The 57671-nt window shown below is 50.4% G+C and carries 49 protein-coding genes and 2 riboswitches (1 of these 51 running past the window's edge); of the genes, 25 read left to right on the forward strand and 24 right to left on the reverse strand.

Features of this window, described 5'->3' with window-relative positions; genetic code table 11:
- The 3 genes from AC3WQT_RS04065 to AC3WQT_RS04075 form a co-directional block, all read right to left on the reverse strand.
- On the reverse strand, positions 1–4052 hold a 4052-nt coding region (locus AC3WQT_RS04065), incomplete at its 3' end, for a DUF4347 domain-containing protein (protein ID WP_492702544.1).
- A 394-nt stretch (positions 4053–4446) separates the two neighbouring features.
- A complete protein-coding gene (locus tag AC3WQT_RS04070) occupies positions 4447–5007 on the reverse strand; it encodes a porin family protein (protein WP_492702546.1) in 561 nt (186 codons plus the stop codon).
- Between the two features lie 186 nt (positions 5008–5193).
- On the reverse strand, positions 5194–6318 hold the full coding sequence (locus tag AC3WQT_RS04075; RefSeq protein WP_492702548.1) for an ABC transporter substrate-binding protein: 1125 nt from the start codon (positions 6316–6318) through the stop codon (positions 5194–5196).
- A gap of 131 nt (positions 6319–6449) precedes the next feature.
- Here AC3WQT_RS04075 and mobB point away from each other — a divergent pair, with 131 nt between their 5' ends.
- From mobB to AC3WQT_RS04090, 3 genes are all read left to right on the forward strand, one after another.
- Positions 6450–7007 carry a molybdopterin-guanine dinucleotide biosynthesis protein B gene (gene mobB, locus AC3WQT_RS04080; protein WP_492702550.1) on the forward strand — a complete coding sequence of 186 codons (558 nt, stop codon included), beginning with the start codon at positions 6450–6452 and terminating at the stop codon, positions 7005–7007.
- 63 nt (positions 7008–7070) lie between these two features.
- The gene (locus AC3WQT_RS04085; protein ID WP_423003219.1) at positions 7071–7271 is read left to right on the forward strand and encodes a YjfB family protein; all 201 of its coding nucleotides are present in this window, start codon (positions 7071–7073) and stop codon (positions 7269–7271) included.
- 173 nt (positions 7272–7444) lie between these two features.
- Positions 7445–7885, forward strand: coding sequence for a hemerythrin domain-containing protein (locus AC3WQT_RS04090; RefSeq protein ID WP_492702552.1), 441 nt, complete (start codon positions 7445–7447; stop codon positions 7883–7885).
- On the opposite strand, the gene AC3WQT_RS04095 is transcribed toward AC3WQT_RS04090, so the two are convergent.
- A complete protein-coding gene (locus AC3WQT_RS04095; protein ID WP_162041999.1) occupies positions 7873–8091 on the reverse strand; it encodes an RNA-binding S4 domain-containing protein in 219 nt (72 codons plus the stop codon). The two genes, AC3WQT_RS04090 and AC3WQT_RS04095, sit on opposite strands and share 13 nt — an antisense overlap.
- A 36-nt stretch (positions 8092–8127) precedes the next feature.
- Positions 8128–8361 carry a hypothetical protein gene (locus AC3WQT_RS04100; protein WP_492702555.1) on the reverse strand — a complete coding sequence of 78 codons (234 nt, stop codon included), beginning with the start codon at positions 8359–8361 and terminating at the stop codon, positions 8128–8130.
- A gap of 265 nt (positions 8362–8626) precedes the next feature.
- On the opposite strand from AC3WQT_RS04100, the gene AC3WQT_RS04105 reads away from it, so the two are divergent.
- The 11 genes from AC3WQT_RS04105 to AC3WQT_RS04155 all read left to right on the forward strand — a co-directional run bounded on the left by AC3WQT_RS04105 (position 8627) and on the right by AC3WQT_RS04155 (position 21180).
- Positions 8627–8881, forward strand: coding sequence for a BufA1 family periplasmic bufferin-type metallophore (locus AC3WQT_RS04105; protein ID WP_492702557.1), 255 nt, complete (start codon positions 8627–8629; stop codon positions 8879–8881).
- 103 nt (positions 8882–8984) lie between these two features.
- Positions 8985–9827 (forward strand): MNIO family bufferin maturase, encoded by an 843-nt coding sequence (gene bufB, locus AC3WQT_RS04110; protein ID WP_492702559.1) that lies wholly within the window; start codon positions 8985–8987, stop codon positions 9825–9827.
- Positions 9828–9835: 8 nt separating this feature from the next.
- Complete coding sequence (locus AC3WQT_RS04115) at positions 9836–10648, forward strand: HvfC/BufC family peptide modification chaperone (RefSeq protein ID WP_492702561.1); 813 nt, start codon at positions 9836–9838, stop codon at positions 10646–10648.
- Between the two features lie 52 nt (positions 10649–10700).
- A complete protein-coding gene (locus tag AC3WQT_RS04120) occupies positions 10701–11180 on the forward strand; it encodes a DoxX family protein (protein WP_492702563.1) in 480 nt (159 codons plus the stop codon).
- Positions 11181–11358: 178 nt separating this feature from the next.
- Positions 11359–12540 (forward strand): efflux RND transporter periplasmic adaptor subunit, encoded by a 1182-nt coding sequence (locus AC3WQT_RS04125; protein WP_492702565.1) that lies wholly within the window; start codon positions 11359–11361, stop codon positions 12538–12540.
- A gap of 3 nt (positions 12541–12543) precedes the next feature.
- A complete protein-coding gene (locus AC3WQT_RS04130; protein WP_492702567.1) occupies positions 12544–15705 on the forward strand; it encodes an efflux RND transporter permease subunit in 3162 nt (1053 codons plus the stop codon).
- A gap of 314 nt (positions 15706–16019) precedes the next feature.
- Complete coding sequence (locus tag AC3WQT_RS04135) at positions 16020–17546, forward strand: alpha/beta hydrolase (protein ID WP_492702569.1); 1527 nt, start codon at positions 16020–16022, stop codon at positions 17544–17546.
- 14 nt (positions 17547–17560) lie between these two features.
- Entirely contained in the window at positions 17561–18235 is a 675-nt protein-coding gene (locus tag AC3WQT_RS04140; protein WP_492702571.1) for an OmpW/AlkL family protein, read from the forward strand.
- 279 nt (positions 18236–18514) lie between these two features.
- Complete coding sequence (locus AC3WQT_RS04145) at positions 18515–19123, forward strand: TetR/AcrR family transcriptional regulator (RefSeq protein ID WP_492702572.1); 609 nt, start codon at positions 18515–18517, stop codon at positions 19121–19123.
- Positions 19124–19242: 119 nt separating this feature from the next.
- A complete protein-coding gene (locus AC3WQT_RS04150) occupies positions 19243–20052 on the forward strand; it encodes an oxidoreductase (RefSeq protein ID WP_492703099.1) in 810 nt (269 codons plus the stop codon).
- 126 nt (positions 20053–20178) lie between these two features.
- Entirely contained in the window at positions 20179–21180 is a 1002-nt protein-coding gene (locus AC3WQT_RS04155) for an NADP-dependent oxidoreductase (RefSeq protein WP_492703101.1), read from the forward strand.
- 192 nt (positions 21181–21372) lie between these two features.
- Here AC3WQT_RS04155 and AC3WQT_RS04160 read toward each other — a convergent pair whose 3' ends face one another.
- Entirely contained in the window at positions 21373–22932 is a 1560-nt protein-coding gene (locus tag AC3WQT_RS04160) for a transglycosylase SLT domain-containing protein (protein ID WP_492702574.1), read from the reverse strand.
- A gap of 366 nt (positions 22933–23298) precedes the next feature.
- On the opposite strand from AC3WQT_RS04160, the gene AC3WQT_RS04165 reads away from it, so the two are divergent.
- On the forward strand, positions 23299–24975 hold the full coding sequence (locus AC3WQT_RS04165; protein ID WP_492702576.1) for an amidohydrolase: 1677 nt from the start codon (positions 23299–23301) through the stop codon (positions 24973–24975).
- A gap of 47 nt (positions 24976–25022) precedes the next feature.
- Here the strand turns inward: AC3WQT_RS04165 and AC3WQT_RS04170 are convergent, their stop codons facing one another.
- Positions 25023–26243 carry an MFS transporter gene (locus AC3WQT_RS04170; RefSeq protein ID WP_492702578.1) on the reverse strand — a complete coding sequence of 407 codons (1221 nt, stop codon included), beginning with the start codon at positions 26241–26243 and terminating at the stop codon, positions 25023–25025.
- A 113-nt stretch (positions 26244–26356) separates the two neighbouring features.
- On the opposite strand from AC3WQT_RS04170, the gene AC3WQT_RS04175 reads away from it, so the two are divergent.
- Positions 26357–26932: a TetR/AcrR family transcriptional regulator gene (locus AC3WQT_RS04175; RefSeq protein WP_492702579.1), complete on the forward strand. Its 576-nt coding sequence runs from the start codon at positions 26357–26359 to the stop codon at positions 26930–26932.
- Positions 26933–26985: 53 nt separating this feature from the next.
- On the opposite strand, the gene AC3WQT_RS04180 is transcribed toward AC3WQT_RS04175, so the two are convergent.
- The gene (locus AC3WQT_RS04180) at positions 26986–27363 is read right to left on the reverse strand and encodes a VOC family protein (RefSeq protein WP_492702580.1); all 378 of its coding nucleotides are present in this window, start codon (positions 27361–27363) and stop codon (positions 26986–26988) included.
- Between the two features lie 72 nt (positions 27364–27435).
- The gene (locus tag AC3WQT_RS04185) at positions 27436–29259 is read right to left on the reverse strand and encodes an ABC transporter transmembrane domain-containing protein (protein WP_492702581.1); all 1824 of its coding nucleotides are present in this window, start codon (positions 29257–29259) and stop codon (positions 27436–27438) included.
- Positions 29260–29458: 199 nt separating this feature from the next.
- Here AC3WQT_RS04185 and AC3WQT_RS04190 point away from each other — a divergent pair, with 199 nt between their 5' ends.
- From AC3WQT_RS04190 to gcvP, 5 genes are all read left to right on the forward strand, one after another.
- Complete coding sequence (locus AC3WQT_RS04190; protein ID WP_492702582.1) at positions 29459–31864, forward strand: penicillin acylase family protein; 2406 nt, start codon at positions 29459–29461, stop codon at positions 31862–31864.
- A gap of 586 nt (positions 31865–32450) precedes the next feature.
- A complete protein-coding gene (locus AC3WQT_RS04195; protein WP_492702583.1) occupies positions 32451–35846 on the forward strand; it encodes an EAL domain-containing protein in 3396 nt (1131 codons plus the stop codon).
- Positions 35847–36021: 175 nt separating this feature from the next.
- Positions 36022–36110, forward strand: a riboswitch (glycine riboswitch).
- An 11-nt stretch (positions 36111–36121) separates the two neighbouring features.
- Positions 36122–36259, forward strand: a riboswitch (glycine riboswitch).
- Between the two features lie 72 nt (positions 36260–36331).
- Positions 36332–37462 (forward strand): glycine cleavage system aminomethyltransferase GcvT, encoded by a 1131-nt coding sequence (gcvT, locus tag AC3WQT_RS04200; protein WP_492702584.1) that lies wholly within the window; start codon positions 36332–36334, stop codon positions 37460–37462.
- 92 nt (positions 37463–37554) lie between these two features.
- Positions 37555–37932, forward strand: coding sequence for a glycine cleavage system protein GcvH (gcvH, locus tag AC3WQT_RS04205; RefSeq protein ID WP_492702585.1), 378 nt, complete (start codon positions 37555–37557; stop codon positions 37930–37932).
- A 127-nt stretch (positions 37933–38059) separates the two neighbouring features.
- Positions 38060–40948: an aminomethyl-transferring glycine dehydrogenase gene (gcvP, locus tag AC3WQT_RS04210; RefSeq protein ID WP_492702586.1), complete on the forward strand. Its 2889-nt coding sequence runs from the start codon at positions 38060–38062 to the stop codon at positions 40946–40948.
- Between the two features lie 71 nt (positions 40949–41019).
- Here gcvP and AC3WQT_RS04215 read toward each other — a convergent pair whose 3' ends face one another.
- The gene (locus tag AC3WQT_RS04215) at positions 41020–43143 is read right to left on the reverse strand and encodes a putative bifunctional diguanylate cyclase/phosphodiesterase (RefSeq protein WP_492702587.1); all 2124 of its coding nucleotides are present in this window, start codon (positions 43141–43143) and stop codon (positions 41020–41022) included.
- 300 nt (positions 43144–43443) lie between these two features.
- Positions 43444–43902, reverse strand: coding sequence for a cache domain-containing protein (locus AC3WQT_RS04220; protein ID WP_492702588.1), 459 nt, complete (start codon positions 43900–43902; stop codon positions 43444–43446).
- 329 nt (positions 43903–44231) lie between these two features.
- Between AC3WQT_RS04220 and AC3WQT_RS04225 the strand changes: the two genes are divergently transcribed.
- Positions 44232–44567 (forward strand): energy transducer TonB, encoded by a 336-nt coding sequence (locus AC3WQT_RS04225; protein ID WP_492702589.1) that lies wholly within the window; start codon positions 44232–44234, stop codon positions 44565–44567.
- Positions 44568–44757: 190 nt separating this feature from the next.
- Positions 44758–46329, forward strand: coding sequence for a hypothetical protein (locus AC3WQT_RS04230; RefSeq protein ID WP_492702590.1), 1572 nt, complete (start codon positions 44758–44760; stop codon positions 46327–46329).
- A 35-nt stretch (positions 46330–46364) separates the two neighbouring features.
- Here AC3WQT_RS04230 and AC3WQT_RS04235 read toward each other — a convergent pair whose 3' ends face one another.
- The 3 genes from AC3WQT_RS04235 to AC3WQT_RS04245 form a co-directional block, all read right to left on the reverse strand.
- Complete coding sequence (locus tag AC3WQT_RS04235) at positions 46365–47972, reverse strand: methyl-accepting chemotaxis protein (protein WP_492702591.1); 1608 nt, start codon at positions 47970–47972, stop codon at positions 46365–46367.
- A gap of 322 nt (positions 47973–48294) precedes the next feature.
- Complete coding sequence (locus AC3WQT_RS04240) at positions 48295–49545, reverse strand: cyanophycinase (protein ID WP_492702592.1); 1251 nt, start codon at positions 49543–49545, stop codon at positions 48295–48297.
- 137 nt (positions 49546–49682) lie between these two features.
- Entirely contained in the window at positions 49683–49991 is a 309-nt protein-coding gene (locus AC3WQT_RS04245; protein ID WP_492703102.1) for a TonB-dependent receptor domain-containing protein, read from the reverse strand.
- On the opposite strand from AC3WQT_RS04245, the gene AC3WQT_RS04250 reads away from it, so the two are divergent.
- Entirely contained in the window at positions 49923–50087 is a 165-nt protein-coding gene (locus AC3WQT_RS04250; protein ID WP_492702593.1) for a hypothetical protein, read from the forward strand. The two genes, AC3WQT_RS04245 and AC3WQT_RS04250, sit on opposite strands and share 69 nt — an antisense overlap.
- A 58-nt stretch (positions 50088–50145) precedes the next feature.
- Positions 50146–50583, forward strand: a complete 438-nt coding sequence (locus tag AC3WQT_RS04255; protein WP_492702594.1) for a Na+/H+ antiporter NhaC family protein — start codon at positions 50146–50148, stop codon at positions 50581–50583.
- 7 nt (positions 50584–50590) lie between these two features.
- Here the strand turns inward: AC3WQT_RS04255 and AC3WQT_RS04260 are convergent, their stop codons facing one another.
- The 10 genes from AC3WQT_RS04260 to prpR form a co-directional block, all read right to left on the reverse strand.
- Entirely contained in the window at positions 50591–51325 is a 735-nt protein-coding gene (locus tag AC3WQT_RS04260) for an AAA family ATPase (RefSeq protein WP_492702595.1), read from the reverse strand.
- A gap of 8 nt (positions 51326–51333) precedes the next feature.
- Positions 51334–51855, reverse strand: a complete 522-nt coding sequence (locus AC3WQT_RS04265; protein ID WP_492702596.1) for a GNAT family N-acetyltransferase — start codon at positions 51853–51855, stop codon at positions 51334–51336.
- A gap of 36 nt (positions 51856–51891) precedes the next feature.
- Entirely contained in the window at positions 51892–52707 is an 816-nt protein-coding gene (gene phnE / locus AC3WQT_RS04270) for a phosphonate ABC transporter, permease protein PhnE (protein ID WP_492702597.1), read from the reverse strand.
- Positions 52704–53543 carry a PhnE/PtxC family ABC transporter permease gene (locus tag AC3WQT_RS04275; RefSeq protein WP_492702598.1) on the reverse strand — a complete coding sequence of 280 codons (840 nt, stop codon included), beginning with the start codon at positions 53541–53543 and terminating at the stop codon, positions 52704–52706. The genes phnE and AC3WQT_RS04275 overlap by 4 nt, the downstream gene beginning before the upstream one ends.
- 5 nt (positions 53544–53548) lie before the next feature.
- Positions 53549–54403 (reverse strand): phosphonate ABC transporter ATP-binding protein, encoded by an 855-nt coding sequence (locus AC3WQT_RS04280; protein WP_492702599.1) that lies wholly within the window; start codon positions 54401–54403, stop codon positions 53549–53551.
- 23 nt (positions 54404–54426) lie between these two features.
- Positions 54427–55260, reverse strand: a complete 834-nt coding sequence (locus AC3WQT_RS04285) for a putative selenate ABC transporter substrate-binding protein (RefSeq protein WP_492703103.1) — start codon at positions 55258–55260, stop codon at positions 54427–54429.
- A 111-nt stretch (positions 55261–55371) separates the two neighbouring features.
- Entirely contained in the window at positions 55372–56394 is a 1023-nt protein-coding gene (locus tag AC3WQT_RS04290) for a GGDEF domain-containing protein (protein ID WP_492702600.1), read from the reverse strand.
- Positions 56394–57005 (reverse strand): chemotaxis protein CheC, encoded by a 612-nt coding sequence (locus AC3WQT_RS04295; protein ID WP_492702601.1) that lies wholly within the window; start codon positions 57003–57005, stop codon positions 56394–56396. Before AC3WQT_RS04295 ends, AC3WQT_RS04290 begins: the two co-directional genes overlap by 1 nt.
- 2 nt (positions 57006–57007) lie before the next feature.
- Positions 57008–57367: a response regulator transcription factor gene (locus tag AC3WQT_RS04300; protein WP_492702602.1), complete on the reverse strand. Its 360-nt coding sequence runs from the start codon at positions 57365–57367 to the stop codon at positions 57008–57010.
- A 116-nt stretch (positions 57368–57483) separates the two neighbouring features.
- Positions 57484–57671, reverse strand: the end of a protein-coding gene (gene prpR / locus AC3WQT_RS04305; RefSeq protein ID WP_492702603.1) for a propionate catabolism operon regulatory protein PrpR. The gene runs 1429 nt beyond the window's last position; the window shows 188 of its 1617 coding nt (coding positions 1430–1617); its start codon lies beyond the right edge, outside the window — the gene reads right to left on this strand; its stop codon occupies positions 57484–57486.

The following is a 57671-nucleotide window of genomic DNA, read 5'->3' on the forward strand; positions in this document are numbered from 1 at the left end:
TCATTGGCACTGATGGTGAAGGTCGTGGTTTCCGTACTACCGACAGGCACACGACCAGCAGCAGGCTGGAATACCAGACCACGGATGGCAGCCTGTACGGCAGCCGGGGTACCGGCAGCATGGGTATAGGTCAAACCACCATCTGCCGTCGAGAAGCCAGTCGCTGCCAGTGAGGCAGCAGTAAAAGCACCTTTGGCTGCCAGATCGAGAGTGATGATGATGGTTTCTGAAGCACCCACATCAGGATCGGTGATAGTCACGCCTGCGAAAGGTGAAACCGTGGTGGTTTCTGTCACGGTTTGGCCAGCGACAATACCGCCAATGACGGGGGGAGAATTAGTATAAATGACGATGGCTTTGTTGCTGCCCAGCGAGTTGGCAGCACCCGGCGCAGCCAGCGTCAATGTGGCATTATTACCCAGCGAATCCTTGATAGTACCGCCATTCAAGCGCAAAGCTGTGCTGTTCTGGTAATCGAGATCTACGCTGACATCACTTGGCTGTACAGTGTAATTAAAAGTGATCGTGTTAGTGCCCGAACCGCTGACATAATTAATTACCCGATCTATGGTGCCAGTTTCCAGTGTCAGTTGTGGTGTTCCGGTGACATTGACAGTTTCATTGAAGGTGATGGTAACCGGTATGACTGTACCCGCAGCATAGGTGGCATTGGATGTGCTTGAGCTGACATTCGTTACCGCAGGGCCACTGTTATCCAGTGTATATAGCTCGTCGCCAGTATGCCCGCCAATGATGGCGTTGCCCGCCACGTCGGCGACGCCAGTGCCGCTGTTCTTGAAATCCAGTCTTAAGGTGCCGTCACCACTGACAGTGTTGACCCGCACGGTCCAGACGTTGCCAACGGGGCCCGATAGTGAGGCAATGTTTCCGCTGGCTGTACCTGTCGTTACCAGCGCAAAATCGGAAATATCCAATCCACCATTTGCCAGGCTCTCCGAGAAAGTCACCTGGAAATCAACAAAGCTGCTGTTGCTGGGGCTGGCTGACGCACGGTTGATGCTGGTGATGGTAGGCACAACGCCATCCACCATGACAGCAGTCGTACTGCCGACACCATTCAGATTGAGAACAGCATTATTTCCTACAGTGTCTTTGATGCTGCCACTATTCAAAGTAATACTGCTACCCAGACTGATGCCATTGGTATCGAGGTTGCCGCTGACAACCGTATAGCTGAATATGAGTGCGGAAGTGCCACTTCCGCTTACGTAAGAAGCTGCTACGGTGCCACCGGTATCGAGTGTCACTGGAATTGTTGGTGTTCCTGTAACGTTGACGACTTCATTAAAATTAACTGTAAAATTCAGACCTTGTCCTGGCATATAAGTGGCGTTGGCGGGAGCTGTGACAGTACTGACCGCAGGGGCAATGCCATCAACGTTGACTGCGGCTGTGCTGGCTACTCCGTTCAAGTTAAGACTGGCATTATTGCCTGCACCATCTTTGATGGTACCGCCATTGAGGGTGACGCTGCCGCCGACAGAAATACCGTTGCTGTCCTGATTGCCATCAACGATGGTATAGCCAAATAGAAGTGAGGTGCTGCCGCTGCCGCTGATATAAGTAGCTGCAACGGTGCCACCAGTGTCCAGCGTGACTGGGATGTTGGGTGTGCCAGTCACAATCACTGCTTCACTAAAATTAACGGTGAAGTGTAGATTTTGTGCTGTCGCATAGGTGGCATTTGCTGGGACACTGACCGTGCTGATAGTAGGTGTTCCTGTGTCAAAAGTCAGGGCAGGGCTGCTGCCAGCACCACCGCTATTGCCTGCCGCATCAGTGTAGCTGCCAGACGCAACGGCGATACTGGCTGAGCCAGCGTTGGTTGCCGGATCTGGTGTGAATGTCGCAGTGCGCGTTGTGCCTGAACCAGTGAGACTGCCTAAGCTACCGCCTGTAACCGAAATGTCAGCCGCAGTAAATCCAGTTGGAACTTCGCTGAAGGCGAAGCTCATCGTTGCCGTTTCGCCTGCTTTGAGAGTGCTGACGTTGCTGCTGATCGTAAGCGTTGGTGCCTTGGTGTCTACAACGAAATTGCTGCTGCTGGTGATGCCTACACCTGGCGTATGAGTCGAATTATAGGTACCAGGCAAATTGACTGAAATGACATTGCTGGCGCTTTCACAATTGGTATTCGGTGTAAAAGTCGCCGTGAAAGTGATGTTGTCGGCGGTTTGCAAGCTTGACAGTATGCCGTTGGCAATATATATATCGGCAGTTCCAAAGTCAGAGACGGCTTCGGAGAATGTAAATGTCACATCTTGCGTATCACCAGCCTTCAGGGTGGATTTGGACAAAGCTATATTCACAGTCGCGGGAGTACTATAGGCAGTAATCGTGCCCAAACTGGTATCAATGCTGCTGCCATTGGCGCCAGCAATATTGCCAGTTCCAGAAGTCGTGCCGCCAAAGCCACCAGCACCTTTGTTTCCAGTGCTCAAAGTGGCGACCGATGCTGCATCCATCAATAGAGTGCCCGTTGACCAGATACCGCCTATGCCTTGGCCACCAGCACCACCATTACCGCTATTTGAATAATTCGCTGCTGCACCGCCACCGCCACCGCCGCCTGCAGCAACGTTATTGGAGATGACACTATTTGTTATCTTCAATGTTCCACTGTTAAAGATGCCGCCGACTGCATTTCCTCCAGTGCCACCTATAAAAAAACCACCACTGCCGCCACCGCCGCCACCGATGGAGATTGTGCCGTTGCTGGCTGTCGCACCCGCTCCACCCACTGAATAGCTTTGACCAAGAAATTGCACGTGTGCACCACCGCCAGCACCGCCAGTGGTACTGCCTCCGTAGCCACCGCGCTGGCCACCTGATGTACCTGAACCGTTACCTCCATGACCTGCTGTCGGTGCTGTGGGTGTTTCGCCAATCCGGTCCATTCCGCCAGTACCACCCAAGCCAGATCCATAGCCACCACCACCTCCTCCTCCTCCACCCTTGGGGAACCCGCCACCTGTGCCGCCGCCGCCAGATGCTTTGTTTGCAGTGACCGTACTATTGCTAATTGTTAATGTGCCAGCATTACGTATTCCGCCACCTGCACCATCGGAGCCGGATCTGCCATCACCTGCCAGATTGCCAGTATTATCTCCACCATTCCCTGCTGCCAGGCCATTGGTAATGACCAGGTTTTCCAGGCTGACGGCCGCTCCCGCTGCTACATCAATGACGCGGGTCAGGTTTTCGCCACTGATGGTTACCACACCGCCAGCGTTGTTTTTGCTGCCTATGATAGTCAATGCATGGCCGGAATCAGCCGTGATGCTGATGGTGTTGTTGCTTGCTGTGAAAAGGATGTCACCTGTCAATGTCAGGGTGTCGTCCCTGCCGTTGGAATTTGCCGTTGCCATGGCTGCTTGCAGGCTGGCCAGATCAGAGGCTGAAAGAGTAGCTGCGAGATGGTTCCAGCCAGTCAATTGCTGGATATTCAGTGCGCAGCCTGCCTCGATCTTGCCAGTCGAGATTTCCAGTTGCCAGTCGCCGTTTTGTGTTGCGGTACCTGTGTCATTAGTAGATGCCGCAACATCAACACCTGTCATGCTCGCAAGGTCATTGATAAACCGTGCGCCTGCCACGCCAGTGCCTATATTGCAACCATATAGCAAGAGGTCGCCGCCTGGCTTCAGGGATGCACCTATGGCTTGCAACTGGCCTTGATAGATTGCCATATCACCGTCATGCAAGACAGCGCTACCGAGGAGCATCACGCCATTGTCGCCATGGGAGATGATGGAAATGGAATCCAGGTTGCTGCAATTTTTGAGTGCATCGGCGATCTGCTGAACGCCATCCTGGTCTTTATCCAGCACGACCACTGTAGTACCAGGTTTTACTGCATTTACGATTTGCTGAAAATCTGGCAGGCGGCTGTCAATGAAAATCATGGCCTTTTGCGCTGGTATCTGTTCAGATGGCTGGTTCAGATTCGATGCTGACGCATTGGCGGGAGAGGTCAGAGGGGCATTGTTGACAGGTTTTGCTTCTTGTAAAAAGGTAGGGCCATGCAGAGTCATAACAAACAATTTCCAGGATGAAGGGCGAATGCAGGCACAGCAGTAATGCCGCGGCAATGAAGTCCTTGATATGCTTCATGACACATTCAGCAATACTGACAATCGGGCAAGCAAATAGCTGATTGTAAATATCGACCGTAAGGACTCCGTAAGAGACCTGAACAAGCCAGCTGAAAAGGATTTGAAAACTGCGGGGAAAGGCGGGGAGAGGGATGCTTGTCGGTTAGACTGTGTCCAGAGCAAGAGAGTAAAACATTTTTGTCAGCAGCAAACGGTGAATTTGCTGCTGACAATTTGGCGCAAGATTAACTGAGTTTTTGTAAAACTATTAAATCATTAAATCATTACTGCGCCCGAACAACTTGTTTCAGATATTGCCTTATTAAGCGCAATATCAGAACGAGGCCTGAACACCAACGTTGAAGTTAGTGATGTTGCCGTCGCCGCCAACAAAGTCAACTTTACGGCTGGCGATTTCAGCACGTGCAGCGAAGTTAGGCGTGAATGCATATGTTGCACCTACACCGACCATGACTTGTGCAGAATTTTTGTTGGTAGAGCCACGGACATTATTGAAAGCAGCAGTTGCTTCGCCTTTGGAATAAGCCAGACCCAGTTTAGTGAACAGACCCCAGTTATTGCCAAGTTGGGCGCGGTATGTGCCAGCCAGATCAATGCCGGTTGCTTTCATTTCTGCAGCGATACCATAGACATTGGCTTTGACTGTACCCAGATTGTAGTAGCTACCTTCAATACCCCAGTGAGGGTTGAAGTTGTAACCACCCAGAACATTGAAGGATGTGTCATTGGTTTTGCAGCTGGATGTACCTGCGCAATCCATATTCCAGCGAGCCTGGCCTACAGTGGCGCCAGCATAAAACTCTGCATGTGCAGTTGTGCCGATAAACAAACCGGAAATTGCCAGAGCAGCGGCGATAATTTTTTTATTAAACATGTTGTACCTGGTTGATTTTTGAATAATGCAACGAGATTTCTCTATTTGCTGGACAAACAAACCTGAAATTCTTTTGTTGCAGTGCAGCACTTTATTCTAAAACCATGACTATGTCAAAAAACCTTATCTATTTGCGTCTATATATGTCGTTTTTTGTATGAATGTATTATTGATAATTAAGTGCGCTTAAAACAGCAATCCCCCACCTTTTCTGAAGAGGGCCATGTCAACATAGTTAGACATACGATGTGTAGTATCTGATGGGTTCAGGGTAACACCACCCAGGTCGATGACGCTTTTTTGCGTAGCAAGGGCTTGCAGGGCATCGCGTCCTGGTTTGCCGGTCTGTATGGCTTTGACCAGGGTTTTGGCGACCATGAAGCCTTCAAACGTCAGGGCAGAGAGGTCTTCATCCCTGAATTTTTTCATCATATTGCTATGATCTATCTGTATTAGGGATTTCTTGCTTAAGGGGTTAGGTACAACCTGCGAAAACACTGTCCATTCCAATGCTTTGGGGCCAGCGACTTCTGCCAGGGTATCAAGATTGATGAGTGACATGCCAGCGACAAAGGTGCGTGGTGCCTGTTTTCTGAATTCTTTCAAAAAAATACCGGTGCCAAGTGTATCTGCAATGGCAATCACGATACCAGGAGCGGATCTGGCCAGCACCGCAGATTCCCTTTCCATATCAGCCGCTGAGGCACCTATGCGTACCAGGCCACTCATGAGCATATTGCGTTTGCGCAATTCGGCGACAACGTACTGGTACATGTCCTGATTCAGGGCGTTTTCCTGATAAGCGATACCTACGCTCTTGATGCCCAGTTTGTCGAAGTAAGAGAAGATGTATTGCATCTCTTGTTCAGGGCTGGGGCGCCAGAACAGTACGCGTGAATTATAAGTTTTAACCGAAGCCACCAGAGGGGCGAACAAGGTTTGTCCGCTTTGTGAAAACCTGGCATTGGCCAGCACTGCATCTGTTACTGCCGCACCTATGCCACCCAGCAGGTAATCTGCCTTGTCTTTTTCGAGCAAGTCGCTGACGGCCTGCGCTGACACTGCCGGGTTACCCTGGTCATCACGTACCAGATATTTAATTCGTTTACCGCCTATGCCGCCATTTATATTGATACTGTCAAAGTAGGTCGTAATGCCTGCCACATAGTCGCGGCCAATGCTACCATTCGGTCCGGACAAGTCTATTGCCTGACCAACGACGATGACATTGCCTTGCGCCTGCACATTCAGGGCAAACAAAAAGCAGAGCAGGGCGAAGCAAAAAGACCAGAGCCTGAGGGGAAAACGCATTCTGATAACCTGTGAAATATTGCAATGTAACAATTGTTACATTCAAATATGACTATGGAATGACGAGGCTGTAACTGGTTCATACTCGTAAGTTATATGCATATGCTGATTTTGAAGATTTGGAGAGCGTTGTGACTAGCGGTGAAAAGAATGATGCGAATAAGGCGGGGCAAATACTGGGCGTAATAGGATGGTCGGGCAGTGGTAAAACCAGTTTGCTTGAATACCTGGTCAGGCAACTGACGGTAGCAGGGCATAAAATTAATATCGTCAAGCACAGCCATCATGATGTCACGATAGAACCGCCGCAAAAAGACAGTTCACGCCTGCGTCTTGCGGGTGCGCAAGATGTCTTGCTGGCGTCGCCTTATCGTTATGTGATTGCCCATGAATTGCGGCAAGAGGCTGAACCATCACTGGATGAACTCCTGGCACGTCTGTCACCAGCAGACCTGACGCTGGTAGAAGGTTATAAATGGGAAGCCATGCCCAAGATTGAGGTCTTTCGCCCATCTCTTGGTAAGGCTGCAATTTACCCGGATGACGCTCATATAGTATTGGTCGCTTCTGATGTTACTGCTCCCGTTGATTTGCGTCCTGGCTTGCAATGGCTGGATTTAAATCAGCCGCAACTGGTGCTGGATTGGATTCTTGTTGCGATGCAAAACAAGATATTAAAAAAAATCTGAAAATCTCCTAAAGACTTTACTTAAGCCGCCGTTATCTTAAGTAGACAGATAAGGAGAATTGTCATGGATGTAACCGGTATTGCCAGCGTGGCAACGACATTGGCTGATGTAGGTACTAGTCAAGCAGTGAGTATTGCTGTTTTGAAAAAAGCCAATGATATTACGGCTGAAAGTGCAACCGCATTGATAGAAGCAGTGTCGGATAATAAATCTGTCGCCAATCTGCCACCAAATCTGGGCAGGAATATCAACACCACGGCTTGATTATTTATTAGCGGGTGTGTCTGTATATGTAAGCAGATATTCAAACAGATGTTCAAGAAGCGCGCTGATGGCGCGCTTTTTTGTTTTTGATGAGGCATGACATATGATCATGCGCAAGCAAGTTGCCCGACTATCAGCGATAATCTTGCCATTTCCCAATATCTGGATTAAGCATGGAACAAAATTCATGGGGCTGGTCTGACCGCCTCAGCCTCAGCTATGAACCTATGGACGAAACCCACAAGGAGTTTGTCGAGCTCTGTGCGGCATTGTCTGAAGATAATCCTGCTACTTTCGTGGCCAGGCTGGATGCCCTGATCGTGCATTCCATCGCCCATTTTGAGCAAGAAAACCAGTGGATGACCGAAACTGCCTTTCCCCCTGCTGGTTGCCACAGACAGGAGCATGACGCCGTGTTAGAGGTCATGCAAGAAGTCAGGCGCAGGGTGGAATTGGGGGAAACTGATCTTGCTACGCGCCTGGCAGAAGAGTTGCCATTATGGTTCGAGCATCATGTCGATACCATGGATAATATGCTGGCACGCTTCATGGCAAGCAATCCTGAAAAACTTGCCGATGCTGCTGTCAATACTGCCCAGGTTCAACCAGCCTGAACCCGGATTTCTATATCGCCCAGGCTGACGACCTGGCCGGCACGGATTTTTGCGGTTTTGCGCAATTCCTGCTCACCGTCAACACTGACGTCACCGCTGGCAACGATAGCCTTGCCAGCGCCGCCACTTTCACACAAACCAACCAGTTTCAATAACTGGTTCAGTTCTACATATTCGCCTTCCAGGCTAAAACTCAGGCTTTGCATATAAATTCCTCTATCCTGCAATAAAAGGGACGCAGCTTACACTATTTTGTTAGCTGCAAGGCGTGCATTTGCTTTCTCCAGCCACATCCCCAAGTGGGCGATCAGGTCTGTCTGGCTGAATGAGCAACTCTCCTCCGTAAACAAACTACCTGATTCCAGTCGGCTCAAGAGATTTTCCATAACCTCGCCAAACTGGGGTGGCAGGGCGGCCAATAGCTGAGTCTGGCCTCGCCAGATTTGGCAAAAACGGCTGATATTGATTTGTTCCATAGATAAATCCTGGATACTTTGTCGCAATTCTTGTGTCAAGTTGAGCATATAGAAACTTTTAGCTTGAAAAAATGTCATAAGCTAGTAGGATAATCTGATCGCTGCCTGAATCCAATCGAAAATGTGCTGCGTAGAAGATAGTGCGGGTAGCGTAACTGAAAATATTTTACGAAATTTTGTAAGTTTGCTTTATCTGCACCGACTATAGGCTGTAATTTTAAATTTTCCCATGTGGGATGTTTTGCACTTTTAACAGGAGATGAACATGAGTAATAAAGCAATGGTTGCAGTCGCACTGGCAGGTTTGTTGGGTTCCAGCATGGCAATGGCCGCTGATCCAGTCAAGACTGAGAAATGCTTTGGTATTTCCAAAGCTGGTCAAAATGACTGCGCTACTAAATCCGGTTCCCATTCTTGCGCTGGTCAATCCAAGAAAGACAATGATCCAGCTGAATGGAAAAAAGTCCCAGCCGGCTCTTGCGAAAAAATGGGTGGCAAGCTGGAAGCCCCTAAATCCTGAGCCAGGATTTAATTTTTTGACGAGCCCGTTTTTTGACTGATTTATTTTGACTGATACGGCTCGAACTAACTGTCAACCCGCGTCCGCCCTGCAAGGGGTGGGCGTGGGTTTGCGCACTCAACACTATCGTGATTTTCTGCATGCATCTGCTATGGAATCCGCGTCGGCATCTGCCGACTGGCTGGAGGTGCATTCAGAAAATTATTTTGGTGATGGCGGCTATGATTTGCATGTACTGCAAACATTGCGCCGTGATTACCCCTTAAGCCTGCATGGCGTTGGTATGGGGCTGGGGTCAGCTTCAGGCTTTTCTGATGACCATATTACCCGCTTGCAGCGTTTGATAGAGCGTACCGAGCCAGCCCTGGTTTCTGAGCATCTGTGCTGGGGGGCTATCGCAGGCAGACATTTGAATGACCTTTTGCCTTTACCGTTGATGCAAAGCGCCCTTGATTTAATATGTCAGCGTGTCGATGAATTGCAATCGCGCTTGCAAAGACAGGTCTTGATAGAAAACGTCTCGACTTATCTGCGCTTTGCCAGGGACGATATGTCGGAAGCCGAATTCCTTGCCGCACTTGTCAAGCGCACCGGCTGCGGCATCCTGCTCGACATTAATAATCTGTATGTGAATCAACACAATCATGGCGAAGATGCACAGCAGGCCTTGCGTATCATGGCTGACTTGCCGGTTGGTGTGATAGGTGAAATTCATCTAGCAGGGCACTTGCAAACCGATATCTGCCTGGTTGACGATCATGGCAGTCAGGTTGCGGATCCCGTCTGGGAATTGTTTACGTGGGCAGGGGTTATGCTGCCTGCTGGCATCCCTGTTTTGATAGAGTGGGATACGGCTATTCCAGAATTACCAGTGTTGCTCAATGAAGCGCATAAGGCCAGGCAAGTTCTGGCAACGCTGACTGCTAAAGAAGTAGCCATGGCATGATGGATGTAATGAAAGATTCACCCACCTTGGCTGAAATGCAGGAGCAGTTTGCCCAGGCAGTGCTGCAGCCATCCAGCACAGCGCAGGCTTCCACTTTATTTCATACACATCCATTTCAGGACGACAGGCTCGCCTTGTATCGCGGCAACCTGACTGCGATATGGACATCGGCATTAAAGAATACCTACCCTGTGCTTCATCAATTAGTGGGTGATGATTATTTCGAGCAAGTGGCGCGCGCGTTTGGCCGCGCCTGCCCGTCAGAATCCGGCGACCTGAACCAGTTCGGCGCAAAATTGGCAGAGTTCCTGAAAACCATACCGGACGTTGCAGATTATCCTTACTTTCCTGATGTCGCCGCGCTGGAATGGCAGATACATGCGGCCTATTATGCCGCTGATGCAGATGCCATCAGCCTGCCTGATTTGTTGCAGGCGGTGGCCACTACCGGGCAGGACGTGCAGGTGGTGCAATTGGAATTTCACCCCGCAGTCAGTCTATACACTGCTGAATGGGATAGTGTCGCCATCTGGCTTGCCCATCAAGCAGATGCCGAAGCGGATACTGTAGCAAGTCTGCCAGAAAATATCCGGCAGACTTGCCATGGACTCATCTATAGAAGTAATTGGTCAGTCGAACTATTGGCGATCAGCAAATCCGCCTGGCTGGCCCTGGCTGCCTTGCAGCAGGGGACCAGCCTGGGTGCAGCCCTGGAAATGGCGCTGGATGCAGATGGCGGATTTGATATCAATGCTCAGTTGCAGTCCTGGTTTGCCGCTGGATTATTTGCCAAATTCAAATTTCCTGAAGATCAGCTGTAAGGAATCCATCAGCCAACTGACTAAGTTGCAGGAGACTAATTGGAGAATTTCTATGTATGACACCCTGCAATACTTTCATGGCCTGAGTACCCGTTTTGATGACAAGCTCAGTGCCTGGGGCGGTTCGGCCCTTAGTTTGGCGCTCAGGTTATTTGTCGGATGGCAGTTTTTTAAGGCTGGCCTGGTAAAAATCGCTGACTGGCAATCGACTTTGTCCTTGTTCCGTGAAGAATATATGGTACCCATCATACCGCCCGAACTGGCCGCCTGGATGGGGGCAGCTGGGGAACTGGTTTTACCTGTCTTGCTGGTACTGGGTATTTTTTCCCGCCCCGCAGCCCTGGCTTTGTTTGCTGTGAACCTGATGGCCGTGGTTTCTTATCCGCAGTTGTTTGAGCTGGAATGCCCGGCAGCAGTCAATTCGCATTTTTACTGGGGCATATTATTGCTGGTACTGGTAAGTTTTGGGCCTGGTAAATTATCACTGGATGCCTGGCTGAATGCTGGCAAGCAGGACAAAGGCTTGAAGTGAGTTGATTGAGCTGACTGCTCATGCAAAATCGAGTTTCGAACAGGCCTGCGGATGCAGGCCTTTTTTTGACTATTAATTGATGAACTTATCGTCTACATTTCAGTCAAACCGCAAAACAAAGTCTGGCCTGCCTGGCGGCAGCGCGGATATAGCGCACTCACACTGGAATATCTTCATCATGCAAAACAAATTTCGCTTTCGTAATGTCCAGGGCCAAATTCAATGGCGTACCCCAGTCATAACAGTTGTTGCCGTGGCAATTTGCAGTGTACTTTGGATGGTCTATTCCAGCAAGATGACTGCACAGGCCAGCACCAATGAAAAAAAACAGGCAGACAAGGAAGTAATCTATGAGTTGGCTGCTGCCGACATCACCAGCGCTGAACTCAAGGAGTTATCGGCGCAATTGCCCATCTCGGGTTCGCTGGTGCCAGAAAGTCAGGTCACCGTGCGTGCCAAAGTCATTGCCGAAGTGGCAGAGGCACCCTTGCAAGAAGGCGTGGCAGTACAAAAAGGGCAAATCATTGCCCGTTTTACTGCCGCTGATTTACATGCACGTCTGACCACGCAAGAAGCTGCAGTGGATGAAGCACAGGCCAGGCTGGCGCTGGCGCAAAAGAACCGCCTGTCGAACGAGACTTTGCTGAAGCAAAACTATATTTCGCAAAATGCTTATGACACTACTCATAATGGACTGGAGCTGGCGCAAGCCAGTCTGAAGTCGGCAATGTCACAAAAACAGGTTGCGCAACTGGCATTGGCAGATACCCAGGTGCGCTCACCGCTGGATGGTTTCATCAGCAAGCGTCATGTACAGCCGGGTGAAAAAGTATCGCCAGATACAGCACTGTATAGCATAGTCAACCTCAGCCATATGACGCTGGAGGCGCAAGTGCCCGCCAGTGAAATACCCAGGGTAAAGGCGGGGCAAAAAGTGGTGTTTCAGGTTGATGGTTTTGGTGGCCGTGAATTTGTCGGCAAGGTGGCGCGCATTAACCCTGCGACTGAAGCAGGTTCACGTTCCATGATGGTATATGTAGCCGTGGACAATGCGGATGCTGCATTACGCGGCGGCATGTTCGCCAAAGGCAGTCTGGTATTGGAAAAATCAGCGGCAGCCACGACAGTGCCGCTGACAGCGGTGCGGCAAGTTAATGGTAATGATGTCGTCTATCAAATCATCAATGAGCAGGTGAAGATGCAAACCGTCAAGCTGGGATTGCGCAGCGATGACGAAGGCAAGGTGCAGATTGTGCAGGGGCTGGAAGCTGGTGCCGTGCTGATTTCTTCCCGTCTGGATGGCGTAAAAGCCGGTAGCAAGGTGAAGATGCCCAAGTCCAATGCAGCGTCGAAAGTCTAAGCCATGTGGATGACCAAAGTAAGTATACAAAATCCGGTGTTTGCCACCATGATCATGGTGGGCCTGATGGTGCTGGGTATTTTCTCGTATAAGGGCCTGGGTCTGGAAAACATGCCCAATGTGGAGTCGCCCGGTGTCTGGATGGAAGTGATGTATCCCGGTGCTTCACCAGAGATCGTCGAGAACGATATCACCAAGCCGGTAGAAAATGTCGTCAATACTATCAGCGGCGTCAAGCGCATCATGGCCAGTTCTTATGAGGGCCGTGCCGGTATCTGGATAGAGTTCCAGTTGTCAGTCAATGGTGACAAGGTCTTGCAGGAAGTGCGTGACAAAGTTGCGCAGATACGCCCCGGTTTCCCACGTGATGTGAAAGACCCGTTCATCGTCAAGGGTGGTGACGGTAATGGTCGCCCGGTCGTGCAAATGGCGATAAGTTCTGGTGAGCGCAGCTTGCGTGATCTGTCGAATATGACAGACCAGATCATCGTCAAGAAATTACAAAGCGTGCCGGGTGTGGGTCGCGTTGATGTACGTGGTGCAGTGGTGCGCCAGGTGCAGGTCAAGCTCTTGCCTGACCGTATGGCGGCCAATCATATCGGCGTCAATGAAGTGTTGACTGCGATACAGACCACCAATCAAAACATGCCTGCCGGTTTGATCACGCGTGGCTCGCAAGATCAACTGGTCAGACTGGAAGCCAAGATAGCTGATACCCGTGGCTTCAATAAAATCATCGTCGCCCGCCGCGCCGGTGCGCCAGTCTATCTGGAGCAGATTGCTGAAGTGCAGGACGGTGAAAGGGAAGAATATTCCATCTCACGCGTGAACGGACAACGGTCAGTCGCCATCGCTGTCAGCAAGATACAGGATGCGAATATCGTTGAGGTGGGGGATGGCATCATAGAAGCAATTGCTGATCTCAAAACACGCTTGCCCAAGGATGTGCAGATGACGGTCAGTGAAAACAATGCTGATTTTGTCAGACACTCTCTCGACGGCGTGAAAGAAACCATACTCGAAGGCGCGGGCCTGACTGTGTTGATTGTCTTCCTGTTCCTGCATTCGTGGCGCAGCACCATCATCACTGGCCTGACTTTGCCTATTTCAGTGATTGCCACTTTCATTGCGTTGAAGGCTTTTGGTTTTACCCTGAACTTCCTGACCATGATGGCGCTGTCGCTGTGCATAGGTTTGTTGATTGATGATGCCATTGTGGTACGTGAAAATATCGTGCGGCATCTGGGCATGGGCAAGGGGCACAAGCAGGCGGCAGAAGACGGCACCAATGAAATTGGCCTGGCTGTGATGGCCACGACCTTTGCCATCGTTGCCGTGTTTGTGCCTGTGGCTTTCATGCAGGGCATGATAGGTAAATTCTTTTTTCAGTTCGGCATTACGGTAACCGTGGCGGTGCTGGTGTCGCTGTTCGTTAGTTTTACCCTCGACCCCATGCTGTCATCGGTATGGCGTGATCCTGAAGAAAACCGCTTCAAGCGCCTGCCGTGGCTGGCCAAGTTCATGGGCGGCATAGAGCATGGCATAGACAAGCTGCACATCATCTATGGCAAGTTATTGCAACTGGTTTTGCGCAAGCGGAAAACTACCTTGTTGCTGGCGACCTCACTTTTTGTCGGCAGTTTCTTTCTGGTGCCTATGATAGGAACGGAATTTGTACCTGAGGCTGATGAGGGCCAGATCACTATCAATCTGAAAACTCCGGTTGGATCCAGCCTGCAATATACCGATGATAAAACCCGGCAGGTGGAAGCTGTCCTCAAGGAGATGAAAGATATCCAGACCATCAACACTTCGGTCGGTATCGAGAATGAAAGAAATACTGCGCAAATCAATATGAAGCTCAGCGAAAAACGTGTCACACATCGCAAGTCGCAAAAGCAGATGGAGATACAAATTCGTGAACGTTTGAAAAGCATACCCGGCATAGAAATGGCTGTGGGTTTTGACAAGCCCATCTATGTAGCGATACTCGGCCCGGATGCTGACAAGCTGCAAGATGTTATCGATAGCGTCATGAAAAAAATGGCAGGTATCAAAGGTATCGCTGATCTGGAGAGTAGTCTGACGGGTGCTAATCCTACCGTGCTGGTCAAGGTCAATAATGAATTGGCGAATGACCTGGGCTTGTCAGTACAGCAAATAGGCTCGGCTCTGCGTCCCTTTGTTGCAGGCGATACTCTGGGGCAGTGGCTGGCACCGGATGGCCAGAATTATGAAATCAATGTGCAGTTACCCAAGTCTGGCAGGCAAAAAATTTCTGACCTGGCAGACCTGTCTCTGGCCAGCAGCAAGATAGATGCAAATGGCAAACCCATGATGGTGCCTTTGCGTCAGGTTGTGCAATTTGTTCCCAGCACCAGTCCACGCGTCATCAAACGCCAGGATTTGCAACGCAGGGCAGCGATATATGCCAACGTCGAAGGGCGCCCGGCAGGTGATGTTGGTACTGAAGTACAAAACCTGGTCAAGACGATAGAACTGCCGCCCGGCTACCGTTTTGATATCGGCGGACAGACCAGGGAAATGCAAGAGTCTTTCAGTGCGGCCGTGGCAGCGCTGGGCATAGCGGTGATTTTTATTTACCTGATTCTGGCTTCACAATTCGGCAGCTTTCTGCAACCACTCGCGATCATGACGGCCTTGCCGTTTTCATTGATCGGTGTGTTGCTGGCTTTGCTGATTACCGGTAGCACGCTGAATATTTTCTCTATCATCGGGTTCATCATGCTCATGGGGTTGGTGACCAAGAATGCGATTTTGCTGGTTGATTTCATCAATCAGGCGCAAAAGCAGGGAATGAGCCAGTTTGATGCCGTGCTGGCTGCCGGGCAGGTACGCTTACGCCCCATCATGATGACGACGCTGGCTATGATCTTTGGCATGCTGCCCATGGCCATGGGTATCAGCGATGGGGCAGAAACCCAGGCACCGATGGGCAGGGCCGTCATAGGCGGCATCATCACCTCGACGTTGCTGACTTTACTCGTCGTGCCGATTGCCTATACTTATCTGGATAATCTGGGTAAAAAGGCGAAAGCTTATTTTGCTTATCATGAGCCAGAAACCAGCCCGGCTGCAGAGCCTATCAATGTAGCGGGTGTGACGGTCGCGACCAGTGCGGCAGTTTCGGCAGTCAGAGACTAAATCATAAAAATATCTATATTAAAACACTCGTTTAGATATAGGAAAAGGTATACTTGCCGCCCGGAAAAAGAGACGCTGTTCTGGTCTCTTCTTTCTTGAAATTTTAAGAGTGTTGTATTTGCCCCGCATGGAAAATCCCTGGGGCAAGTTCAGGCTGATTTTTTAAGAGTGTTTACTCTAGATGTGAAATTTTCGCTATTCATCAAATTGCGTAAATGACATACTACTTGCTAAGTTTTAGAACGCTCGTTCCATTTTATATGGTGCTGGTTAAATCTACTGACTTGCAAAAAAATACTTAACAGGAGACAACAATGCGTCAAACTCACATAGCACTGGGTCTGCTTTCTGCTGCCGTTTTAACGGCTTGCGGTGGCGGCGGTAGTGCTGGTCCAGTCATCGATAACACACCTGCCCGCGGCACACTGGTCGCCAATCCACCTGTACTGGTGCCTATTCCCCAGGCAAGTGGTCCTGCATTGACCAAGCTTGATCCGGTTGTCTTTAAAGCTTCCCTGGATGCCGCCAAACCTGGTTTGACACAAATCACCGGTGCACCCAAGTGCGAAATCAGTACCTACTACATGAAGTACATTACGGTCGGCGGCGCTAATGAAGCGACTGATGCGACTGGTGCCATCATGGTTCCATCTGGCAGCGACCCGGCCTGTACTGGCCCACGTCCGGTCATCCTGTATGCCCATGGCACGACAGTAGAAAAATCTTTCAACATGGCCAACCTGCGTGACAACTCGGAAGCCATCCTGATGGCAGCCATGTATGCAGCGCAAGGTTTCATCGTTGTTGCACCTAACTACGCAGGCTACGATACTTCTGCATTGACTTATCATCCTTACCTGAATGCTGAGCAACAAGCCAATGATATGGTCGATTCCCTGCGTGCTGCACGCAAGGCTTTCGCGACTATCGGCGCGCAGGATTCTGGCAAGCTGGTCATCAGTGGTTATTCACAAGGCGGTCACGTTGCCATGGCAACGCAACGCGCCATGCAAACAACCTATGCAACTGAATTCAAGGTAAGCGCGTTGGCTGGCATGTCTGGCCCTTATGCGATGTCCTTGCTGGGTGACGCAACTTTTGCTGGTAGCCCTAACGCAGGTGGCACAGTGTTTATCCCGCTGATCACAACCAGCTGGCAAAAATCCTACGGTGGTCTGTACTCCAGCCCGAACGAAGTCTATGAAGACAAATACGCAACCGGCATAGAAACTCTGTTGCCAGGTGCACTGACTTTCAATGACCTGTTCACGACTGGTAAATTGCCTGCATACGCCATGTTTGCCAAAGATTCTCTGCCAGGTCCATCTTCTCCTGCATTTGCGGCTTTCTTTGGTGACGGTAACCTGGTGAAAACCAGCTATCGCAATACCTATCTGGCTGATGCACAGAAAAATCCTTGCAACGTCAATCCAGCAGATCCTTTGAGCTGTACTCCTGCCAATCCTTTCCGTAAGGCTGGCGTGAGAAATGACTTGCGTAACTATGTACCTAACGTACCAGTCATGCTGTGCGGTGGTAATGGCGATCCTACGGTGTTCTTTGCCAGCACCCAGGCAACAGCAGGCTTCTTCCAGGCTAAAGGCTTGCCAGCAGCAGCTTTGACAGTACTGGACGTTGATTCTTCGCCAACCAGCGCAGCTGACCCATTCGCTGCAGCTAAAGTTGGTTTTGCCCAAAGCAAGCAAGCAGCGATCAATGCTGCTATCGCTGCCAAAGTAGATCCGACAACAGCGGTCGCCAGCCAGTACCACGGTACTCTGGTTCCACCGTTCTGTAATGCCGCATCCCGTGCGTTCTTCCAGCAAGTTTTGGCTAAATAAGAGAGGACGCCATCATGAAAAAAATTCATTTCGCTGTTAGCGCCTTGTTTGGTCTGGCCTGCGTTTCTTCTGCACATGCTTTTGAAAATACAGTACGTGCAGGTATCATCAATGTGCAGGTACATTCTGAGTCTCCTGATTTCACCAGCAATGGCCCGGCATTCCTGACGCCACAACCCGCCGGCCTGATCGTGCAGAATGCAAATACGCTGGCACTAGGTTATTCTCGCCGTATCAATGATCATCTTGATTTTGATTTTGTGGCTGGTATCCCACCTGAGCATGAAGTAACTGGTCGCGGCACTTTGGCGCCTTACGGTGTTATTTCCAAAGTCAAACAACGCGCACCTACCTTCTTCATCAACTACAATTTTGGTGCGCCGACTGCTACTTTCCGTCCTTTTGTAGGCCTTGGTTTGAACTACACCCAGTTCTTCGATGCGAAATCGACCGCAGTAGGTAATATTGCAACCGGTGGACCAACCAAGATTGATTTGAAGGATTCCGTTGGTCTTGCTGGTCAGTTAGGCGTCAAATATCAATATGATGAACGCTGGTCTGTCACTGCCACCATCGCTGCTGCTAAAGTCAAATCAGACATGACAGCAACGACTGGCAGTATCGAGCGTAAAACGACGATAGATTTCCGTCCTGTCGTGTATTGCGTGGCACTGGGTTACAGCTTCTGATAAGTTGGCTGATAACGTAGTCTGCATAGTTTGATTGGTTTGATAAAAAGGGTTCCAGTAAATTGCTGGAACCCTTTTTTATTTGCTCAAGTGATAAATTGGCTGACAAGCTTGCTCTTCGCAAAAATGACGGATGAAGCTGTCAGCAGTTCGCCTGCTTCTCTCTGCATCTCTCTGCGTCTAAGCTGGCAAGTTAGCCAGGCCGCAGGTTTCTCGCAGTTCATGAGAAGTCCTGGATTTTTTTAAGCAGTTATCCAGCAGTTTATTCCGAAATGGTATATGATGATCGTCATGGGAAATAATTCTTTAAAGCCGAAAGGCACTAGCCGCAAAGAAATTACGCATGAGCGTATCGTTGAAGTTGCTGCCCGTGCAATACGACGTAGTGGCTATGACGGCACTGGTGTCGCTGACCTCATGAAAGAGGCTGGCTTGACGCACGGTGGTTTCTACAGTCACTTTGCCTCACGCGAAGCATTGCTGGCCGAGGCTGCGGACAGGGCAGGGGCGGAGGCGGTGGCTGCTTCTGCCCACATTGCTGCGGCAGTACCGCCAGAGCAGGCATTGCAGGCGCTGGTACAGGCTTATCTGTCAAAGGAGCATTTCGACAGCATAGAAACTGGCTGTCCCGTCACTGCCCTGGGTTCAGAGATGCCCAGGCAGGCACCGGAGGTGCGGCGTGCAGCTACCCGCCGCATCAAAGAGATGATAGATGTCGTGGCCCGTCAACTGCCAGACTGGGGCCAGCCAGGGGCGCACGAAAAGGCGCTGATGATGGTCGCTACCATGGTGGGTACCATGTTGATGGCACGAGCTGTTGATGATCCCAAGTTGTCTGAAAGCTTTCTTGAAGCAGCGCGGGAAAAACTCGCTCCTTCCGATAAGTGATTCCTGTGGATATCTACAGGTTTTTGTTTGATTTAAAATATGATGATTGTCATATTTTATTGTGAAATTTGCTCCTTACTACCCATGAAGCACACAAGTCATATAAATTGGAGAATATGATGAACGAAAAAATAGCGCTGGTGACAGGTGCTTCGCAAGGCATAGGTGCAGCTACTGCCAAGAGGCTGGCGAAAGCCGGTTATAAGGTCTACGGTACCAGCAGAGGTGGGAGCGCAACGGCTGAGCAATCCTTTGAGATGCTGTCATTGGACGTGACCAGCGATGAATCTGTCACGGCAGCTGTCAATGAGGTGCTGCGTTTGAGCGGGCGCATAGATCTGCTCGTCAATAATGCCGGGATAGGTATTGCCCCCGCCGGAGCGGAAGAAATCTCCATAGCGCAGGCCCAGGCGATATTTGATACGAATTTTTTCGGGCTCCTGCGGGTAACTCAGGCAGTCGTACCGCATATGCGACGCCTGGGTGTTGGCCGCATCATCAACATCGGCTCGGTATTGGGTTTCTTGCCCATGCCTTACGGAGCTTTGTACGCTGCGACCAAACATGCAGTCGAAGCTTATTCTGAATCCCTGGATCATGAACTGCGCACCAGAGGTATCCGCGTCACAGTGATCGAGCCTGCTTACACCAAAACAGCATTCGACACGAACATGCTGGAACCCGACACCAAGATGGAAGAGTATCGTGAAATTCGTGCTGCAGTGAATAAGAGAATTAAAGAAGTAATGGAAACAGCTGAGGGGCCTGAAGTCGTGGCTGAGACAGTGTTGAAGGCTGCCAGCGTGCAGCATCCTAAATTGCGTTACACCGCAGGTAGCCTGGCAAATCGCTTGCGCTTGCTGCGCACCTTTGCGCCGGCTGGCCTGATGGATGCCGGGATACGTAAAGACCTGCGGCTCGAAGCTTAGACGCTGTTCTTGCTTCTTGTTCTGGGGAGATCCAAGCCGGAAATGACATGCAAAGTTATCCGCACCAGCAGCCGGCGAGTTGATTTTTACCAGAGACCTTATTTTAATAAATTGGAGTGAGGCATGATGAAAGCTGCTATTGTCGATCGTTACCAGAAAAAGAGTGCGCTGCGAATTGGTCAAATGCCGGTACCGGATATACGGGATGACGAAGTCCTGGTCCAGGTTCACGCAGCAGCGGTTAACCTGCTGGATGCCAAAATACGCGACGGTGAATTTAAACTCATCCTGCCTTATCGCTTGCCGCTTATTCTGGGTCATGATGCGGCCGGGGTCGTGGTCAAAGTAGGTTCCAGAGTACGGCAGTTCAAGCTGGGCGATGAGGTTTATGCCCGGCCAGATGATTTTCGGATTGGTGCTTTTGCAGAATTCATCGCCATCAAGGAAGACTCGCTGGCCATGAAACCAGTGTCACTGAGCATGGAGGAAGCTGCCTCTATCCCGTTAGTAGGTTTAACAGCCTGGCAAGCATTGGTTGAAAAAGCCAATGTGAAACCAGGACAAAAGGTATTTATCCAGGCCGGGTCGGGCGGCGTAGGAACATTTGCGATTCAATTGGCGAAGCATCTGGGTGCATTCGTCGCTACCACAACCAGTAGTGCGAATATTGATCTGGTGAAGAGTCTGGGCGCAGATGTCGTGATCGATTACAAGAAAGACGATTTCGAAAAAATCTTGCAGGATTACGATGTGGTATTGAATAGCCAGGACGCAAAGACCTTGGAAAAATCACTGCAAATACTAAAACCTGGTGGAAAACTCATTTCAATTTCCGGGCCACCGGACGCAGCGTTTGCAGAGGAAATTGGTGCTCCCTGGTTCGTGAAATTGATCATGCGCATGCTGAGTTTTGGCGTCAGGAAGAAATCCATGCGTCGTAATATAAGTTACTCTTTCCTATTCATGAGAGCGCATGGTAGACAATTGCGTGAGATTACTTCCCTCATCGATGCTGGGGCAATACGCTCGGTGATAGACAAGGTGTTTTCATTTGAAGCAAGTAATGACGCCATGGCGTATGTCGAAAGCGGGCGTGCAAAAGGTAAGGTCGTGATCAAGATACGATAGTGGTGGCAAGACCTGTTTGCAGATGGCGTTAATTCCGGCTGGCCATCCCTGGCTGCAAGGTCGGGTCGTATGTACTCGTGTGGAGATGTCTGCAGAAGTGCAAAATCCTCACACCTGCATGTGAGGATTTTGGATTTTGCATGGAAACTGACGGGCTTGCCTGATCTGAGCAGCCCTGTCCGGGCAGCTTGATTAACTGTGTTTCTTTTTGCCTGCTTTCAGGTTGGCAAGCAGAGTTTTGCCATGGCGTGCAGGTGCGGCTGAGCGGTGGACGATTTTAGGTGTCGGTGCCGCACGACGGTTGCCTGCACTTGCCAGTATATTGGTTTGATTCACCTGGGTAACGACCGGCGTTTGTATATGCAAGGTCTGACCATGGGCGACGTTTTCACGCTTCAGATGGTTCCAGGTTTTTAATTCGGCGACACTGACGCGGAAGCGTTTGGCAATGCCAGCCAGGTTATCGTGCTTACTGACCTTGTAGCTGACCTGGCGGGTAGAGGTTTTTTCTATGACCAGTTGTGCTTTTTCGGCGATTTCTAACGAGATATCATGATCTGGCGTTTTGGAGGACTTTGGTACCAGCAAGGTCGAGCCTGCCTTGACCATCATTTTCGCCGGGATGAAATTCACTTCACGTACCACTTCAGGTTTGAGACCCAGTTTGGTCGCCAGCGCTTCTACACGTTCAGTTTTTTGTACAGTGTGGGCGGACCAGCTGGACAGCGGGCCTTGCCATTTGTTCAGGTTTTCTTTGAACAGGGCTGCGTTATCAGTTGGTAGCAAAATCTTGGTATTGCTACCACCGGCAATAACAGGGCGGCTGAATTGCGGGTTTAGTGCTGTAAATTCATCAAGCGGCAATTCTGCCAACTGTGCGGCAACACGGACATCAATATCACGGGTTTTTTCAACTGAGACAAAGTAAGGCTGATTATCCAGCTTGGGCAGAGCCAGATTGAATTGTTCCGGGTGGCCTATGATATTTTTGACAGCCTGCAATTTTGGCAGATAGTTTTTTGTTTCATTCGGCATATGCACAGACAGACTCTGGAAGTCTATCGGCAAACCCAGTGCCTGTTGCTTCTTGATGGCGCGCTGGACTGAACCTTCGCCCCAGTTATACGCTGCCAGTGCCAGTTGCCAGTCGCCAAACATGCCGTACAGCTTTTCCAGATAATTCAGGGCAGCATCAGTAGAGTCCAGTACACCACGCCTGTCATCCTTGAACATGGTTTGCTTGAGGTTGAAATCTCGACCTGTCGCTGCCATGAATTGCCACATGCCAGTTGCCTTGGCAGTGGAAATGGCTTGTGGATTAAAAGCAGATTCTATGAATGGAAGCAGGGCCAGTTCAGTTGGCATGCCGCGTTTTTCCAGCTCTTCTACCACATGGTAAAGATAGCGTGAGCCACGCTGCACTGTGCGCAAAATATATTCGGTACGGGTGCCATACCAGGCCAGTTGATTTGCTACCAACTGGTTTTCCAGGTCAGGTATGGCATAACCTGCGCGTACTCGTTCCCACAAGTCGGTGGTTTTGTCGGTGTAATCAAAATTGGCTACGTCAGCTGGCAATTCCAGATTGACGGCCTGACTGGCGGCAGCAGCTTGTACTGAATTGGTGGTTTCTGGTGCGGATACCAGGGCAAAAACTGGGGGCGGAGCATCTGCAAGACATATTTGTGGTGCCAGGCCAGCTAGCAGGGCGGCAGTCAATATGCTTGGGGAGCTTAGTCGGAATCGTTTCATAGGCAATGAATTGTCTAATCGACCATAGTCGACGTGGATTGCAGAATCGTGTGAGTGTACGCAAGTGCAGTTTGCAGCGTCAAGAAAAATGTCAGCTGAATGACAAGTTTTACATCTGTTACATGGCTGTCGAGTCGGATTTTACCTTTTCTTATAGGTAAGATGGTCTAAATTGCCTCAATTTTTGATAACGTATGCCTAAATGTGTCTAAGTTTTTCTAAAACGAATTTTTCCCTGGTTTGATAATTCGATGTTCAAGCTATATGACAATGAAATATAGGCTGCTGCAAAACAGATGTTGCCAAAGAATATTGAAATACAATACACATCCTCATCGACGTATCTATTCAATCTGGACATGATCTATGCAAAGCACATTGAAACCCTTGATATTGACACTTGCGACTGCTTTTACTGCACTGAGTGCGGATCTGGCAACTGCCGACACGATTATCGATAATGTTCGCGGCTACACCTTGAATCAGGAGGGTAAGTTGCAGCAGTTTCAAGCCCTGGCTTTTGATGACTCTGGCAAGATTATCGGGGTTGGTAAAGTGGCTGACCTGGCAAGCAAATTACCTAAATCCAAACATGTAGATGGTGGAGGTAAAACGCTATTGCCCGGCATGATAGATGCACATGGCCATGTGCTCAGTCTGGGTGCAAGCCAGATGCAACTGGGTTTGCGTGCCACCGCCAATCTGGCAGAGGCGCAAAAGGCAATTGCTGACTATGCGCTTCGCTTTCCCTTGAATCAGTGGATCATCGGTGGTGAATGGAACCAGGCTAACTGGAAGCTGGGTCGCTTTCCAACTGCGCAAGAAATTGATGCAGTAGTCAAAGACCGTCCGGTCTGGTTGTCGCGTGTGGATGGCCATGCTGGCTGGGCCAATAGCAAGGCTTTGCAGCTGGCTGGCATTACAGAAAGTACGCCTGACCCTGCTGGTGGCAAGATAGAAAAAGATGCGCAGGGCAAGCCTACTGGCATACTGGTAGATGCAGCCATGCGCCTGGTCGACAAGGTAGTGCCGCCGGCATCAAATGCCGAGCAGAGGGCTGCCCTGGACCTGGCCTTGCTGGAACTGGCGAAGGTCGGTGTCACCAGTGCGCATGATGCGGGAGTCTCAGAATCTGCCGATAAGTTATTCCGTGAATATGCAGATCAGGGTAAGTTGACGACGCGCATTTATGGCATGGTACGTGGCACCGATGGATTTTTCGATAAAGTTTCGCAGCAGGGGCCCTTGCTGACATATGGGCGTGATTTTTATTCTCTGCGTGCAGTCAAACTGTTTGCTGATGGTGCGCTTGGCAGCCGTGGCGCGGCCCTGATGGCGCCGTATTCAGATGGGCCGCATACGCATGGCCTGCTGTTCAAGACAGGAGATGACATGTACGCGATGATAGAAAAAGCTGCCAGCAAAGGCTACCAGGTAAATGTGCATGCGATAGGCGACGCTGGTAACCGCCAGATACTGGACGGCTTTGCCCGCTTGCCAGCATCAGCATCGAGCAACTTACGCCACCGCATAGAGCATGCGCAAGTCGTGGCTCTGGATGATATTCCGCGTTTCAAGCAATTGGGTATCTTGCCCTCCATGCAGCCTACTCACGCGACATCTGATATGAATATGGCCGAGGACAGGGTAGGGGCAGAACGCATCAAGGGGGCTTATGCCTGGCGCAGTTTCCTGAAGCAGGGTTCACGCATCGCCTGTGGTTCTGACTTCCCTATAGAATCGCCCAATCCATTCTGGGGTGTGCATGCAGCCGTTACCCGTCAGGACATGGCGGGCAAGCCTGCGCAAGGCTGGTATGCCAATCAGGTCATGACAGTGCAGGAAGCCTTGCGCTGCTTTACCCTTGATGCTGCCTATGCCGCACATCAGGAAAATGCGCTTGGCACACTGGAAGCAGGCAAGTGGGCAGACTTTATTCTCATCGACCAGGATATACTGAACATGCCTGCCACCGATATTTACAAGATCAAGGTCTTGCAAACCTGGGTAGCAGGCAAGCAGGTTTATTCAGCCACTAAATAAACTAAATAAACTAAATAAACCCAGCTTTCATGGTGATGCAGGGCGGTTTATGCCGTCCGCAGTTGCAATTGTTTTTCCTGTATGGGCAAGTGCACCAGGGCCGCAGCAACTGCCAGCGTGATATCGATATACCAGAGCAAATTGAAATTGCCATTTGCTTCCAGCACCTTGCCACCAAGCCAGACACCAAGGAAGCCACCGATTTGATGTGTCAGCATGACGATGCCAAACAGGCTGGCCATATTGGCAGGCCCAAACAACTTGGCGACCAGGCCAGCAGTCGGCGGCACGGTGGACAGGAACGTCAGCCCCATCACGGCAGCAAACATCAGTACAACCGTGCCAGTTTTAGGTGCCAGCAAAAACAGGATGATGGCGATAGCACGTGTTGCATACAGCAAGGACAGCAATGACTTCATGCGCCATTTGCCGACCGCCCAACCCATGGAAATGCTGCCTATGATATTGAACAGACCCAGCATGGCCAGCGCCCAGCCACCAAACTCTGCAGGCAAGCCACACAGGCTGATCACACCAGGCAAATGGGTGGCAAGAAAAGCCACGTGGAAGCCGCATACAAAAAAGCCTGCCGCCAGCATCAGGTAGCTGGGATTTTTCAGGGCGATGGAGATCGCCTTGGATGTACTGACCGGTGCTTGTCCGCTACTGGCAGCTAGTACGGGTTTGCCACGTAAGAGATAGGCAGCGGGCAAGGCCAGCAAAACCAGCATGCCCATGATCTGCATGGCATTATTCCAGCCATACAAACCCATGAGCGTGATGGCGATCGGCGCCATCAGGAACTGACCAAAAGAACCTCCAGCATTCACGATGCCAGTCGCAATGCCGCGCTTTTCTGCCGGTATCATGCGGGTGGCAGTTGCCATCAGCACAGCAGGCCCGGCCATGCCCGCTCCACCTGCTGCCAGCATGCCTATGGCAAAGATCAGGCCTGCCGTAGTCGTCATCAGTGGCGTGATGAAAGTACCCACGGCCACCAGAACGATACCAACACACAAGACGCGGCCAGCCCCCATTTTGTCGGCAAAGGCGCCAGCGAATGGCTGTGTCAGACCCCACCACAATTGCCCAAAGGCGAAGGCAAGGCTGATATTGCCCACGCCCAGGCCAGTGGCAGTATTCATGGGGCTAAGAAACAAGCCCATGCTTTGCCGTGCGCCCATGGTCAGGGCAAAAGTACCGGCTGTACCCAGCAGCACCAGCCAGATGGCGGGGTATTTGTTCAATAGATTGTTCCTGGTATTCATATTGTTTTCCGTGAATGTAAGGGCGGACCTGATTTTAAATTATGGTCATCATGATTGTATATATTACGTTTATAATCTATAATGTCAAGAGAATTTATTGATGGAGTAGTGCCATGAAAGTCAGCAGAGAGCAGGCAAATGAAAATCGCCAACGTATTTTGGATGTGGCTTCACAGCTATTCCGGGAACGTGGCTATGACGGCGTCAGCGTGGTTGATCTGATGAAGGGCGCTGGCCTGACCCATGGTGGCTTTTATGGAAACTTTTCTTCCAAAGAAGACTTGATTGCGCAAACCTGCGCACTGAGTCTGGGGCGCTCAGCAGAGCGCTGGAAGAAGTGGCAGGTGGAATCTCCAGACACCGCCCTGTTACGCATCGCCAACGATTACCTGTCTCCTGCGCACAGGGACAAGCCGGGCAGGGGCTGCGCTCTTGCCGCCCTTGGGTCAGATATGGCCAGGCAAAACGAGACAGTGCGCAAGGCTGCCGACAAAGGTGCGCATGACTTGATGGCCGTGCTGGAGGACTTGCTGCCTGGCGAAACGAAAGAGAAAAGAGAAGGCAAGGCCATGCTGGCTTTGGCCAGTATGGTTGGGGCAGTTGTGCTGGCGCGCGTGGCGGAAGATGAAGAATTTTCCCGGCGCATCCTTGCTGCGGTTGCTACGGCACTTGAAACGGCGAGCGACTAAATAGCTATCGTTGGCTGTTGCAAATCGAGCGAATTGCAACAGCCAGCTAAAACTTAACCACCCATGCAGAATGCATTCAATTTATTGCCATCCAGGTCGCGGAAGTAAGCAGCATAAAAACCACTGTCGCCCCTTGGACCTGGACCACCTTCATCTTTGCCGCCCAGCTCAATGGCCTTGTTATACACAGCTTGCACCTGCTCTTTGGTTTTGACGACAAGAGCTGCCATGCTGCCATTACCTACAGTCGCCGCTTCGCCATTGAACGGCGTGATAATGCCCAGTGCGGGGTGTTTGGGGCTGACTCCCCAGGCGACGAAACCTTCTGATTCCATAGTACGTTTGGCACCTATCTCTGCCAACAGCGCATCGTAAAAAGCGGCGGCACGCTTGACATCATTTGTGCCCAGGGTAATGTAGCCTATCATCATGGTCTCCTTGGTAAGCGTTATTGATGAGTTGGCTATTTTGCCACGATTTACTGATTTATTATTGTTTGATTGCTATTCTTCATTCCTATGCAAATCAAACTGCAATGCCGCCAGTTTCGCGTAGACCCCACCTTGCTCTACCAGTGAGGAGTGGGTGCCGGTTTCCACAATACAGCCATGTTCCATGACGATGATACGGTTGGCACGCTGCACGGTTGCCAGCCTGTGGGCAATGATCAGGGTAGTGCGGCCTTGCATGGCCACTTCCAGTGCACCTTGTACCAGGCGTTCTGACTCTGCATCCAGTGCGCTGGTGGCTTCATCCAGCAACAGCAGCGGCGGGTTTTTCAGCAGGGCGCGGGCAATGGCTATCCTTTGTTTTTGCCCACCAGACAGGCGCACACCACGCTCACCGAGGAAGGATTGATAGCCTTCCGGTAGCCTTTCTATAAACTCATGCGCTGCTGCCATTTTCGCTGCTGCTATCACTTCTGCATCGCTGGCATCAGCGCGGCCATAGCGTATATTCTCAAGGGCATTGGCTGAGAAAATGACTGTATCTTGCGGCACCACGCCTATTGCGCCACGCAATTCATGCAGGCTCAACTCGCGTATATTGATGCCATCAAGAGTGATCCTGCCTTGCTGTGGATCATAAAAACGCAGCAGCATCTGGAACAAGGTGGTCTTGCCCGCACCTGAAGAGCCAACGATGGCAACAGTTTCGCCAGGCTGTATGTCGAGGTTCAGATTCAATAAAGCGGCAGTCTTGGGGCGCGAAGGATAATGAAATTCCAGACCTTGCAATGACAATGCAGCTCCTCTGGGATCATGCTCGGCACGGGTAGGCAAGCTCAGTGCCTGTACTGGATTTTGTATTGGTGATTTGACCTCGATCAATTCCAGCAGGCGCTCGGTCGCACCGGCAGCACGCTGGGCATCGCCCATGACTTCAGACAAAGCACCAACAGCACCCGCCACGATGGATGCATACAGGATAAACTGACCCAGTTCGCCGCCACTCATGCGGCCTTGCATCACTGCGTGGGCACCCAGCCACAATACAAAAACAATCGCACCAAAGATCAGCAAGATAGCCATCACCGTCAATAGTGAGCGGGCACGTATGCGGCGCATGGCAGTTTTGAAAGCACCTTCCACTGAGCCAGAAAAACGCTGGGCTTCTATATTTTCATGGGTGAAGGCTTGCACGGTCGGCATGGCATTCAGTATTTCACCTGCAATTGCCGATGCATCGGCAATCCGGTCTTGTGAATCACGCGAGAGCGTGCGCACACGACGACCAAACAGAATGATGGGCAAGACCACCACTGCCAGCATGACGATGATGATGGATGACAGTTTGGGGCTGGTGATAAACAGCATCACCAGGCCGCCAAGGAAAAGCAGGAAGTTACGCAAAGCCATGGAGATGCTGGTGCCTACCACGGTTTGTATCAGTGTGGTATCGGTAGTCAGGCGCGACAGCACTTCACCGGTTTGCGTGGTTTCAAAAAACTCCGGGCTTTGTGTCACCACGTGCGAATACACCGCATTGCGTATATCGGCCGTCACTCTTTCGCCCAACCACGACACCATATAAAACCTGGCGGCGGTTGCGATACCCAACACACAGGCCACACCGAACAGGGCAATGAAGGTCAGGTCCACATGCTTGATACTGTGATCACCGCCGCCAAATCCCAGGTCTATCATCTGGCGGAAAGCATAAGGTATTGCCAATGTGGCACTGGCCGCCACCAGCAAGGCAATACCGGCTAATACAAACTGCATCTTGTATGGTGTGAGAAAGGGAAGCAAGCCTTTAAGGGTTTGCAAGCTGCTACGCTGGGAAATTTCAGCAGTGGAGGTGGGTGTTGCTGGGGAAGTGGTCATGCGCAGTCCAGAATAGTGGGCGAGCGTGGGCTAAGCAAATAGCAAAAGGTATAGATGATGATAGGTGAGTCAAAATCAATAGTCTATGATGCTCTTTTTCTGATGATGAATTATTGATAATATTGACTGCAGCGCGCTCAGCGTGATTCTTGCGACTGAGTGTAGAATCTGAACACTATGCCACATTGAAAGCTCACTGATGAAACGCTTGCTGAAATGGAGTCTGCTTGTATTGGTCGCCTTGCTGCTGATAATCATCATCGTTGCCACCGTCCATATATATGGCAAGCGCGTGCAACGCTCAGGCAATCAGGTACTGACAGGCCTGCAAGCTGAAGTGATGGTGCAATATGATGAGCGTGGTGTGCCGCATATAGAAGCAAAAAATGAAGCGGACTTATATCGCGCCCTGGGTTATGTGCATGCACAGGACAGGCTGTTTCAAATGGAAATGGTGCGTCGCCTGGCCAAAGGTGAACTGGCAGAAATTCTTGGCCCAAAACTGCTGGATACTGACCGTCTTTTCCGTACCCTGGGTTTGCGCAAACATGCTGCCGATTATGCTGCCAGATTCGATAAAAACTCCCCCGCAGTCAAAGCACTCAATGCCTACCTTGATGGCATCAACCAATATCAGGCTACCCACGCATCACCTCTGGAATTTGAATTGCTGGGCATACCCAAGCGCCCGTTTACTGCAGAAGATACGGTCGCAGTGTCTGGTTATATGGCTTATAGCTTTGCAGCAGCCTTCCGTTCTGAACCAGTATTGACACAGATACGTGACAAGCTGGGCGCAGATTATTTGCGCATTTTTGATTTTGCCTGGTATCCCGAAGGTGTCATCAAGTCTTTGCCATTGAGCGCGACAGACTGGGGCAGGATGAATCGCATCGCAACGACGAGTCAGCAAGTTATCGAGGAGTTTGGCTTGCCACAGTTCGAAGGCAGTAATGCCTGGGTAGTTGCTGGCAAGAATACTGCCAGCGGCAAACCCTTGCTGGCGGGTGATCCGCACATCGCTTACTCGGCACCCGCAGTCTGGTATGAAGCCCATCTCAAAATGCCAGGCTTTGAATTATATGGTCATCACCAGGCACTTAACCCTTTTGCCTTGTTGGGGCACAACCAGAATTTTGGCTGGACGCTGACCATGTTTCAGAACGACGATGTTGATTTTATAGCTGAAAAAATCAACCCGCAAAATTCCAATCAAGTTTGGGTCAAAGAACAATGGGTGGATTTGCAAAGCCGTGAAGAAATCATCAAGGTCAAAGGTGCGGACGCAGTTAAACTGCAATTGCGAACGTCCCCTCATGGCCCCATCATCAGCGATGCCTTCCGTCAGGCCTGGGGCGAGGATCAGACTGCCAAGCCCATCGCCATGTGGTGGGCATTTCTGGAAACTGAAAATCCTGTACTAGACGCTTTTTATGAATTGAATCGCGCGAGCACAAAAGAAATTGCTGCCCATGCTGCCAGCAATATCCATGCACCCGGTTTGAATGTGGTGTGGGCGAATGTGCAAGGCGATATCGCCTGGTGGGCGGCGGCGAAACTGGTCAAGCGGCCCACGGATGTGAATCCGGCCTTCATACTTGATGGCAGTACAGCAGAGGCTGACAAACCCGGCTTTACTGATTTTGCTGATAACCCGCATGAAGTAAATCCAGCTCGTGGTTTTATCGTCTCTGCAAATCAACAACCTTTGCCAGCCGCAGATTTTGCTATCCCCGGTTATTACAATCTGAACGAGCGCGCACGCAGGCTGGAAGCCTTGTTGTCGAAACCTGGCATGAAGTGGGATACCAAAAACAGCCAGGCTCTGCAACTTGAAAACAAGACCGATTATGTCGCTCAGATTTTGCCATCCATATTGCCGATTTTGCGCAAGCAAATAACTGATGCAGATGGCAAACGCCTGCTGGAGCAACTGGAAAAATGGGATGGCAGTTACCAGGCGAATAGCATAGCACCCACCATCTTCAGCCAATTGCTGTATCAGATCATCTATGCGGCGATGGCCGATGAGGTGGGTGAAGTACAGTTCAAAAATCTCTTGCGTACCCGTGCTCTTGACTATGCCTTGCCACGCCTGCTGGCCGATGCAAGGTCACCCTGGTGGGATAATCGCTCAACAGCAGCGGTCGAAACTCGCGACGATATCTTGGCACTGGCATGGCGCGACAGCATCGCGCATTTGCAAAAGACGTTTGGTGCGGACAGCAAGCAATGGACTTGGGGCAAGGCGCATACGCTGACACACAAGCATCCGCTTTCACAGCAAAAACCTTTGGACAAGATATTCAACATAGGCCCGTTTGAAGTGGCTGGCGGGCGCGAGCTGCCGAATAATCTGGCAGCAGCAATAGGGCCAGCACCGTGGGACGTAGTATATGGCCCATCGACACGACGCCTGATTGATTTTGCCGATGCCTCGAAAGCTTTAGGTGTCAATCCTGCAGGGCAGAGCGGGGTTTTATTTGATGCACACTACAATGATCAGGCGGCAGCGTTTGCGGCTGGGGCTTATGTGCCGCAGTATTTGAATGAGAAGGATGTTGTGGTGCATGCGAAGAGCGTGTTGATGTTAAGCGGGAAATAATCTGCACTATTTGTAATGTAGTCCAAACGTATTCTTCTGAAATTGTGCTGTACATGGCAGCGTCATTCCTGCGCGCTGTTGGCAGGAATCCACCGGGCTGGCGTTCCAGAGGCGTTTTTAGTAAGCCTTGAAGTGATTTACTCGTCCGCTTTTCAACACCTGTATTCATCATTGATGATTGCAAGCTGGAGGGAGACCAATAATCACTCCCTTTCTTGTCTCTTGCCAAGAAAAATGAAGCAAAAAGAGGCGACCCGGACGTCGTCACTTCTGCTGGGTTCCCATTTCGCAAGAAAAGCGTGGAATGCTGGAAATTCCCGCTGCATAACAAGCATTAGTAAATCAGATCGATAATTTTTATTTCTGATCGAACTTCCTTTACATTAAATTATCATTTCGTTATACACTGAGTGCATAATTTTTTGATAATAAAAAAACAAAAAACAATCTTCAAACCGAAAAAAGCACTATTGTTATTTTTCATTAATTTCGAGTATTGCCCGAAATTAATGGACTACTATACAAAGAGATGTTTTGGTGGATGTAGCATGGGACTGTACCTCGGGTAGATCAGGTGGGGCAAACCTTGAAGCGATTTTCCAAATCTAAAAGGACAATACTGACAGCGTTTGTTGCTGCGGCTGTCGTTGTCGTCAGTTTGACGGTCAGTATTTGGAAGGTCGCAAAAGATGCCGCTGAGGCTTCGGAGCTGGTTGCGCATGCGCATGAAGTATTGGATCTTATTTTACGTGCAAACAATGATGCCACCAAGGTGGAATACGCCAGTCAGAATTTCCGGCTTTCCGGAGAGGCGCACTGGCTCGCAGAACGAGACGCAAAAATTATTGATAGAGAGAAGACTCTCGAACGTATCAAGATCTTGACTGCAGACGATGCAAGCCAGCAAGAAAACTGGAAGCGCTTGCGTAATGTTGTCAATGAACGTATCGCTATCTCCAAACATTCCGAATTGATACGAAAAACAGAGGGCTACGCAGCCGCAACTGCATATATTGCAACCGCCCCCTTGATTGAAACCAGGCAGCGTATGTACAGCATCCTGCGTGAAATGGAAAATCAGGAAATGTCGCTATTGGAGATGAAAAATCGCGACTTTGTCCAGGCACGTATCCAGATGGCAAGCATTAGCAGTGGTGTAGCTCTATTGTTGCTATTCAGTTTGGGAGGCACTTACTTATTGTTTCTATCGCAGCTGCGTACCAATGTTGGCTTTCAGCGGGCACTCGCTGATAGTGAAGAAAATCTCAGCACAACTTTGCATTCGATTGGTGATGCAGTACTCGCGACTGATAAGAATGCGCATATTATCCGTATGAATCCTGTGGCAGAACTCTTAACAGGATGGGATTTTGTCCAGGCAAAAGGCAGGCATGTTGACGAAGTTCTTTACTTAATCCATGAAGAAGAAAATTCACCAGTATCCGCTCAAATAGCAGAGATTGTGGCGGGTGGCGAACACATGCAAGCTTTACGTCCTACGGTACTGATTTCTCGCAGCCATCATGTATATCCGATTGCAGGCAGTGTTGCCGCAATCAGTAATTCATGCAAGCAAATTAGCGGTACTGTCATCGTATTCCGGGATGAAACAAACGCACGCCAAGCTCAAAAAATCATCCTCGAACAAAATGAGACACTTGAGCTACGCGTACGCGAAAGAAGCATGCAATTGCTTGAAAGCGAACAGCATCTGAAAAAAATTATCAATAGCGTTCCTGCTCTGATTGCGTTTGTCGATGCACAGCAACGCTATGTCTATGTAAATCAGCAATACCATGAACGCTTTGCGGCTGAGAAAGCAGATATTTCCGGTATGACTGTAGAAGAAATACTAGGAAAAAATCGCTATGTGGTCGCTGCGCCGATGATAGAAAAAGTCTTGCAGGGGCGTGCGCAGAGTTATGACTGGCAACCGTTTCCTGGGGTCTGGCAAGCAATCAATTACATTCCGAAACACGACGCCGAAGGCATTATTTCCGGTTACTACGTGCTTGGTCTTGATATTACAGAACGTAAGCACGCGGAAGAAAAAATTAATACCTTGAACAATGAACTGGAGCAGCAGGTTTACCAACTGGAAAGTGTTAGCCGGGCCTTATGTACCATCAGCGCTGGAAATAAAGCGATGCTGTATGCTACAAATGAACAGGCGCTGCTCGACAGCATGTGCAAAGCCATCGTCGACGTCGGTAACTATGCAATGGCCATCGTCTTATACCGTATCGATGATGAGTTTAGAACAATGATGCCGATGGCAGAAACCGGATTTCCAGGAGGGCTTGCTGGTTTGCATGAAATGAAGGTGAGTTGGGGTAATAATCCATATGGCCGTGGTGTTGTTGCGACGGCTGTGAGGACATCGCAAACTTCAGTCGTGGCAGATTTACAGTCTGATCCATACTATGCACTATGGTCTGAAAAATTTTCTCCTTGCGCTTGTGCGATTGCCTGTCCGCTGCATGTTGAAGGCCAGACCATTGGTGCGATCGCCGTTTATGCAAGCGAAAAGGATGCTTTTGGAGACAAGGAAGTTGCCCTGCTGTCAGAGATGGCCGATGATCTCGCGTTTGGATTAAGCACACTTCGCGGACGCGAAGAAAAGAAAAAAACGCGCCTGGCGATAGAGCGCCTCACGCGTTTCGATACTTTGACTGAATTACCAAACGAAACCCAGTTTGTTGAATCTATCGTTGCGGCCATTAACAGCGGTAAACGGCCACAAGCGTTCACTATCCTTCAAACGAATATTGAACGTTTGAACGAGATTAACGTCGCCCTCGGCTTCAGCCAAGGTGACCAGTTGATCAAAGAACTAGGTGCACGCTTGAGACAACTTGTTCCGGACGAGGCAATAGTTGCTCGCCTTCGTGGCGACGAATTTGGCATTCTCTTACCTGATTGTGGTACCGAAGATGCAATTGCTTGTGTTCAGAATATAGAGAAGTCATTGCAGTCGCCGTTCATGATTTCTGGAATTCCTATTGATGTTTCGGTAAAAATTGGTATTGCCCTATTTCCGCAGCACGGTAACACGCCGCATGATTTGTTGCGATTCACCGATATGGCGGCAATGCAAGCAAAACGGCAAAGCGCCGATTATGTGATTTTTGATCCGGTGCAAAAGCAAGATCAGGCACGTCACCTGAATATGGCTGGCGAATTAAAGCATGCGATAGAAGCTGGTGACCTTAGGCTATATCTGCAACCTAAAGTTGAGATGAGTACTGGACGAATATGTGGTGCCGAAGGTTTGGTCCGTTGGAAACATGCAACGAGAGGATTGATACCACCTGGTGAATTTATCAGCCTTGCAGAGCACACGGGTTTAATTAAGCCATTGACAGAGTGGGTAGTTGAAACAGCTTTGCGCATGAATCAGATCTGGGGAAAAGACGGAAAAGCTTTACCCATCGCAGTCAACTTGTCGTCACGCAATTTACGTGACGACAAATTAGTAGGAAAAATTTTGCATTTGCAGGAAGTATTTGATGCGCAACCAGGCTTACTCGAAATCGAAATCACCGAAAGTATGGTGATGGATGATGCTGAGTTCTCTTTGCAAGTGTTACGGGAGTTGCGTGCGATAGGTATCTCTATGTATATCGATGACTTTGGCACTGGTTATTCGTCGCTCAGCTATTTACAAAAATTGCCAGTCGATTACATTAAAATTGATCAATCGTTTGTATCCATGATGATCGAGAGTAAGGAGTCGTCCAGAATCGTCCAGTCAACCATAGATCTGGCACATGATTTGGGCCGTAAAGTAGTAGCTGAAGGAGTGGAGACTCAACAGCAATGGGATCAACTGGCACTATATGGCTGTGACTTTGTACAGGGATACTTTATTGCAAGACCTATGCCAGCAGATGAATTTCAAAACTGGATGGAGCAATTTCAACATAGTCATCTGAAACTCTCTTCTTGCCCGATCGTAGAGGCCAGCACAATTGGCACGTGACATACTTGAGTGGGTATTGAGGTAATAAAATGTCTGCACAAATAATGTGCTCCGGGGTTTATTGAAAACTCTAAAAATAGTTATTTATTTAATAAAATATTCAGCCCGTTCACAGTTTTTCTGTAAATATTTCCACACTCAACTACCCAAGCCCTTGCAAGCCTTATATAATCGCGCTACTTGATCGGGAGAGCGTGACGAAAGTTGCCGCCGAAGGGGCTAATACCCAAAAAACTCTCAGGCACAAAGGACCGATCAACGGGGTAGTTAAAAGTTGCCCCAACTCTGGAGAGCGGTAGCGGCAGACATGTTTATTTTATAAATATTCGCCGGACTACCCACCGAAGGTGCGCACGGGCAGCAAACATACAAGGCTCCCGTAATCTCTCAGGTACCAGGACAGAGGGGTATGCGATTTCAGCGCATGCGGCGTTTATTCGCCGGCATGCGTTTGTTCGTCCCTTCAATCTGGTAACGAGGCACTCATGACGCAAGCAGCGACATCACTCAAGGCAACTCCTCTCAATGCAGCCCATCGTGCGGCTGGTGCAAAAATGGTTGATTTTGGCGGCTGGGACATGCCTGTCAACTATGGTTCCCAAATCGAAGAACATCATGCAGTGCGCACTGATTGCGGCATGTTTGATGTATCTCATATGTGCGTCGTTGATCTGCAGGGCGAGAATGTACGCAGCTTCCTGCGTGGCCTGGTGGCAAACAATGTCGATAAATTGCAGGTCGCGGGCAAGGCTCTGTATTCCTGCATGTTGAAGCCTGAAGGCACGGTCATTGATGACCTCATCATTTATTTCTTCAGCGAAAACTGGTTCCGCCTGGTCGTCAATGCTGGCACGGCAGAAAAAGACATTGCCTGGATGAATGCCCGCAATGCAGAAACCAATAGCGGCCTGACTATTACCCAGCGTCGCGATGGCGCAAATGCTTTTGCTCTCGTAGCAGTGCAGGGCCCGAACGCCCGCGCCAAAGCATGGGAAGTCTTGCCAGAAGCCAAGGCAGCCAGCGCAGAAATCAAACCTTTCAACGCAGTCATCGTCGCTGAGACTTCCTTCGGTGAAGTCATGGTGGCACGCACTGGTTATACCGGTGAAGATGGTTTCGAGATTGCCGTTTCTGCTGATCGCGTGACTGATTTCTGGAATGCCCTTGTCGCAGCGGGTGTCAAACCTGCTGGCCTTGGCGCGCGTGACACCTTGCGTCTGGAAGCTGGTATGAATCTGTATGGCCAGGACATGGATGAAACAGTCAATCCGCTGGATGCTGGTCTGGCCTGGACTATCGACCTGGTCAGCGAACGCGATTTCGTCGGCAAGCAGGCACTGCAGAAACAAGGACAGAATGCCCAGTTCCTGGGCCTGATCCTGCGTGAAAAAGGTGGCATACTGCGCGCGCACCAAAAAGTAGTATGTGCACAAGGTGAAGGCGAAATCACCAGCGGTACTTTTAGTCCCACAATGGAACAGGCAATTGCGCTGGCGCGTTTGCCTATGGGCGTGTCTGTAGGCGATACTGTACATGTTGTTATCCGCGACAAGCAACTGGCAGCATCTGTTGTCAAACTGCCTTTTGTCCGTAACGGCAAAATCCTGGCCGTATAATTTGATCTGCAGTCAGTACAGCTACTAGTACTGACTACTATTGATTAGCCACTCATTATTATCTAAAACAATTTATTTAACTGGAGCCCATCATGAACGTACCAGCAGACCTGAAATACACGACATCCCACGAATGGGTACGCACAGAAGCAGACGGCACGATCACTGTCGGCATTACTGAATTCGCTCAGGATGCTTTGGGCGATATCGTTTTCGTTGACCTGCCTAAAGTTGGCACAGCACTAGAAGCTGGCAAGGATTGCGCAGTGGTTGAATCCGTCAAGGCAGCTGGTGATATCTACGCACCAGTGACTGGCGAAGTTGTCGCCATCAATGAAGAACTGGCCGATGCACCAGAGTCCATCAATGCTGATGCGTTTGCTGCATGGCTGTTCAAACTCAAGCCAGCCAATATTGCTGATGTTAATGCCTTGATGAATGCTGAAGCTTACGCCAAGAACATCGCTTAATAGATTCATTAAGAGAGGTAGCCCTGTGGTTGCCTCTTTTAATATGGATTTGCCTGTTGCAATGAAATCCTTGGTCCCGCATAGCTACACCTGATATTCCACGTTACTCTTCTGTACCTCATATACCATGACCCGTCCTTCACTGACCCAACTGGAAGCGCATGACGCTTTCATCGCTCGCCATATCGGCCCTTCTGAAGCAGAACAAGCCGCCATGCTGAAAACCCTGGGCTATGCTGACCGCACAGCCCTGATTGATGCCATCGTCCCAGCCAATATCCGCCGTCACGATGTGCTGCCACTGGCGCAATTCACAGAAGCCAAGTCCGAACAGGAAGCACTGACAACATTGAAGGCACTGGCGTCGAAAAACCGTGTACTGAAGTCTTTGATCGGTCAGGGTTATTACAACACGCATACACCAGGCGTGATCCTGCGCAATATCTTTGAAAACCCTGCCTGGTACACAGCTTACACACCTTACCAGCCAGAGATTTCCCAAGGCCGTCTGGAAGCCATTTTGAATTTCCAGCAAGTCATCACTGACCTGACTGGCATGGATATCGCCAATGCATCCATGCTCGATGAAGGCACGGCTGCTGCTGAGGCAATGACACTGATACAGCGTGTAGGAAAATCCAAATCAAATGTGTTTTATGTTGGCGATGATGTCTTGCCACAGACCCGAGAAATCATAGAAACCCGCGCCAAGCCGCTGGGTATCGAGGTGCGTACTTGCACGGGTACAGAAGCACTGGACAATGATTGCTTTGGTATCTTGCTGCAATATCCTGGCGTGGACGGCGCCATCCGCGATTACCGCGAATTTGCTACCACCTTGCATGCCAAAGGCGCGATGGTCATCGCTGCTGCCGATTTGCTGGCATTGACACTGATCGCTTCCCCAGGTGAATGGGGTGCTGACGTTGTTGTTGGTAACAGCCAGCGCTTTGGCGTACCACTGGGCTTTGGTGGCCCACACGCAGGTTACATGGGTACACGCGATGCATTCAAACGCAGCATGCCTGGCCGTCTGGTTGGTGTGACTGTCGATGCACAAGGCAACAAGGCTTATCGCCTGGCACTGCAAACACGTGAACAACATATCCGCCGTGAAAAAGCCACATCGAATATCTGTACTGCACAGGTGTTGCTGGCAGTGATCGCTTCCATGTATGCCGTCTATCATGGCCCTGCAGGCTTGCGCCAGATTGCCTTGCGCGTACACCGCCTGACGGGTGTTCTGGCTGGCGGCCTGAAGCAACAAGGTCTGGCTATCGCCAACACCACTTACTTTGACACCCTGACAGTGAATGTCGCCAATGCTGCTGCCTACCATCAGGCTGCCCAGGCTGCGGGCTACAACCTGCGCCAGATCAGCGCAACACAGGTTGGTGTGTCTCTCGATGAGACAGTGACACGTGCTGATGTTGAAGCTCTGTGGGCGATTTTTGCCAAGGCCAGCGGCATCACGACAACGCCAGATTTTGCAGCGATAGAAGCTGGCGTCAATGATGCCTACCCGGCAGCGCTGACACGTGGTACGACTTACCTGACACATCCAACCTTCAACCGCTATCACGCAGAACATGAAATGCTGCGCTACCTGCGCAGCCTGGCAGACAAGGATCTGGCGCTGGACCGCACCATGATACCGCTGGGTTCATGCACGATGAAGCTCAATGCCACCAGCGAAATGATTCCTGTGACCTGGCCAGAATTCTCCAGCATCCATCCATTCGCGCCAAACGATCAGACCATCGGTTACCGCGAAATGATCGATCAACTGGAAGCCATGCTGTGCGCAGCAACTGGTTACGATGCCGTGTCCCTGCAGCCAAATGCCGGTTCCCAAGGTGAATACGCAGGCTTGCTGGTGATCCAGGCTTACCACGCATCCCGTGGTGAAGCACACCGCAATATCTGCCTGATTCCATCTTCTGCACACGGTACCAATCCAGCGTCAGCCAGCATGGTAGGCATGGACGTGGTCGTGGTGGCTTGCGATGACAAAGGCAACGTTGATCTGGCTGACTTGCAAGCCAAGGCAGAAAAACACAGTGCCAACCTGGCAGCAGCGATGGTGACTTATCCGTCTACGCATGGTGTGTTTGAAGAAGGCATACAGCAATTGTGCGAAATCGTGCATAGCCATGGTGGCCAGGTGTATGTCGATGGCGCGAATATGAATGCACTGGTTGGCGTTGCCGCACCAGGCAAGTTTGGTGGGGACGTCAGCCATCTGAACCTGCACAAGACTTTCTGTATTCCTCACGGTGGTGGCGGCCCAGGTGTAGGCCCGGTTGCAGTTGGTGCGCATCTGGCGAAGTTCCTGCCTAACCAGAAATCTACTGGCTATGTCCGTGGTGAAGATGGTATCTCTGCCGTTAGTGCTGCGCCATTTGGCTCTGCCAGCATCTTGCCTATCTCATGGATGTACATCGCCATGATGGGAGCAGAAGGCTTGAAGGCAGCAACAGAAACAGCAATCCTGGCAGCGAACTACATCGCCAAACGCCTGGCACCGCATTACCCTGTCCTGTACAGCGGTCATGATGGCCTGGTTGCGCATGAGTGCATTCTGGATCTGCGTCCATTGACAGATGCTACTGGCATCAGCAATGAAGACGTGGCCAAACGCCTCATCGACTTTGGTTTCCACGCACCGACCATGAGCTTCCCTGTGCCTGGCACACTGATGATAGAGCCGACAGAAAGTGAATCTCAGGCTGAACTCGACCGTTTCATCGATGCCATGATCAGCATCCGTGAAGAAATCGCCAAGGTGGCCAGTGGTGAATTCGATGCCAAGGATAATCCGCTGAAACATGCGCCACATACAGCAGAAGTGTTGATCGCCAATGAGTGGCCACATGCTTACAGCCGTGAAGTGGCAGCTTACCCGGTTGCTTCCCTGCGCAAGAATAAATACTTTGCGCCGGTTGGCCGTGCAGACAATGTCTATGGTGACCGCAATCTGTTCTGCTCTTGCATACCAGTCAGTGATTACGAATAAGTATTGACTGCTTGGCTCAAAATGAAAACGGACATGCTTGCATGTCCGTTTTTTTCTGAGTCTTTATAAATTCAATTCGGCATCAGCACGGGAATAGGGGCATGTGCAGTAATCCCGAGACGCAGCATTTTCGCGAATTGCTCGGCAGCCAGTGGCCGGCTGAAAATATAGCCTTGTCCTTCCTCACAATGCTGAGCCTTCAAGAAGGATAATTGCCCCTGTTTTTCTATGCCCTCTGCAATGACTTTTTGTTTCAGGCTATTGCCCATGGCGATGACGGCACTGACGATGATGCCATCGCCGTCGGTTTTGTTGGCGCCGATTTCATTGACAAAGGACTGGTCGATCTTCAATACATCAATAGGGAATTGATTCAGGTAACTCAGACTGGAATAGCCGGTACCAAAATCATCGACAGCCAGTTGTATGCCCATGTCTTTCAATTGCTGCAGTATGGCAATACTGTTTTCTGCATCTCGCATGAGTACACTCTCGGTGATTTCCAGTTGCAGGCAATTGGGAGAAAGCCCGGTTTCCTGCAAGATGGCGCGTACAGTGCCAACAAAGTCCTGACGACGAAATTCGACAGCAGAAATATTGACGGCAATTTCTGAAATTTTCAATCCTGCATCCTGCCATTTCTTGGTCTGGATACAGGCTTCACGCAAGACCCAGCGACCTAGCGGGATGATGACGCCGCAGTCTTCTGCAATACCAATAAAACGTACTGGCGGCACCATGCCCCATTGTGGATGCGACCAGCGTAGCAGGGCTTCTGCACCGGTAATGGCACCGCTTTTGAGGTTGATCTTGGGTTGGTAATGCAGAGAAAATTCATTGCGTATCATTGCCAGTCGCAAATTGGCTTCTATGACTTGCCGCTCAACGGCACGCACATTCATTTCTGGCTTGAAGAACTGGAAGTTGTTACGTCCTTTTTCCTTGGCCTGGTACATGGCCGTGTCGGCGTTTTTAATCAAGGTGTCTGCATCAGTACCATCAGCAGGGTATGAGCTGATACCTATGCTGGTTGTGACATACAGCTCATGGCCATTGATGCTATGCGGTGTGGCCAGCGACTTCAATAATTTTTCGGCAGTGAAGGCGGCATTCTCGGCAGACTTGTCGTCTGTCACGAGTATCACGAATTCATCGCCACCCTGACGGCTGACCGTATCAGAACTACGCACGCAAGCGCACAGGCGTTCTGTGACGGATTTCAATAGCATGTCGCCCAGGGCATGACCCAGGGAATCATTGATATGCTTGAAATTGTCCAGGTCCAGGAATAGCACCGCCAGATGTGTCTCGCGCCGTTTAGCGAGGCCTATGGCCTGTGCGATGCGGTCATTCAAGAGTGCACGGTTGGGTAGATTAGTCAGGAAATCATGTTGTGCCAGGTGAGCCATTTTCACTGCCATGGCCTGGGTCGCCGTGATGTCGCGAAACACCATGACAGCGCCAGCCAGATTGCCGTATGCATCGTGGATGGGTGCAGTAGAGTCTTCGATGGCGACCTCGCTGCCATCACGTCTGAGCAATATGGTGCCGGGTGTCAGTGTGGTGGCGGTATCTTGCTGTAACACTTGCATGACGGGATTGGCTTTCACTTGTCTGTTTTCGCTTTGTATAAGCGGCATGACCGTAGCAATGGGCTGGCCTTGTACTTCTTCTCGCTTCCACAGCGTGATATGTTCAGCAGCGACATTCAGGTAATCAATATTACCCGCCATGTCCGTGCCTATGACCGCATCGCTGATGGAGTTGAGGGTGATTTCTGCCCGTGCTTTCTCCAGGAAGGCAGCATCTTCAACGGCTTTGCGCTGAATAATATTGCGCAACGATTGTGGCACCAGGTAACTGGAAAAATGGCCCCGTGTCAGAAAACCCTGGGCACCGAGTTCTACGGCTTCCAGTGCCAGTGCATGATCAGTGTCACAGATAGTGAGTATGGGGATTTTGGGAACGATGGCAAATAAATGCTGGAAGCTGGTTATGCCCTTGCTGTCTGGCAGGAAGCAGTCAAGCAATATGATGTCTATGGGTTTGGTTTTATCTTGCAGGTGTTCGACGGCGCTGGACAGGCTATCTGCAAACACGGTTTCATAATAACCATCGCGGGCTTTTAGCAGCGCTTCCTGAAGTGCCAGGGCATCGGCAATAACAGGCGTAACGACGAGAATTCTCTTGGCCATGAGCTGGCTCCTTGTAAACTTTGCAAATTGAAGGTAGCCAAAGACTGTCGTGACAAAGTCGCCAGCCGGTTTGCTATAAACCCTTTGCCCATGCAAGAGTGTCTCTTGTCATGATGCCTGGACAGAAATTACTTGATGAAAACTTATTCGTCTGTGCGATGCCGTACAAAGTGTTTGCAAGGCTGTTATTTCAATGCTGTTTTTCCCGGTCACAAAAATAAAAAAGGTATCGAGAAAACGATACCTTTTTGCTAAGTGCTGTATTAGAGAAACTTGTGATCCTTAATTATTACTCTTTAATTATTTTCCTTTATATATCCCTGCTTCAAGTATCACGTCATTACTGCGAAAAATATAAGTGGTTTTGTTTTCTATCTGTTTGCTGACAGGATTGTTGTAGCGATAGTCTACCCAGCCTTTGCCCTTGCTTTTGGCCAGGGCAATGATTTCCTTGCGATAGTATTTGCCATCTGCATCTGGCAGGTCCAGCATGTTTTTGCCTATCAGTTTAGGGTTGATAGGGTGGGCAATAACTACACCATCAAGTCCACGCACATAAAGATAAATCGAGCCATTGATAAACTCTGGATTTTTATTATTGATTTCCTGTACCAGAGCATCCTTGCCATTTTTTTGCATATAAGCCAGGCCTTTATCGACCATGGCGATGGCATCGGCAGGATTGTCGTCAGCCAGGGCGAAGTTGAATTGACCTGCCAGCAGTAATACCATCAACAATTTGAATATCTTCATTTTCATGGTCTCCCTATATGTGTTCAATCAAAGTGCTCAATCAAGCGTTTCATTTTTATGGGCAGCATTTATGACAACAGAATGCATGAATTAAGACTAGTGGAGATGTGTGAAAAAAGCAAAGCTCCCATGTCAGGGAGCAACACCTTGCAAAGTTCACATTGTCATAGCGCAATGATGGTCGTTTGGCTATGCGTACGGGGCACAATCTTTAACAATCATTGCACTGATTAAATGGGAAAAATGTTGCGTTGCGGAAAAAATGTGCAGTAAAATACGCACCTGTTTCCATGTGGCAATATCAAACTTTTCCCAGAACTTACGTCCTTACTCCCATGAAAAAATTACTTCTCGCTACCGTCCTCGTTGCATCTTCTTTCGCTACATTGGCCAGTGAAGTGGCGCCAACTGTTGACAAGCAGACTTGCGAAAAACCGGTTTATCCAAAATCTGCCTTGATGAATGAAGAAACTGGTACTGTGGTCTTGTCTGTACTGGTTGGGCCAGATGGCGCGGTGGTTGATTCAAAAGTGGAGAAGTCCAGTGGCTCCAAGGCTTTGGACAAGGCAACACAAAAAATTTATTCTTCCTGCAAATTCAAGCCGGGCGCTAAAGATGGCAAGCCACAGCAAGCCTGGACCAAGCTGGAATATGTCTGGAGCCTTTCCTGATCACTCAGGAAGATTGCTGACTTATTGGTTCAGCAAAATAAAAAAAAGAGATGCAAGAGCATCTCTTTTTTTATGTGCAAGGCAGCATGAATAATCCGGTTTTCCATCCTCTTTTTGCTAAAGTAATAATAAATATTGTCGATAATAAGGAAGATTAAGCAAGGATTTATTTCAAGGATGCATGCAAGCCATGTCGACTATTTCTACAAGTTTAAATACAGTAGCAAGCCCTGGTGTCAGTCAGACACAGAATGTAAACAGTCAGACTTCTGCCAGCCCTTTGGCTAGTTCTGCTGCTTCGTACTCAACTACATCTACAAGTTCATATCAAGTCAATTTACGCTCATCAAGTAATGATGGTGTGGGCCAGACATATAACCAGTCAGGTGTTGCATCTACAACTACTACCTCATCTCAATGGTGGGAAAACAAGAGCGACGATCATTTCAGTTATTTACTGCAACAAAATGCGATTGCAGCGACGACCACTTCAGGGCGTTTCAATGGTCTGGCTACTGGCCTCATAGACCGCCTGCATTCCACTGGTGCAGATGTCAAACAAGCCTACATCACGACATCTCTGGATGCCGGTGCTGACAATAAAGCCGTGGCCGAAGCAGGCCAGGTCAGTTTGAATGACTTGCGTGACCGCCCCGACCAAAGCCTGGGGCTGAGTGTGAAGCTGGCTTCAGGACGCAGTGTTACTTTATCCATCAAAAGTAATGCTAGTGGTCTCAGTGTAGAAGCCAGCAGCGATGCAGAATTGAGTGAAACAGATAGCAAGGCGCTTGATAAACTGGCCGCAGGACTGGAAGCTGCGGCGCAAAGTTATTTTACGGATAACAAGATCAATCTGGGTGCTTTGTCAGGCTTTGACACCTCTGTCGTCAGTTCGCTGGAGTTTAATATCAAGGCAGGTGAGCGCCAGCTTGATTACAAGATTAATGAATCACATCACCAGCTCAAGCTGACATCAGACAGTGGTGTGATTGATATTGATGTCAAACATGACAACGCCGGGCTCCGGGGGAATGCGACACAAAGAAATAACGCTATCCAGCAATTCCTTGGGCAAATCGATAATGCTGCCAAGCGTGGCAATGCAGATGAGGGCCTGGTATCACAATATAAGGAAGCGTTTTCTGCGATGCAGAAAATCAATACATTGGATGATGACAATAGTGTGCAAGGCCTGGCGCCAGCAAAGACACCAGCCTTTTGGGATACCAGTGCCAGTTCATTGTTAACCGGCCTGGCAGACTTTGATGCGAAGATCAAAGGCGTGACCACCTCACCAAATCCGGCGCGCTTGCAGGAAAGTGATTATTTCAACTTCCAGACCAGCCAGAAGACCACGCAGGAAGGGCATCTGGCAAGTGGAAAGATCAGCCAGAACCTGGAATCCAGTCTCAGTGCAGCTTTTCATCTTGAATTAAAATCTGGCAAAAAACCGGTGCTTGATGAGGGCAAGAGTTCGCAGAATTATCGCTACGTGAAAGTAGACGATCATGAGAGCAGCAAACTGGATCTTGGATTTGAAAAAAATCAATTGAATACTGCGCGTCTGGAAAAGAGCCATGACCGCAATCTGACGATATCCCGTTATGAGTTTGGTAAGCTGGTGGATACCAAAAATCAACCAGACAAACAGACGAGCGTCATTGATCTTTCTGTCAATTCAGTCCGCGACAATACGGCAAGTGAGCAGGCTTTGCAGCGCCAGCGCATCATTGCCACATTGAGCGGGAAGATTTTTCTCTAACGTTTTTTCTAGTTAATTGCGATTTAAATGACGAGTTAGCGCAAGCGGCGTGGCTGATTTGCCCGACCTGTTTGCGCTGGACGTATACTCGCCCGGCTTACCTGGGGTGTAGCGCCAACTTGTTGCTGCACCTTGAAAATATTCACCACTTGCGCAAGGCTGGCTGCCTGTTCATTCATGGCCTGGGCCGCAGCAGACGCTTGTTCTACCAGCGCGGCATTTTGCTGCGTCATATTATCCATATCAACAATCGCATGATTGACCTGTTCTATGCCTGAGCTCTGCTCCTGGCTGGCCGAGGCAATTTCGGCGACGATATCGGTCACACGCCTGACGCTGGCGACTACCTCATCCATGGTAGAACCGGCGATGGCAACCAGCTTGCCGCCTTCTTCGACTTTTTCTGCCGAGCTGTCTATCAGGGTCTTGATTTCTTTGGCTGCAGAGGCTGAACGTTGCGCCAGGTTGCGCACTTCGCTGGCGACTACGGCAAAACCGCGCCCTTGTTCACCGGCACGCGCAGCTTCGACGGCTGCATTCAATGCCAGGATATTGGTCTGGAAGGCAATGCCATCGATCACGCTGATGATATCGACGATTTTTTTCGATGATTCATTGATGGAGCCCATGGTGGCTACGACTTTGCCTACCACGCTGCCACCCTGGGTCGCCACTTCAGATGCCGAGATAGCGAGTTGATTGGCCTGCCTGGCATTGTCGGCATTTTGCTTGACGGTGGAAGTCAGTTCTTCCATGGTGGATGAGGTTTCTTCTAGTGCGCCTGCCTGTTGTTCGGTGCGGTTAGACAGATCCAGGTTGCCGGATGCAATTTCGCCAGAGGCAGTGGCGATGGATTCAGACCCGGTACGCACTTCACCAACGACGGCCGCGAGTTTGTCGCGCATGGTCTTGATGGCAAATAACAGGCTGGATTGGTCATTGTCTCTGACCTGTATGTCGGTAGTCAGATCACCCTCTGCAATATGGCCCACAACTTCAGCCGCATAAGCAGGTTCGCCCCCCAGTTGCCCCAGAATTGATCGTGTCATATGCCAGGCTAGTGCACCCACCATGGCCATCATGATGCAGCCCACACCCAGCATGATGCCTGCCTGCTGCCAGAAAGCCTCATTGATATCATCCAGATAGGTACCTGTGCCTACCAGCCAATCCCATGGGGCGAAGCGCATGACAGCATAAATTTTCTCTACCTGGCCCTGTACCCCAGGCCTGGTACCCATGGCCTGCACAACGCCTATCTTGTTTTTTTCCAGCGAGGCACGATAGCGGTCACCAGATTCTTTCATGTCCTTTTGCGGAACGCCAATGCGGTCAGCTTTTGGGTGCACGCGTAATAAATCATCGGAATACCCGCGCACAAAGAAATACATCTCCTCTTTATGAAAACTGGAAATCGCCAGCTTGGCCTGTTTTTGCGCATCGTCACGTGAGAGCTTGCCTGACTGCTCCAGCGCATGGGCTTTCTCTATGGCGGCATGCGCCATTTCTACCATATTGGAAATCTGCTCAGTACGCTCCTTGGTCATGGTCTGACGCAAGGAGTACAGGGAAATAGCCGAAATGACTGAAATGCCAAACAGGGTGATGGCGCACAGCAAGATAATGCGGGTGCTGAGTTTCATGGTGTGGTCTCACTGGTTTGCTGCAGTGTGCCGCAACGCTGGGCGGATGCGTGAGAAAAATGGGTATCACCTCAGGCTAATCCGCCTACATTTGTGGGCAGGTCTGCATAGTTTTAATAATTGGCGATCAGGCGGCCCCGCCTGCAACGTACAGGGAATGCAGAGCAGGACCGTAGTCTGATTGTAAGTGAAGCCCAGATGCCTGAGAGGAAGAATTTGCAAACAAACGACAAATTAAAAGAGGATGTAGTGCAGATGGAGGGCAGGTCACGGGATGGTGTTAAGACCAACCCGCTAACGGAGGCTTAGGCTGTATTTGGGTTTACTTATAAAACGGCAGGTTCATGCTCACAGGTCGTATATCCAGACGCAGACCATGTACGGTATAGCTTTCTGCGCCAGAGGCATTGGAATAGTAGCCCTGGCTTTCCGCCGCTTTGCTGAAGCTGAATTCAAAACCCAGCTCAGGCTGCGCATCCATGCCAAAAGCCAGGGCAATGGCACGCTCCTGCTTGCCATCGATCAAATGGAACATCAGATCGGTGACTACCGTATTGGCCAGGATATCGGGATAAAAACGCTGGTCAGTATTGTAAGCCTGGGCAGGATTGAGTTTGTGCTGCAGTTTGTCAGCCGAAGGTGTCAGTGTCCTGGTGTGTAAATTGAAATGGTCGCCCCGGTCCAGATAGCTGATGCGGGCATTGCTGATATTGAAATTCTTTTGTGCGCCATCGGTTGTCGCCTGGCTCAGGTCAAACAGGATTGCACCTTTATAGCCGATGACCTCAACGTCACCCTGGTTGCTGACTACCATTGCTGTATTTTCATCAACGCCCAGGCCCAGCTTGTAATTCTTTTTTAGCATGACAGGCAACATGCGGGCAAAGCGGCCACGGATGATCAGGTGCTGGTCTATGAATACATCCGGGCCGATGAAGCCCAGACCAGCCGCAATTTCCTTGCCATCAGTAACACCAAGCTTGAGCGTAGGCAGCACAGGTTTGGCATCGTAAAACATCGTGGTACTCATGATGGCAGCACCGGCACTGCTGCCAGCGATGACACCACCGCGTTGATATAGCGCCCAGATGGCTTCCAGCATCGCTGTCTTGCTACCATCCGGCTTGACCAGCGCCTGCACAATGCGACCCTGGTCGCCGCCAGTGAAAAACACACCGCTGGCATCTTTGAGTTTATCCAGCCAGGCGGCATTGTTGACGATATCTTCTGGCTTGAATTGCGCATGTCTGACCGACAGGGGAATTATAAAAGCCTGGGCACCATGCTGGTTCAGGGATTCCACTGCGAATCCCCCGGACTTTTCCGGGCTACCTGCTGCCGCTGGTATAACAGCAATCTTTGCGCCTTTGCCACCAGCCTGTTGCACGATGCGCTGCCAGACCACGGCATTATCGACCCGCAAGGCGCCGCCTATGATGACGAGTGAGCCTTTGGATTGTTGTGGTGACTTGTCTTCTGCATGAGCATTCATGGGTAATTGCCAAAGTAAGAGAACCAGGCAACTGAGCAAGATACGTAAGCCCGAGCCTGTATTTTTCAGAGAAATTGTCATTATTTCCATCCTGATTTTTTGATATTGTAAGTGATTCGAATCATCACTATGAGCATGAATTTAAAAAAAGGGACAACACCAAGTGTTGTCCCTAATATCCACGCAGGCGCTACTTTGGAATTGATTATTGATACTGCTTATTTAAACGAATAGTTACCAGAGATATAGACGAAGCGGCCGCTTGGATCGGTATAGCTGGGATCATAGCCAGCCAGGAAGCTATATATCTGGTTGGAACGTGGCGGGTTGGTATCCAACAGGTTCTTGATACCTGCACGCAGGCTGAATGCCTTGCTGAACTTATAGCTGCCACTCAAATCCCACAAGACATAGGCGGGCACGTCACGGGTGCTGCCATCGGCGAGGGCATTCTGGTCGTGATAAGCCTGGTAGTAAGTCTGTTGCAGTGTCGCACCCCATGGGCCGCGGTCAAAGTCAAACGTCAGGGTATGCCTCCAGCGTTGTACTACCTGGGTGTCGGTATAGATACCTACACCATTCCATTCACTTCCTGGCTGGCAGCGGTGTTACGGGTCTTGTAGTCGATGACATAGGTACCGCTCAAACTGACATTGAATTTGCCCAGGCTATTTTCTGGTCATGGCCATTCTGGTAGGCGTAGTGGGCAAATTGAATGCCGACAGTTTTGTCGAAGCCTTCATGCAGGGTGCCAAAGACCTGGTGACCACGGCACTGGTGATTGCCCTGGCACGCGGCACCATGATACTGGCGCGTGATGCCAATATCATCGACACCATGTTGAACTTCCTCATGCCTTTCGTGCAGTCTTCTCACCCTATCTTTGCGGCACACAAGATGTTTGTGATCCAGTCTGTCATCAACTTCTTCATCCATTCCGGCAGCGGGCAGGCGGCACTGACCATGCCCATCATGGCACCCCTGGCTGATCTGGTTGGCGTGCTGGCGCTGGCACGCATACCTTGGGCGACCCGGGCGAAGTGGATGATACCTTTGCAGTTACTGTACTTTGTCCTGGCCCTGGGTTTGCTGGCTTTGTCTTGTGTGATCAGTTGGTAGGTTTTACTTACTCTTCATCTACCAGCAATTGCTCCAGCCGCTTGGGATAATTGTTGAGGAAGTCACGGGTCACTGCAAAGTGTTCCGTGTCTTCATAACTGGTTTCCGTAATGCCACTACCGTCAAACTGGTAAATTTTTGCGTGTGGATACGACAGTAGTATTGGTGAATGGGTGGCGATAATGAATTGCGAGCCATCCTGCACCAGTTGATGTATGGCGCTCAGGGCGGCCAGTTGGCGGTTGGGTGACAACGCAGCTTCTGGTTCGTCCATCAGGTAGAGGCCATTGCCTTGCAGCTTGTTGAGCAACAGTGCCATGAAAGATTCACCGTGGGAGCGTGTATGTAACGAACCACCGTAGCCATCGACATAGCCAACTTCGTCCATATAGGTGGCAACATTGAAGAAACTCTCAGCACGCAAGAAGTACCCATCACGCGGTTTTTTGAAGCTTTTCGATAGCCTCAAATTCTGATGCAGTGAAGAGACGGATTCGGTAGTGCGATACGCAACATTTTTTGTCCCACCTTCTTGCCCAAAACCCAGTGCCATGGCAATGGCTTCCAGCACTGTCGATTTGCCTGCACCGTTTTCACCGACGAAAAAAGTCACATCGGCATGAAATTCCAGCATGTCGAGTTCCCTGACTGCCGGGATGTGGTAAGGGTAGCTGTCAAAATCAATGGCAGCATCATCGCGTATGCTGATGCGTTGCAGATAAGGTTTGGCGGACAGGCTCATTGGCAGGTTTACGGTTTTTGTGGATGGCGGTAAATATGCCACAGGCCACCACGGAACTCTACCTGTCTTTCCAGCGTAGCACCAACAGCCAGTGCCAGTTTTATTGAGGCCAGGTTGTCGCTATGGATAAAGCTGATGAGCCGCAAATCTGCCAGATACTCTGTGGCCATGCTTTGTACCGCGCGGACCGCTTCGCTGGCATAAGCCTTGCCCCAATAGCGTTTTGTCAGTGCCCATTTTATTTCTGGTTCTGGCCAGTCGTTTGGATACCACAGACCTGCAACACCAATGACGGCGTCCGAAGTTTTTTCAACGATGGCATAGGGACCATAGCCGCGTAACTGCCAATGGCCCAGCATGCTGGCCATGGCACGCCAGCTTTCGCCTTCGGTCAGGGCACGACGAAAGGTAAAGCTCGTGCATTCAGGATCAGAATAGTGTTCGTGCAGTGCACGCCAGTCCTCTTCTCTGAACATCCTGAGTTGTAGCCTGGTTGTTTCTAAAGATTCAGGGATTTTGAAGACAGACATGATGGTCAAATATATGTGAATACTCTTGGAAAGGAATCAACGCATCATCCAGCGTCGCATCGCAAAGCTCAATGCATCCACCATAGCCACCAGTATCAGCATGGCGATGATGACAGTGGCTGCCGTTTGCATCTGGAATAATGATAAATGAAACTTCAACATCTGTCCCAACCCACCAGCACCGACTACGCCGAGTATGGCGGCGGCGCGGATATTGTTTTCCCATCGGTACAGGGTGTAGGACAGCATTTGCGGCAGGCTTTGTGGCAGCGTAGAGTACAGGAAGGCATTGACGGCAGAAGCGCCGTTCAGGCGTAATGTGGATTCAGCCTGCGGGGCGGCGTTTTCCAGTACTTCCGCAAACAGGCGGCCAAGTACACCAGTGGTGTGAGCGGCCAGCGCGATGGTGCCGGCAAATGGTCCCAGGCCGGCGGCGATCAGCATGATGGATGCCCACACCAGTTCGGGTATGGCACGCGCCACATTCAAAAATAATCGCGTACTGCTTTTTGCAATCCTGCCGAAGCGGCCACTGGCTGGCAGGGCCAACAACAGACCGAGGATGGCGGCAATCAGGGTGCCCAATGCCGACATGGCCAGGGTTTCAACAGAAGCGAAGGCGGTTTTGTTAAGCAGGGCAGGGCTGATGTCAGGTGGTGCAAAGCCTTGCAGGAATTCCCAGGTTTTACCAGCGGCATCGTCGCTGAACAGAGCGCGCCATTCCATGTTCAGGCTGACAAAGCTGGCAATGACCAGCAGTATGATCCCCGCACTTAATGCCAGTTTGAGTGGGGTCAATAGCGCCGGTGCGACTGGCATGTCGTGGTTATTGTGCGTATCGTGCATACTCATGCCAGCGCCTTGCGGAATAATTTACTGGTCAGGTCAGCAATGCCGACCAGCAACACGAAGACGATGAGCATGGTCGACACTTCAGCGCCAGATAACATTTTCATCGATTCATCCATACGCTGACCCAAGCCGCCAGCGCCGACAAAGCCCATGACGACGGAGCCGCGTATGGCGCATTCCCAGCGGTAGATGGTGTAGGAAATCAATTCTGGTGCCGCATTGGGCAAGGCCCCATACAGGAATGCCGTCAGACGGCTGCTGCCATTTCTTAACAGGCTGTCGGTGGCGTGGCCATCATTGGCTTCCAGTATTTCAGCATAGACCTTGCCCAGCATGCCTGCATAGGTAAGGGCGATGGCAAATACACCCGCAGTCGGCCCCAGCCCGACCAGGCGCACAAACAGCAAGGCCCAGACTAGTTCCGGTACGCTGCGCAGCAAGACCAGCTTCCAGCGTACTATCTGGCGTAACAGCCTGGCCATGCCATGCATGCGTCCGCTGCCTATGCGTGATATCGATAAATGCTCATTGACGATCAGGGTCATCGGGATTGCACCCAGCAGTGCCAGCGTCAGGCCCGCCGTGGCAATGGCGATGGTTTGCCAGGTTGCCTCCAGTACGATCAATAAAAATTCTGTCGAATGCGCAGGTGGGAAAAAGCCTGACAGGAAACGCCAGGTCGCGCCCAGGCTTTGCGCATCGATCAGTTGCCAGGGTTTGAATTCAGTGATCAGCAGCATGGGCCAGAGCAGCACCAGTATGCTCAGCGTGACAGTCACCCGCATGCGCCATGCGGGATCATGCTGTATATCTGAATGGTTTGTCTGCTGTGTCATCGCGCTTAAAAACAGCGGGGCGCGTCAGAAAAATCAGGCTGATCCAGCGCAGTCATATCCAAAGAATGCTGCTCAGTGCTGCCGGTATTCCGGTACAGATCAGCGATCATCTGATCGTCCACCTTATTGCTGTCGAACAGGACTTTACCAGCGCGCAAACCTATGATGCGCGGGAAGTGCTGACGAGCCAGTTCCACCTGATGCAGGCTGCAGATCAGCGTTGCCTTACGTTGTTTTGCTTCCTGCTGCAGGGTATTCAGGGTTTGCAGTGCCAGCGTGGGGTCAAGCGCAGAAAGCGGCTCATCCACCAGCAAGAGACTGGCATCGGACAATAGCAGGCGTGCCAGTCCGCAGCGCTGGCGTTCACCGCCAGACAGTTTATCTACCCTGGCATACAACTTGTGTTGCAGATCAAAACGCTGCAAGGCTTGCCAGGCAGCCAGCGGGTCTGCGGGCTTGATAAGATTGCGCAAGGCCTGAGCCAGTGTCCAGTGCGGCAGGCGGCCGGCCAGCACCGCCGTGACGACGCGCTGGCGTGCAGGCAGTGGCGGTGTTTGTGGTGCCAGGAACAGGTGACGGCGCAAGACATGGCGTGCCGTATGTGACAGCGCCCAGACATCCTGGTCCATGAAATGGAATTGACCATTGGCAGGCTGATGGGCAGCAGCAAGGGTATGCAACAGCGTGGTTTTGCCAGCACCAGACGGACCTATGATGGCAATCTGCTCGCCCCGGGTGACTGTCAGATCAAGATTTTCAAGTATGTATTGCTGTTGCGCTTGTCCTGCCACCGATGCAGTGTGTACTGCACCGGAAAAAGCCACACTCAATTGCTGCAAGCGCAGCTGTACTGTAGTCATTACTACCGACATTGCTGCCGGCATTACTTCAGCAGGCTGGCATTATGTGCTGCCGCTTCTATGGCCTTGTAGTTGTCAGCCTTGGTAGGGATGAAGCGCGTCGCACGTTGCAGGTCAAGGATTTCCTTGTCCTGCGGATTGGCCGGATCAAGGTTCAGGAAGGCATCTGTGATCTTCTTGCGCAAGTCGACAGGCATGTCGGCACGTACCGACCAGTTATAGTCAAAATAGCCTGGCGTGGTGTAAAACACGTGGACCAGTTTGGTATCGACCTTGCCTTGCGCCAGCAGTTTTTCCCAGACTGAAATATTCAGCGCACCTGCATCTACCTTGCCGCCAGACACGGCAGCCACAGTCGCATCATGCGCGCCAGAAAAGGCGATGCGCTTCATGTCCGTATCAGGGTTAATTTTGGCTGCCAGCAAATAAGAGCGTGGCATCAGGTGGCCAGAAGTGGACGATTCAGAACCAAAGGTAAAGGTCTTGCCTTTCAGGTCTTCGAGCTTGGTGATGTTTTTATCGGTGGTGATGAAGACCGATTTGAATTTTTCATCTTCTTCACGTTGTACCAGCGGTATCACCTGGTCTTTGCTGCGAACCTTGGCCTGTACGAAGGTGAAACCGCCAAACCAGACCATGTCGAGTTTCTTATTGATCAGGCCTTCTACCGAAGCTGCATAGTCAGTGACGGGGATGAATTCGACTTTCATGCCCAGCTTTTTCTCCAGCATGGCACCCAGGGGTTTGAATTTACGCTGCAATTCTGTTGGTGCTTCATCAGGAATAGCAGATACGCGCAAGATCTGCTGCGCCTGTGCCATGCCTGCGAATGCCAACAAGCCCAAGGCCACGATCATGAGGCGGCGGGACACGGAAAAGCATGAAACAAAATTAGTCATAGTAGTTCCTGAAAGGGTGGGGCAATCTATGGCCAGTCTGCATTAGTGGACTGTATTTAATGACAGATGTTAATGACTGATGGATTTATGTAAAGTACCTGCTGGTGCGGCAGTTTGTGTGCTGAATTGCTGCAAGGGCAAATAATGACTTTGGTTGCGGCCCGCCTTCTTGGCTTCGTAGAGCGCTGCATCTGCACATTTGAGCAAGGAATTGGCATCAACATCAGGATGTTTGTGGTAGTTGCTAAAGCCTATGCTGACACTGATTTGCTGGCCGATGTGCGATTTAAAATGCGGTATATTCAAATCCCAGACTGCAGTGCGCAGTTTTTCTGCAAACTGCATGGCAGAATCAGGTGCCATGTTGGGCAGCATGAGGATGAATTCTTCACCGCCGAAACGCGCCAGTACATCAGTGGCTCTGAGCAATTGCTTGCGCAAGGCTGCGGCGACCTGTATCAGGGCCTTGTCACCCGCCACATGACCATAGTTGTCGTTGTACTCCTTGAAGTAATCAATGTCGACCATGAACACAGACAAGGGCACGTTGTGACGCACGGCATGGCCCAGGGCCATTTTGTAGTGTTCATCAAAGAAGCGGCGGTTATAGATGCCAGTCAGACTGTCGGTGGTGGCTTCTCGCTTCAATGCTTCAGAGTGGGTACGCAGGATTTTTTCGCGTTTGATCGACGTGGTTGAATCACTGATCTGTATCAGGCACTGGCGTGCGCCATCTTCTGCAGCAATTGGTGTGATGGTGATGGATTGATCAATGCGTTTTTTTTCAATATCCTGTTCTCCACGTTGGAACAGGGGCAGTGGTGAACGGTGCAAGGCATTCGACAAGACTACGGGCAAGCCATAGCTCAGGGTATTGGTGATTGCACTCAGGATCGCACGGCTGGGTAATTCTTCAAAAGCTTCAGAAATCTGCCTGCCTATAGCCTGGCTGGCCGGGATGCCACTATATCTTTCTACCCAGCCGTTCCATAAAAGTATGGTCTGGTTGGTATCAAGCACTATCAACCCCAGGCTGATGGTATTTAATATCTCATCGACCCGGAAGGCAGAGGGAGGCATCAACTGTGCCATTAAACTACCCCCAGGAAGCGATCAAGCTGCGTCACCAAATCTGTCAGGGAAGTTGAGCTCAGCAAGAAAATCAAATGCCCTTCAGAATGCCGGCTCTCAATCGCGAGGTCAATATGTAGCAGCAGAACATAGGGTTGCTGTAGATCATTGCTGACACGGCGGAAGATTTCTTCCGTACTGGCCACAGAGTAATCCGGCAGAGAGCAATTCAGCGGTATATTCAACATATCTGCCATGGCCGACAGGCAGGCATTAAGGATGATATTGCCCAGCTCACACATGGCTTCCTGTTCAAACTCGGCCAGATCTTCCAGGCTGATTTGCGAGCCCATCATGTCGCGCACGATTTTCAGCGCATGTTCTTCAGTGAACAGCAGTATGGCTTCAGCTTCAAAAGAGCCGCTGAAGGTCTGGTGTACCGCACCAAAGCGATCATTTTGCAAACCCATGGACGAGACATCAATCTCTGAGGATTTGCGGATTTCAACTGAAGGGACTGACAGGCGAACTTCTTCACCGACAATGTCGCTGAGGCTGGCAGCAGCCCTGCCAGCACCGACATTGAATACCTCGCTTAGTGCATCGAGATGAAGTTCGGTCAGGGAATTCATTTTCAGCTCGCGAAATAATTGAGAACGATAGTGATGGACTTCTCAGTAACTGGTTTAGCCACGAAGATGGTACCTATGGAGGTGGCCCTGTTTTGCATGGTGTCTTGTACGTTCGCCGAAAAAATGGCGATGCGTACACCAGGATGTTGCTGCAAGATTTGCTCAGCAGCATCAGTTCCCAATATGCCCGGCATATTGATGTCCATGGTGCAAAAGTCTGGTTTGTTCTCTATGACTGACTTGATGGCTTCTTCGCCATTGCCAGCTTCAAAAAATTCCCAGTCTGGATGCACTGCTTTGACGTGCGCACGGATCACCATGCGAGAAACTTTACTATCGTCAACAATAAGTAGTTTTTTCATAATATATTTTATGCAAGATAATTGCACCCAAAGATTGTGAGTGACAGCGTAAATTCATTCTACCTTAGTGAGGCACAAAATTCGTGGTTCAGATGATCAATTAATGTTTCAAATGATTACGCTTTTTGCTTCAGGCGTCTCCACAAAGTCGTTCTGCTGATCCCCAGATAGTCCGCAGCCGCTTCGCGGTTGTGATTGAACCTTTCCATGACGGAATCCATTGACTCTGGCGCAGGTAAATTGCGGGCTGAATTGATGAATGTATTTGCAGTATCTGCCGGTGACTGATGCAGATCCAGTTCAG

The organism is Undibacterium sp. FW305-107, assembly GCF_058788535.1.

Bases quoted from the DNA above. Each gene is read 5' to 3' on its own strand.
- AC3WQT_RS04285 (WP_492703103.1), bottom strand. From the start codon at position 55,260: ATGATCGTGGCCTTGGGCTTGTTGGCATTCGCAGGCATGGCACAGGCG.
- AC3WQT_RS04170 (WP_492702578.1), bottom strand. From the start codon at position 26,243: ATGAATACCAGGAACAATCTATTGAACAAATACCCCGCCATCTGGCTG.
- gcvH (WP_492702585.1), top strand. From the start codon at position 37,555: ATGAACGTACCAGCAGACCTGAAATACACGACATCCCACGAATGGGTA.
- gcvP (WP_492702586.1), top strand. From the start codon at position 38,060: ATGACCCGTCCTTCACTGACCCAACTGGAAGCGCATGACGCTTTCATC.
- phnE (WP_492702597.1), bottom strand. From the start codon at position 52,707: ATGAGTATGCACGATACGCACAATAACCACGACATGCCAGTCGCACCG.
- AC3WQT_RS04180 (WP_492702580.1), bottom strand. From the start codon at position 27,363: ATGATGATAGGCTACATTACCCTGGGCACAAATGATGTCAAGCGTGCC.
- AC3WQT_RS04150 (WP_492703099.1), top strand. From the start codon at position 19,243: ATGAACGAAAAAATAGCGCTGGTGACAGGTGCTTCGCAAGGCATAGGT.
- AC3WQT_RS04240 (WP_492702592.1), bottom strand. From the start codon at position 49,545: ATGACAATTTCTCTGAAAAATACAGGCTCGGGCTTACGTATCTTGCTC.
- AC3WQT_RS04125 (WP_492702565.1), top strand. From the start codon at position 11,359: ATGCAAAACAAATTTCGCTTTCGTAATGTCCAGGGCCAAATTCAATGG.
- AC3WQT_RS04265 (WP_492702596.1), bottom strand. From the start codon at position 51,855: ATGTCTGTCTTCAAAATCCCTGAATCTTTAGAAACAACCAGGCTACAA.
- AC3WQT_RS04280 (WP_492702599.1), bottom strand. From the start codon at position 54,403: ATGACTACAGTACAGCTGCGCTTGCAGCAATTGAGTGTGGCTTTTTCC.
- AC3WQT_RS04290 (WP_492702600.1), bottom strand. From the start codon at position 56,394: ATGGCACAGTTGATGCCTCCCTCTGCCTTCCGGGTCGATGAGATATTA.
- AC3WQT_RS04215 (WP_492702587.1), bottom strand. From the start codon at position 43,143: ATGGCCAAGAGAATTCTCGTCGTTACGCCTGTTATTGCCGATGCCCTG.
- AC3WQT_RS04175 (WP_492702579.1), top strand. From the start codon at position 26,357: ATGAAAGTCAGCAGAGAGCAGGCAAATGAAAATCGCCAACGTATTTTG.
- AC3WQT_RS04230 (WP_492702590.1), top strand. From the start codon at position 44,758: ATGTCGACTATTTCTACAAGTTTAAATACAGTAGCAAGCCCTGGTGTC.
- gcvT (WP_492702584.1), top strand. From the start codon at position 36,332: ATGACGCAAGCAGCGACATCACTCAAGGCAACTCCTCTCAATGCAGCC.
- AC3WQT_RS04115 (WP_492702561.1), top strand. From the start codon at position 9,836: ATGAAAGATTCACCCACCTTGGCTGAAATGCAGGAGCAGTTTGCCCAG.
- AC3WQT_RS04090 (WP_492702552.1), top strand. From the start codon at position 7,445: ATGGAACAAAATTCATGGGGCTGGTCTGACCGCCTCAGCCTCAGCTAT.
- AC3WQT_RS04295 (WP_492702601.1), bottom strand. From the start codon at position 57,005: ATGAATTCCCTGACCGAACTTCATCTCGATGCACTAAGCGAGGTATTC.
- AC3WQT_RS04235 (WP_492702591.1), bottom strand. From the start codon at position 47,972: ATGAAACTCAGCACCCGCATTATCTTGCTGTGCGCCATCACCCTGTTT.
- AC3WQT_RS04105 (WP_492702557.1), top strand. From the start codon at position 8,627: ATGAGTAATAAAGCAATGGTTGCAGTCGCACTGGCAGGTTTGTTGGGT.
- AC3WQT_RS04130 (WP_492702567.1), top strand. From the start codon at position 12,544: ATGTGGATGACCAAAGTAAGTATACAAAATCCGGTGTTTGCCACCATG.
- AC3WQT_RS04095 (WP_162041999.1), bottom strand. From the start codon at position 8,091: ATGCAAAGCCTGAGTTTTAGCCTGGAAGGCGAATATGTAGAACTGAAC.
- AC3WQT_RS04135 (WP_492702569.1), top strand. From the start codon at position 16,020: ATGCGTCAAACTCACATAGCACTGGGTCTGCTTTCTGCTGCCGTTTTA.
- AC3WQT_RS04165 (WP_492702576.1), top strand. From the start codon at position 23,299: ATGCAAAGCACATTGAAACCCTTGATATTGACACTTGCGACTGCTTTT.
- AC3WQT_RS04255 (WP_492702594.1), top strand. From the start codon at position 50,146: ATGGCCATTCTGGTAGGCGTAGTGGGCAAATTGAATGCCGACAGTTTT.
- AC3WQT_RS04275 (WP_492702598.1), bottom strand. From the start codon at position 53,543: ATGACACAGCAGACAAACCATTCAGATATACAGCATGATCCCGCATGG.
- AC3WQT_RS04260 (WP_492702595.1), bottom strand. From the start codon at position 51,325: ATGAGCCTGTCCGCCAAACCTTATCTGCAACGCATCAGCATACGCGAT.
- AC3WQT_RS04225 (WP_492702589.1), top strand. From the start codon at position 44,232: ATGAAAAAATTACTTCTCGCTACCGTCCTCGTTGCATCTTCTTTCGCT.
- AC3WQT_RS04145 (WP_492702572.1), top strand. From the start codon at position 18,515: ATGATGATCGTCATGGGAAATAATTCTTTAAAGCCGAAAGGCACTAGC.
- AC3WQT_RS04085 (WP_423003219.1), top strand. From the start codon at position 7,071: ATGGATGTAACCGGTATTGCCAGCGTGGCAACGACATTGGCTGATGTA.
- AC3WQT_RS04100 (WP_492702555.1), bottom strand. From the start codon at position 8,361: ATGGAACAAATCAATATCAGCCGTTTTTGCCAAATCTGGCGAGGCCAG.
- AC3WQT_RS04190 (WP_492702582.1), top strand. From the start codon at position 29,459: ATGAAACGCTTGCTGAAATGGAGTCTGCTTGTATTGGTCGCCTTGCTG.
- AC3WQT_RS04155 (WP_492703101.1), top strand. From the start codon at position 20,179: ATGAAAGCTGCTATTGTCGATCGTTACCAGAAAAAGAGTGCGCTGCGA.
- AC3WQT_RS04185 (WP_492702581.1), bottom strand. From the start codon at position 29,259: ATGACCACTTCCCCAGCAACACCCACCTCCACTGCTGAAATTTCCCAG.
- AC3WQT_RS04070 (WP_492702546.1), bottom strand. From the start codon at position 5,007: ATGTTTAATAAAAAAATTATCGCCGCTGCTCTGGCAATTTCCGGTTTG.
- AC3WQT_RS04075 (WP_492702548.1), bottom strand. From the start codon at position 6,318: ATGCGTTTTCCCCTCAGGCTCTGGTCTTTTTGCTTCGCCCTGCTCTGC.
- AC3WQT_RS04220 (WP_492702588.1), bottom strand. From the start codon at position 43,902: ATGAAAATGAAGATATTCAAATTGTTGATGGTATTACTGCTGGCAGGT.
- AC3WQT_RS04140 (WP_492702571.1), top strand. From the start codon at position 17,561: ATGAAAAAAATTCATTTCGCTGTTAGCGCCTTGTTTGGTCTGGCCTGC.
- AC3WQT_RS04300 (WP_492702602.1), bottom strand. From the start codon at position 57,367: ATGAAAAAACTACTTATTGTTGACGATAGTAAAGTTTCTCGCATGGTG.
- AC3WQT_RS04120 (WP_492702563.1), top strand. From the start codon at position 10,701: ATGTATGACACCCTGCAATACTTTCATGGCCTGAGTACCCGTTTTGAT.
- AC3WQT_RS04160 (WP_492702574.1), bottom strand. From the start codon at position 22,932: ATGAAACGATTCCGACTAAGCTCCCCAAGCATATTGACTGCCGCCCTG.